Genomic DNA, 42,117 nt, shown 5'->3' with positions numbered 1-42,117 from the left:
AAGCGCGAGCTGTTTAAGCGCTTGGCGGATGAACTCGCCTTCGAGGCTCTCGAGCTTGAGCTAATCGTCAAGAAAAATGAGCGAGCTAATCCGTGCGACCAGCACGAGGTCGTGGAGTTTAAGCCGCCCTCTCAGCGAACGCGTGGCTGATGCGGAAGAGGTCAAGCCGGCTAGATCGGCGTGACAACGGAACTTTGCGCATGGCTCCGCCAGCGAACGCTGCTCCGCCTTCGCCGCATCGCATTGCGGTTGGGAGGGCTCAATCCGGAAGCGGTGATGTCATTGTACGCCGCCAGCAGTTCATCCATGTGGTCCTTCCGTCGATTTCGAAGAACAGCGGGGTTTCAGGCAAGGCGCCGAGGCTACGGAAGTGGTCGACTATTTCTCGGTGAACCTCGATCGCAGCCCACGCGAAAGCTGAAGGGACCGGACCTGCCTCGGTAGAAGGAGGAAGCGTTCCCATGCGTCCGAGCCGGTCGAACTCGGCCGCCCGTTCTTCAGGCCCGCTGTCCCGCATCGCCCGCTTGTGGCATCGACCTGACTTTCAGAAAGTTCGCCGCGCTTTCGCGGCTGAGACAATCCGTACGAGCGCTCGAACCGCTGCCGTCAGAGTACAACATCGCAGAAGATCGTACTTTAGCGTACAAAGTCGTTGCCATGTTGGTGGCGATACGACTCGAATCCCGACCCGAACATTCTGGTTTTGGTTCTGCATCAACGGTATCTTTCTGCGGCAGACAGAACAGATCGTCCGTTTTGCCCGCTGCAATAGCCCCGCACGTCCGAACAATCCTTGCACCGCATGTAACGCTCCAACTCGTGGATCGGCGTCGTCTTCGTTCGTCGCACGACTGCGCTCACACCGTCTAATGGGACGTAAGCTCTGACAGATTGCGACGCGCGCAAGCAGGAGCCAGCGTGCAGCTTTAAACGTTTATGGGCGTGGATCGATCTCGAAGATGATCGACATGGACCGGACCGAGCGCTTCTTTGCCGGATGACTGTCGTGGGCACGATCTGCCTCTGCGCCGCGTTTACGATGTGGATGCTCGTTTGAGCCGCCACTCATGCGCCAACGGAGGCGCCCTATTTCGGTGGCTGCCATCTTGGCAAGGTCAGCCACTCGGTTATCTGAGACGTGAATTCGTTCTGCCGGGCCTTCCTAAGCAGACTGTCTCGTTTGTCCTGGCGGAAATGACCCGGCTTCATCACGTAGCTGTTGAGCTTCTAGGTCAAGCCGAGCCCCACACTTCCGAGATCGCCGCAGCGCTTGCCGCGTCCCGGAAAGCGGAACTCCCTATGGTGTTACCCATGCGCATTTCGCAATTGTGCAGCGGGGCGCTGGGACCTAACTCCTAAATCATCCTGAGAGACAACAATTCGCCTCCGAGGCGCGTGTGGTTGGAGTTTTTGAGATTGAGAGCTTCCGCAGCTGAATTGGACTTCGGGGCGCGAGGCGTAGGCGGATTCAAACAAAGTTCGAGTTGGCCGCCCTATGACGCTCGAAATGCGATGCGGCGGATCGTTCGAGGTAGGCCGCAGTGACGCTTCCCGCCGAAATTGGCAACCGACTTCTGGCAACACTGCCGGCGGCGGACCTCGAACTGCTGGCGCCCGAGCTAGAGATGGTAGCGCTCGATCGGGATGCGGTCGTCTCGCAGGCGGGTGACCAGACCGAGCACGTCCTCTTTCCTCATAGTGGCGCCATTTCTGTGATGATCGACATGGCCAACGGACAGACGGTCGCCAGCGCCGCAATAGGGCGCGAGGGAGCAGTAGGCACTCTTTCCGTGCTGGGGCCGTCCCCTTCGGCCGTTACCGCCGTCGTTCGTGCCGCGGGCATCGCCTCGCGGATCCCCGCATCGCGATTCCACGCCGCTTTTAGCCGAAGCGCCGCGATCCGCCACGCAGTCCAGATTCATTTCAAAGCGATGCTGATACAGCTACAAATCGGCGGCGCCTGCAATGCTCTGCATCCGGCCCAAGCCCGCATGGCACGCTGGCTGCTCCATCTTCGCGACCGCGCCGACCACGACGTCCTCGCACTCACCCAAGAGGCGCTTTCGCAAATACTGGGTGTGCGACGAACGACAGTGACGCTCCTGATGCGCAACCTGCGCGCTTCCGGAGCGATCAGATCTGAACGGCGAGGAGAAATCGAGATTGACCCATTGCGGCTCGCAGCGGTGGCGTGCGAATGCCACGATACCATGCGTCTCGAAATCGAGGGGATCTTCTCTATGAATGCAGCCCGGTCTCGCGCTTTGGTTCTGCCGACGTAGTAACTGAAACGGGGGGATGCCGCAAACCATCGCGCCTTTCGGCGTGATAGCCCGTTATCCCGAACATGGACGATGTGGCCAATGTGCAACGGGCGCCTAGCTTCTCCACGGCAATGTCCGCAACCGAACAATCCCGCTCATGAGGTACGCGTACTATCGGCGCGCCATGTACTGGAGGCCTGTGGATGACCTTTTCAAACGAAAGATCAGACCTTATTGTCTCTTTGGGAAAGCGTGCGGCGACAGGTGTTGGCTGATCGCGCAAATGGCGGACGCTCCCGCGTTGTTGGCGACAATCTGCGCACCTATGCTGAATCGCTCCGTTCGGAAATGGATCGACGGGAGCTCAAGTACGCCTCAATCAGTTCAACTGAATGAAGCCGAGGGTGCCTTTGGGGCACACAGACGATGAGAGACATGCAAGAGCAGCTGGAGAACCTCCTCAAAGCCGCAGCCGACTGCAAATCGATCAGCGATCTGGCCACCGACCTGCAAAAGCGAGAGTTGTTCGCGAGGCTTGCCGATCATCTGAGCGTGTTGGCTTCCGAGGTCGAGCGTGCAATTGCTGCGACAGCCTTTGGCACCAAATTGGAGCGATAAGAGGATATGGCCCGACACCGATGATTGGGAATCAGCATGCGATGAGCGGAGGAGGACATGACTGCGGAGCGGCCTCGCGTGCGAGTGTGCAATCGCGCGCTCGCCTGGCCACTAGTCGGAAGGCCTATCTGCGCGTGCAAGGCAATCAGCTAACTTCGATCGTCAGCTGCGACCGCGGGTAGGCGTACAGCCCTGACCTTGCAGGATATCCCCGGCCAGCGCGCTTTATTACGAAGGCTGCGTCATGCTCATTCGCTATAGGACCTGCGTTGCCCTGTTTCGGCAGCCTCATTCGAGGCCAAGCAACGCCGCGCCCGCTCGATCTGGGCGCCGGTGGCCCCGTGGTTACGGGCATACATCTCAGCCAGGGCCGCCGAATACTTAGCAACGTAGTATTTGACCTCTGAGCAAGAAATCCGCTCTCCCGGTCTGTGCTGGCGCGCAGCATAGGCTTCAGAGCTAAGCGTCATCAGAAACAAGGCAGCAGCGCCAATCGCACGCGTGACAGTCATTGTCATCCCCCGCAGCTACTAGGTTCGTTGCAGAGAGCAGGCCTGAATCGTCCCGATCGCGCAAATTAACAGTGGTGCGCTGGTGCAACGTGTTGTGGATTGTTGCTTTCATGCCCCAGCTTCGTGAGCACCGGCCCGCCTATGCTGGCGAACCCCGTACAAATCCAGGCTCGTCGACACAGATGTGCGACAATTGACGTCCCCATGTAAGCTGCATTGCGCAACGGGACAGGCCGCTCTGATCATCTCAGGAACCTAAGGGGGCGACACGCCGGCCGGCGCCGCTGTTAACGGGCACAAACCTCTCCCGCGCCGCCTGGGGAGGACCTCACGATGCCGACCAGCAATTCAACCCTCTGCGCGGATGACCACCGGTACGATCATCCTCTCTCGCTCCGGTCTATCATGGGCAAGTTTGAGCTACTTTCAGGAAGTGTCCTCGGACGTCGTACTATCTCACAAACGTTCGAACCAACGAACCAACGACACAGCCGCATAAGTGCAAATCAGGACCTGCAACTATCTCAATCTGCTATTTGAGGCTGCGGCCTGCACGGTCGACGGATCGGCCGATCCGCGCACAACATGAGAACCGAAACGCCAGCGCCGAAGCCAATCGACCCCGCGAGATGTAAAGGGCGCTGTCAGCGGCTGGCGCGCCTACATCCGATAGCTCTGAATTCTGAATGATGGTGACATTAACCACGGATTGTTACGACTGAGTAGGATGAAGGCCGGCGACCGAAATCAAAGGCGGTGCGCGTCCGCTTTATGAGCCAATCAGCTCGTGGGCCGCACCGCACAGCAATCCGGTGCCCAGACCACACCTGAGCCGCAGAAGCCGTTCGCATTCGAGCCGGTCCGGACGGCCAGCAGAAGTTGTGGCGACGCATCGGGCAGCATATTTCGAGTTCGATACACCGCTGAATTCGCCCGCCGGCTCGCGCGCGATCACGGTTGATGTCCGGCTAGCGCCGCTTCGGCTTTCTCGCCGTCATCTGCCTGGCGCCGCAGCTTACGCTGGGCAGAACCCCGCTTTTATGGCAGTGTCGATGTGGCCACAGAGCGCAACACAGTACCTCCTCACCTGACATTGGTCACGCGGAGGCTTCGGGGTTGAACCCAGTGTTTTGGGTTGATGCGCATGGACAGCAGGTTCCAAGTGCTATGGGAGGACGATGACCGCATCTTTTGTCGGCCATTGCGTCCGGCTTCCGATGGCGCATGCAGAACTGTATTGGCGGTACTTCCCAAGGCGAAACACGCTTCGTCCGGCCTCCTCGATCGTCTTGATCACGAGTTTGCGCTGAAAGACCAATTAGATGAGACCTGGGCAATGCGGCCGCTCGGGCTGGAGTGCGATGGTGACCGTCCAGTGCTGCTGCTTGAGGATCCTGGTGGCCAGCCGCTCGAACAGTTGCTTGGTGCGCCCATGGACATCGGACGCTTTTTGCAGCTCGCGATCGGCATCGCCGCAGCCCTGAACAAGGTGCACCAACGCGGCCTCGTCCACAAGGACGTGAAGCCGGCGCATATTATGGTGAACTGCGAGGACGAACGGGTCCGGTTCACCGGGTTCGGTATCGCCTCGCGCCTCGCCCGCGAGCGACGCGCCCCTGGGCCGCCGGAATTCATCGTGGGCACGCTGCCCTACATGGCGCCCGAACAGACCGGATGGATGAACCGCTCGATCGATTTCCGCAGTGACCTCTATTCACTTGGCGTTACGCTCTATCAGATGCTGACCGGCTCGTTGCCGTTCTCAGCGGCACATTCCATGGAGTGGGTGCATTGCCACATTGCGCGAAAGCCAGTGGCGCCCGGCGAGCGGGTAAGCACTGTACCGGCTGCAATCTCGACCATAGTCCTCAAGCTGCTCGCCAAATCCGCCGAGCAACGCTACCAGAGCGCTTCAGGCCTCGAACATGATCTACGCCGCTGCCTGATCGAATGGGAAACCGGAGGCCGCATCGAAGAGTTTGCGCTCGCACAATACGACACGCCCGACCGACTGCGGATCCCTGAGAAGCTCTACGGACGGGACCGCGAGATTGAAGCCATGCTGGCCGCCTTTGACCGGATGATCAAGAGCGGCGCGCCGGAATTGATGCTGGTTACCGGCTATTCCGGCGTTGGTAAATCCTCGGTAGTCAATGAGCTCCATCGTCGCCTTGTTCCGTCCCACGGGCTGTTCGCATCAGGCAAGTTCGACCAATACAAACGCGATATTCCCTATTCAACGGTAGTGGAGGCTTTTCAGAGCCTCGTGCGGTTCCTTCTGAGCAAGAACGAACCCGAGCTGACGCACTGGCGCCAAGCGCTTCATGGTGCGCTGGGCGCCAATGGACGACTCGTTACCGACCTGATCCCTGAATTGCGGCTGATCGTGGGAGAGCAGCCACCCGTCCCTGAGCTCCCCCCGCAGCAAGCACAGAACCGCTTCCGTCTCGTGCTCCGGCGCTTCATAGGGGTGTTCGCACAGTCCGAGCATCCATTGGCGTTGTTCCTCGACGATCTCCAGTGGGTCGATGCCGCCACGCTCGATCTGGTTGAGGACCTTTTAACCCGCTCCGATCTGCAATACCTGATGCTCATCGGCGCCTTTCGCGACAACGAGGTCACTTTCGCTCATCCATTGTGGTACAGGCTTGAGGCCATAAAGAGTGCTGGCGCTAACGTGCAGCAGATCATTTTAGCGCCGCTTGCCAGCTCACACATTTCGCGTTTGATTTCCGATGCTCTTCGCTGCGATTCGAAGCGTGCCGCGCCACTCGCGAAGTTGATTCACGATAAGACGGCCGGCAACCCATTCTTTGTGATTCAATTCCTTCAGGCGCTTGCCGAAGAGGGATTGGTCCGCTTCGATCATGACGCACGGTTCTGGTGCTGGGATCTCGCTCGCATTCGCGTCAAGGGCCACACCGACAATGTCGTGGATCTGATGATCGCAAAGCTGACCCGCCTGCCTGCCGAGACGCAGATCACGCTGCAGCGGCTGGCCTGTCTCGGCAACGTCGCCGACACGAGGACAATTTCGATCGTCCTCGGTCGCTCCGAGCAGCGGGTACACGCGGATCTGTGGGAGGCCATTCGCCAGGAATTGGTCGAGCACCAGCCAGGAGTGTATCGGTTTGTCCACGATCGAGTGCACGAAGCCGCCTACTCGCTGATTGCTGATGATCAACGCGCGGCGCTGCATTTGCGAATCGGTCGGGAGCTACTGGCGCAGACCCCCCGGGAGAAGTGGGAGAAGGCTATTTTCGAGATCGTCAACCAGCTCAACCGTGGCGAGTCCTTGATCACCTCGCGAGACGAACGCGAGCAACTCGCAGAGCTTAATCTGACAGCCAGCCTGCGCGCGTGGGAGGCGGCGGCCTACGCCGCATCGCTCAACTATGCCGCTGCCGGTGCCGCATTGTTACCAGACGACTGCTGGGAACAACGCCAGCAGCTTGCCTTTGCGTTCGAGTTGCATCGCGCCGAATGCGAGTTCGTGACTGGCTCGGTCCTGGAGGCAGAACAGCGCTTACAGGAGCTGACGACGCGAACCGCGACCGCTGCCGACCTTGCTGTCGTCGCGCGCCGTCGGGTGGATCTGTATACGGCGCTCAGTGAGCCGGACCGCGCGGTTAGCGCCGGTCTCAGCTATCTGGAACAACTCGGGATTCGATGGGTAGTCCACCCAAGCGATGATCACGTCCGACGCGAATACGAGCACGTCCGATCTCGGCTCGGGAATCGGTCGGTCGAGGAGCTATTGGATCTGCCGCTAATGAGTGATGCACTCGCACTAGCGACCATAGATCTTTTGACGGCGCTCATGCCGCCGGCGTTTTTCACTGATGCGAACCTTCGCTCACTGGTGGCCCTAAAAGCGGTGGAGATCAGCCTCGAGTGGGGGAACAACGATGCTTCATGCGTTCCTTACGTCATGTTCGGCGCCATTGCCGGCGCGCGCTTCGGCGACTATCAGGCGGGCCTTCGATTCAGCCGTATCGGCACTGAGCTGGTCGAGCGGTGCGGATTTTCGCGCGTGCACGCCAGGACCTACCTGAACTATGGCAACCTTGTCCTTTCATGGACCAAGCACCTCCAGCATGCCCGAGACGCCTTTCAGCGGGCATTTGAGGCCGCGAGCAGCAGTGGCGATGTCACGTTCGCGGCCTTCAGTTGCGCCAGCTTGAATACGAATTTCCTTGCGGCGGGCGATGCGCTTGCAGAAGCGCAGCGCGAAGCCGAGCACGGGTTGCAGTTGAGCAAGAAGGCGAAGTTTGCGTTGGTGGCCGACATCATAATGCCGCAGGTTGCGCTAATCCGTATGCTGCGCGGCCTGACGCGGCGTTTCGGCGCTCTGCACGACGACCCGTCCGACGAGCTTCGGTTCGAACGGCGTTTGGCCGCCGATCCGGCATTCGCGCTGCCCGAGAGCTGGTATTGGATCCGCAAGCTGCAAGCGTGCTTCTTTGCCGGCGACTATTCGCTGGCCGTCGACGCCGCATCGAAGGCACGGAGACTGCCGTGGTCACCACCGCAGCTACTCGAGACGGTGGAATACGAGTTCTATGCAGCGCTATCGCACGCTGCATGCTGGAATTCGGCACACCCCGAACAACGTCAAGGGCACCTTGAGGCCCTGACTGGGCACCACACGCAGCTCGATTTGTGGGCACAGAATTGCCCGGAGAATTTCGCGGACCGCGCTATTCTAACCGGCGCCGAGATCGCCCGTCTCCAAGGCAGAGAACTGGACGCGGAGCGTCTCTATGAACAAGCCATCCGCTCCGCTCGCGACAACGGCTTCGTCCACCACGAGGCGCTCGCTTATGAATTGGCCGCGCGGTTTTACGGCGAGCGTGGTTTCGAAGAATTTTCTGGCATCTATTTGCGGAGAGCGCGCGACTGCTATGTTCGTTGGGGGGCAGACGGCAAAGTGCGGCAACTTGAGGATATGCATCCGCACCTCAGGGAGGCGAGATCAGAGCCAGGCCCGATGAGCACGATTGGAGCGCCGGTCGAGCATCTCGACCTCGCCACTGTCATCAAGGTGTCGGAAGCGGTGTCAGGTGAGATGGTTCTGGAGACGCTTATCGAGACGCTCATGCGCACTGCCATCGAACAAGCAGGGGCTGAACGCGGTCTGCTGATCCTGTCGCACGACACCGAGCCGCGCATCGAAGCGGAAGCCACCACAACCGGCGATAAAGTTACTGTTGAAATGCGCAATACAGCGGTGACCGCGGATCTCCTTCCCGAATCCGTTCTCCATTACGTACTGCGAACCAGAGAGTGCGCGGTTCTCGAGGATGCCACGGTCCAGCCTCCCTTTGCCACGGACCCCTACGTTAATCAGCGCAACGCTCGTTCCATTCTCTGCATGCCCCTGATCAACCGTGCGAAAGTTATCGGCGTGCTTTACCTCGAGAATACACTGACGCCCTACGTTGTTGCACCGGCGCGAATTGCGGTGCTGAAGCTGCTCGCCTCACAGGCAGCAATCGCGCTGGAAAATGCGGCTTTGTACCGCGATCTCGGAGAACGGGAAGCGAAAATCCGACGCCTTGTCGATGCCAACATCATCGGAATCATCATCTGGGAGCTTGAAGGTTCGATTCTGGAGGCCAACGATGCGTTTCTCAGCATCGTGGGATACGACCGTGAGGATCTCGTCTCGGGCCGCCTGCGCTGGACTGACCTGACGCCGCCTGAATGGCTCGACCGCCACGAGCGATGGTGGATCCCGGAACTAAAAAAGATGGGTAGCGTGCAGCCGTTCGAGAAAGAGTATTTCCGCAAGGACGGAAGCCGCGTGTCGGTGTTGATCGGCATGGCTGCGTTCGACGAACAACGAGACCAGGGTGTCTCCTTTGTCGTTGACCTGACGGAGCGCAAACGATCGGAAGTGGCTCTGCAGGAGAGCGAGGAGCGTTTCCGGACTCTCGTACAGTTCTCTTTCGACGTGTACTGGGAATCCGATGCGCGGCATCGTTTCATTCGCCAGGAATTCGCCGAAGGCATGGTCGACGCACCCGCGTCGGGCTCTGAACTTGGTAAGACGCGCTGGGAAGTGCCCTACTTGGAGCCCGACGAGGAGGCTTGGCGCAAGCATCGGGAGACGCTCGATGCCCACCTGCCGTTCCGCGATTTCGAGCTCGCGCGCCCTACGCCCGATGGCGGCAAGCGCTACGTGTCCGTCTCCGGGCTACCGGTGCTCGACAAGTCCGGGCACTTCATCGGTTATCGCGGCGTTGGACGGCACATCACCGAACAGAAGCGGGCCGCAGAGGCGCTGCGCGAGATACAGAAGGAGCTTGCGCACGCTAACCGCCTCGCCACCATGGGCGAACTCACGGCCTCGATCGCGCATGAAGTGAGCCAGCCGATTGCCGCGGCATCCATGAATGCTGGTGCGGCCGCGCGCTTCCTGGACAGAAATCCGCCGGATCTTGAGAGGGTCAGGGAATCACTGGACTGGCTTATGAACGATACCGCTCGGGCCAGCGACATCATCCAACGAATTCGCGATCTCGTAAAAAAAGCACCGCCCCGGAAGGATCGCTTGGACATCAATGAGGCGATCAGGGACGTTATTGAGCTTACCCGCGGCGAAGCGATGAAGAACGGCATCTCAGTGCAGACGGAATTTGCAGACAGCTTACCGCTTGTCGAGGGCGACCGCGTCCAATTGCAACAAGTGGTTCTCAACCTGATTATCAACGCTGTCCAGGCAATCGGCACGGTCGCGAATGGAGCCAAGAAAGTGCTGATCACCACCGCGCAGGGTGCACCGGACGGTGTTCTCGTCGAGGTGAAGGACTCGGGACCGGGGATGAGCTCTGAAACCTTCGAGCACGCCTTCGCCCCCTTCTACACGACGAAGCCCAGCGGTTTGGGGGTGGGACTGTCGATCTGTCGTTCGATTATCGAAGCGCATGCCGGACGCTTGTGGGTGACGCGCAACCAGCCCCACGGCGCAATTTTTCACTTCACCGTACCAGCCCACCCTGCCGACGCTTCTTGATTATGGCCGGATTGCTGGTTCCAACTTCGAGCACGCACCTCGCGCTTTGCGATCGAGAAGATCAAGTCGATCGCAGCCCTGCCGATCCTGGCTGCCGCGACGGGGATTAAATCACCAAGCTGTCGCAGAAACGGTCGAGGGATCACGAGGCGACTAGGCAAAACAGGTTGTGCATTTGCGCGCCTTAGTATCCTATTCTACGACGAGCGCGTAATCGACCTGTGCCGTTTAATCTGCACACCGTTTCGCATTGCGCGAAGATGCAGAAACAAAGGAAAAGCATAAGTCGCACTGCTATCCGGGGCACGATACGCAAAAAATGTCGCACGAGATCCGCCTTGTTCTCGTCGACCCCATCCGTAATTTAATTGAATACGAACAGTTTTGATATGGTTGGCGCACCAGGGCTCGAACCGGGGATCCGCTGATCCAACATCGCCGCTCGTTCTCATCGCTCTGTTCGCGCTCGTCACGTCAGCCACTGCGGCAATCGAGCCTATGGCCGACTCGGTGCCCGTAAGCCGTGCCTCAGGGGACCTCGATCACTGGCAATGGATCGATTTCCGCTTTTCCGAATTGCCCCGACGAAACAGGGCGCGGTTGGGCGTGATTGTTGCGATAGACCAGCGTGTCGATCTTGGCAGCGGACTTGTTGCTGAGCAGCGTCAGGCCGCCCCGCAGCGAGCCCTGAACCGCTCGCGCCAGTGCATCACTTCGTCCTAAGTGCATCCGCCTTCCACTAGATCGAGCATGGAAAGGCCATAGATCACGAGGAGGTAAGGATTAGTGGCCGCTCGCACACGGCTTCGATGGCAAACCACATCGATTCGGGGCACGCCCCCCAATCATCCTCACGCTGATTGGCGCGCGGCGCTGCAAACTGGTTGATCCGGTAACCCTAGGGCCCATTACGGCGCACACAGAGGAAATTGGCGCCCTGCGCGTCGGGCGCCCCTTGACACTCGTGTCAGTCGCCGGCGTTGCACGGCGCACCACATGGCGCGCGGTCGTAGGCGGCGCGGCCGTTGGCGCGGCCGCGGTAGGCACGGCATGTCTCCGCGTTCTGGTTAACGGTCGCTACGGCTGCCGCTGATAGCTGTCGGTTCTAGCTTCTGAAGAGCGCATCCTGCGGGATGAGGCTCATGCAGGATGTGCTGTTCAGGTTTCAGGGGCGCTAGCGACAGGGGCCAAGGCGCGACAGAGCAGAGATCGAGAGCTCCAGCGTCGCCAGCATCGCGAGCATGTCGCGTTGTCCTGCTCCAGGGCGGCGGGGATCGGCAGAACATCTTGACGCTCTTTGATCTCTGGCCGAGCCGAAAGGCATGAAGCTCGAGGCCGAGTGATCCATAAAGGTCGAACGCAAATCGCAAGCAAGAAGGAACGACGCGGCCACGGAGGGCTTCTGCTCCTCGTTCAAGACCGAATGGACAGTGAGCAAGATCTATTGCACTGCGAACACCGATATTCGCGCCAATGCGTCCCCACCGGCAAAGCCTTCGCGGCGATATGGGCCCCATGCGGCTTAAATCTGGCAGCGTGATGGATTAATTGCGGGCCTGGCCTCCGAATTCATAAGCTCACTTTGGCGGCAATACGCGGCAGCGCGCTCAATTAATCGAGCCGTCCACGTATCGCCGGGCGACGATCCTGTCCACGGTCCGCGACGCAACCACCCGGTTGATGGGCGACGCTGCGGTAAGATTTGGGCCGGTCTCCACGCTGGCATGGCAATGTGAAAGCGCAACCGGTCGGGAGGCAAGATTGTGGATATGATGCCGGTCTGCGGGCCTGAGCGAGGGTTGTCTCTAGCACTAAGTTGAATGCTCCGCCACGATGAGGTCGAAGACGACGATCATCGCCACGACGATCCTCGATCGCCAGATCAATGTAGTGCTCGTGCTTCCGCGGCAAGTCATGAGATCTGACCGATAGCTATCTACAGACCGTCGCTAAAGCAGGTGGACAAGGGCAAGCCTGCGCGGATGCGAATCCTGCCTCGTAGCAAGCGCCGGAGCCAGGGGCTTGGACGGCTTAGCCGGTCCGTATTTTTGGTTAGTCTCAGCAGCCGCGATCGAGTGACCCGAGACTGAAATGGTCGGCACCGGGTCAAACAGGAAAGTGACAGGCAATCGGACGTTTTTCCGTCTGCTCGCTAGGAGCGGACATGATGGCGCTGGCCCGGCAGATTGGCTCCGGCCAAAAGCTGCCCCCGCCAAATGCAATTTTGTCCCTTTCCGGCTCCGGACGGCATCCCCGTATCGGGGTCGAGATCCTGATGCTAGATTTCCTTCGTCATCCCGGACAGGAGGACGACACGCCTGATAGCGTCTACAAGGTCATTGAACTGGTCGGTACCAGCAACGACTCGTGGGAGAAGGCCGCCGCAAATGCGGTCGAGCAAGCTGCAAAATCTCTCCGAGATCTTCGCATTGCAGAGGTCGTCAAGCTGGATATGCAGCTCGATGACAAGGGAAAGGTCGAGGCCTATCGCGCCAAGCTCAACGTATCGTTTCAAGTTCGAGGGCTCCTGAGCCTCAGCACCTCGCCCCATGCGCAGGGCGAGGAGGACTCATTGGAAAAGGCGCGTTGCCCGGTTCGCCTAGCCGGACACTGTGGCCCGGTCTCGGAAGTTGGCCCTAGTCCGACCGGGACCGATATGCTTTGATGCGTCGAGGCGTGTGGTGCATGGTGGCCTCATGTACATGGTCATTCGCAAGTACACCAAGGTTCGTTCGGTAGCGGACGCCGCTCGCCGCGCCAAGAGCGGCGTTGGCCAGATCCTAAGGCAATCGCACGGCTTCAGATCTTACCAAGTTCTGGATGCGGGCGACGGCGTTGGTATCGCCGTGATGATATTTGACGATCGCGAAAGCGCCAATGCAGCGAACGCCAAGATACTCGCGTTTGTTCAAGCAAGTCTACATGACCTCGATCTTGGAGTTCCCGAAATCACCACCGGCGAGGTTTTGGTGAACATAGAGCCGAATGAGTTCTCGGGCATAAAGTAGCTGAAAACGCCGCCATTTGCGTGCCGGTTGCCCTCCTTTGCTCATGTCGTCGACTTGATGTTTCCATCTCGTTTGCACCGATCGCGCCCTGGACGCGCGTGCCGTCCGCCATGAATATGCGACTACGCGTATTCTCGAGGAGTAGCAGCCACATGAAGCAACATACCTTCGAAGCATTTTCCACCACCGCGATCTACTGGACACCGCTTGTGCTTATGGGCACCGCGATGCCGCCAAGAAATCCCGATGAAGACGACGAGGACGACGAAGAGGAAGATGACGCCGACGAACCGCCGGTCGTGCGCGAGCCAGACGAAGACTAGACTGGCGTGTTCGGCAGTCGGCGCTATAATATCTCTCATGGGCTGGAATGCGAAAGACATAGCGCTCCTCAACAGGCTCTGGTCCGCAGGACAGAGCGCGGCGCAGATTGCGCGTCGTCTCGGGTGCAGTCGTAATGCGGTCTGCGGCATGCTGACCCGTCTGGGCTTGAAGCGCGGCCACAAGCCGCCCACAGCAACGCCCGAGATAAGGCCGCGCCCGAAGCTGAGGCCGACCTCGTCGGCAGCCTGCGCCCGTCCAGTCGCACCGAAGGTGTCGCGGAACGCAGTGCAGAGGCAGCCGCCCAAGGAATTCAGCAAGCAGCAGCTCTACTCCATGCTGGCAGAGGCGGTCAGAAACACTGGCTAAGAGCTCACCAAGAATGTGGTTGTGCTCCCGCAAGTCCCCGGCCCAGTTCGACGGGTTCGGCAGTCGTATACCCATCCCAAGGCTTCATCTGCTTGGATTCAAAAGCAGCGGTAGATGCTAGGCTGAACTTACTTGTGGTTTGCCGCCGAAAGCCGACATGTCACCGATTCAAGAGATCTTCGACTAAGCGGCCTGAAGTGGAAGCCGTAATGCCGGATCTGGCCCTTTGAATGACCTGCCGTCGATATCGATGACGCCGCAACGTCGATGGCGATCGTCGTGCGCTCGAAAAGCGATGCTTGGCAACGATAAGGCGCTGCTTGCGGCCAACTCACCTGTTCCGCCGCGAGGAACGATTGCATCAGCCGTGCTTTAACCGTCCGCACCTTTAATTGTTCGATCAGCAGTTTGCGAAAGCCGCCGCCGATCGAAGAGCCAGTCAATGCGCATCCGTCTCGTTGGTGGCACGGGGCTTGTTCGATCGGCAATCCAGGCCAGACTGTCCGCCGAAGGGCCCGAATGCGCATTGGTGTCGCGCCACCCACCGCACCTGATACGCACCACATCACCCTCGATATGGTCGGACCACCGACGCTTTGGAAGGACGCTCTTGCCGGCGTTGATGTCGTTGTCAATGCGGCGGGTGCCCTGCAGGAACGGGACATGCAGGCGGTTCATGTTGCTGGCAGCGCGGCGCGGGGGCCAATGCAACAGTGCGAAGTCATTGGAGGTCTCAGCAGGCAGTTGCTGGGCCCGGCCCGGACCTAGCAGAATCCCGCGCTAGCTTCATTGTATGCGGCGCGCGAACCGTTGGGGCTGACTGACATCAGCGCCGAACTGAACCAAGGCTGGAGCCGAGTGACTTCCGCAGTTTGCCCGAAGCTGCAAATCAGAGTCCTCTGCTCTTGTCGCCGTTTGACCCTGAACGGACGTGCTAGGCATAAACAGCTGGACGCGGTGTGGTGTGAGGTCTTGGCTTTGGTTTGCTCGGACGTCCGCATCACGGACTGACGCGCTCGCACCAAACCCCTGTCTTACTGGGCTTGATCGCAGGCCTGCAGGATCCGGACAAAATCAGCCATGCTGGATCGATCTTCAGCCATAGCTGCAACCTGAGTATTGGACACGCGTTGGCTTCCCCGTCTGAACCACATCAGGAGGTCGGCGATGTTTCTCATGGCGAACACTCTGCACTAACTACGGCCGTAAGCGTCAGTTGAGCGGCGAAGCGCCGCTAGATCGGGAGAAGGGCCGGCGGGCGCTACGCCGCCGGTCTCGTCCCGCAACCGCCGGCTCGCAGGGCCGGTTCCGTTGCTTTTCAGTGAATGTATCAGTAACATTAGCCCTCGGCCGGCGCCATCGCGCGCAGGTATGAAGTGACCATACTTAGGTAGACTTGGGTTAGTGAATCGGGATCGGGAGCCATCCCGACCGGCACCGTTCGAATTGGAGGCTGCCGCCGACCAGGCCATCGCTGCCTGCGGTCGAGACACCCGGGAGGCGGTCAAGGCGCTCATTGTCGCGAACGGCTTCCTCGAGGCGCAGGTCGAGGATTGCGAGCCTCGGTTTCCCCCGGCTACTCGCGCGGCCGGTTCGTCGTCCGCGCGACCGTCCCCCGAATTGATCAAGTAGGACCTCGAAACCGCCGTCGAAAAGGCGTCCTCGATCAAGCTGCAGATCCGAGCTTCATCCTCCACGACCAGAACTCGAATGGCATTACTCGCCTCGGCGACCGATGCGGTCGTCTCGCGTGACGGTAAGTGCGTTGGCCCGCGAATGTCGTGCGCCTCAGCCGTCGCGAGCCGGCACGATATTTGAAAGTCTACCGGTTGTCGGAATGCTCTTCGCGATGTGCGAGGCGGGTCGACGGCGCGGCTCGGATGCGGCCTACGGCAGTGCCGCCAGGTGCCCGGCTACGACGAGGTGGTTCAATTCTCGACGAGAGCGCCCACGCAAAAATTTGCCATGTGCGCGACGGCCTCGGTGCTGTGATAGTCACCGAATTCGGCAGTGGCCTCCCTGCCAGCGTACATTCGTGCGATTCCAGCGCCGCCAGGGTGATGAGGGGCCCACTCGGTGATGTCATAAACTTTTCCCGAGATGATGATCCAGCAGTCGTTCTGTGTGTTGTGCAGAGCGATCTCTTCGCGCGTGACGCGGCGCGTACCCTTCGCCGGATTGGCGGGCATCCAGAGCTTGATCCCACCGTACCTGACCTTGGCGGTTCGGCGGAAGTCCCACGGACCTAGCCTCTTGGCAGGCAACTCGCTGCCGATCTTGCGGGCGTCATAGGCGTAGATCCAGGAATCGTCCTCGCCGCCGCGCTTATCATGGGCAAAGGCAGGACTCACACGCTCATCGAGTCTCTCCAGTAGCGCCTTCTGCTCAGCGGTGTCCTTCGCTCGCAAATGGTCGAAGGCGAATTTGGATCCCAATTGAAAGCGGGTAGCGCGGTAATGCCGCACGCGTTCGTAGTGCAACAAGGCTGTAGGCACATCGCGCTGGTGAAGCGCAAAGGCGCTGGCAAGGGCGGCGGCGTCTTCGAAGGACTGAGCAGCTCCTTGACCGAATGTGGGAAGCATCGGGTGCGCCGCGTCACCGAGCAGGCAGATGCGGCCCTGCACCCAGGTTTCGAGCGCATCGCGATCGTAGAGACCCCACTTGGTAGGACGAACGATCGCCCCCGACAGAGCGATGAGGTCGTCTCTGCTGGGATGGCCCGCGAATGCCTCGCCGACCTCGCGAACGATCTCCTGCTGACTGACGGGAAACCAGTCGCCCTCCTCCTGCTCGAACGCGGCGGACTCAGGCTCATAATGCGCGATCCACACGTTCAACAACTCGCCGCCGCGTACCCAGTACGTGGTCGCGCCGCTCCTATCCGCCCGATGGCGGTCCATGCTGAAGGAGTTGATGGGATTGTGGTCCAGCGGGTTACCGTTCGCTTTGCGGAGGGACGCAACCCCCGTCCGCGGAATGAGTCCTCGAAAGCAGGTTACCTCCGTCCAACGCTTGGGACGCGAATTCGGCCACGCCAGCTGTAACGTCGCAGAGTTGATCCCGTCCGCACCTACGAGAAGCTCTCCCGTGGCGGTTCGACCATTCGAAAAGGTCGCTAGTACCTCGCCTGCGGTCTGACGCAGCTGCGTCAGTCTGCAGTCCATGTGCACCGCGATCGGGCATGGCGCGCCGCTGTCGATACCGAAGTCGGACACTCGCTTGTACAGGCACATCAAAAGGTCCAGCCTGTGCATGTGATGAAAGCCGGCGCCGTCGCCTGCGGCGGTGACATGATCGAATGGCCTCTTTGTCACGCTCCCATCTGCGTTGAACTGTCGTGTCGACTCCAGGATTGCCGCGCGGCCGCCGTCAATGACCCCGTCGGGGCCTTTGGAATCTCCCCCATCCAGGTCGACGCCTAGCCAACGACATATTCGCGCCCCGTTGGGCGGGATGTTCAACCCGGCGCCTGCGGTGCTAGGCACCTTCGTTTGCTCGTAGACATAGACCGATGCGAACGCTCCCGACTGACGCAGCGCCAAGGCCGTCATCAACCCGCCCATTCCCGCACCGACGATCACTGCCCTCATCCATCTTCCTTCCGATGCAATCGAACGCCCCTCAACTCGCGGCTGGAATAAGTTTAAGGCGCCTCAATGGGCTCGAGACTAGCGCCGGGCTGATTGGCAATAAAGGATCTTGTGGCACGCCAAATAGAGTTCTGGAGTTCCTCGGTCATCGGCCTCCGTGAGCAAACACGCCGACCGAGCGCCAACTTCCATTGAGGATGAGCCAGTCGCGTCGGCTTGGCGCTGCGTTGCAAACCTCGGTCCTCGTCTACGAACCGACATTTGGCGCCGCCTTCCGAAGGGAGCGACCGGGCAGTGCGAAAGGTCGTCGGACCTACCCGATCCTTTCATTGGCCCTCGCAGCCAGCAGCCAGACGGTGCGGTATACTCGGCGGTACAGGCATCATCGGCAGCACCGGCACGAATGGCGGCGCCCTGGCGCCCGGCAGCGGGTCCGGTACCCTGCGGCCCAAGGCAGCCTGGTATTCACGGCAGCATCGAGCCATTTGGTCGAGGTCTCGTCGGCGAGCAGCGACCGCACCGATGTAACGTGCACAGCTACGCTTCCCGGCATCCTCGACTTCGAACGAATGCGACAGCCGAGGATAAAGCATGTAGCGCCCGGTCGCACAGGCAAGCTCGCGCTCCTGAAGGTGAAACCGCGCATGCGCAAATCGGTCGAAATTGCCGGCGTGGTCGTAGTGCAGATGCGTGAGAATCACGTCCTTGACGTGGGCAGCGTCGATATCGAACGCGGCAAGCGTCTCTACCGGGCAGCGCAGGTAATTTCGCCTGCGCTGCTTCGCGACCTCGGCATTGAACCCGGTGTCGATGACGAAGATGCGGCCGCCTCCCCTCGCCAGCCACACGAAATAGTCCATCGGCATTGGTCCAAACGCGCCCTTGATCATGGGCCGTTTCGCTTTTGCATCACCAGTCGCAGCGGGATGTTATGCAGGTTGGCGCGGCCTCGCACGGCCGGCTCTGTCCTGCCGAGCGCCTGGGCGATCTCGTCGGGTCGGCGCCCAGCCGCCGCCATCACCAGCAGCTGTTGATGCTCTTCCGGTGTCCACCTCCGGATCAACGGATAGCGTGACTGTGCCATCGTCCCGCGTCCCCAGCCTGTTGCCAGGTTATCGGGCTGCAATTGCTGAGTCGCGCTTTAACATATGGTGCCTATCTCGCAGGACGAGGCGAGCGGATGGCGCCGGACTGAGCGAGCACAGGGCTTGGATGGAGGCTCCACGGCGGGGCAAGCCGGTAGTTTTCCGGGCCGTAAATTTTCGTCGGCTTTAATAATTCGAGCGAATGATCGCTCCGATGACCGGAGACCTTGACCATCAAGCAGAGGCCATCGCCGCAATGCGCAAAGCGGTCGCCGCGACCTGTGCTGCCGAGCGTTTGAAGTGGTTGAGGGCCGCTTTGGCGTGGAAACATCTTGAAAGCTTGGCGAAGGGCAAGTTGGCAGCGTGAAACTCCCCGCGAGCGGCCTGTTCGCTGGTCAAGACCTGGCGCAGTTTTCGATCATCTCCGCGAGCGCGGAGCAGAGGACGGGCTTCTCCAATCGGGGAGCATTGCGGAAGCCGCCCGGCAATCCATCGGATGCGTGGCCGGTCAGGAGAAAAATTGCAACCCGCGACCACGAGTGATCTCCGCCACCAGTTCAGTTGTTTCATCGGCAAGCCTCAGGTCGAGAATGGCCAGATCGAAGTCAGCCACCCGCGCGACTTCGATCGCTTCCTTCAGGGTGCCTGCTTCGGCGATGACCTTGTCGCCCAACTCCTCCAGCATGTCGCAGACCATCATGCGGATCGGCGCTACGTCCTCCACCACGGAAGATTGAGAGTGCGCCCATGCTCCGTCTCGTCGGCCTTGATATCCGCCATGCAGCCGGCCAGCTCCCCGGGGGCCCTCGGATCGGCCTATGTTCACTTTTGGACACATTTTCAGGGAACAAAGCGCCGCAACATAGTAGGTTCAGCGTTCCGAGACGGAGTGAACATGACAGCGCCGTCGCCTCTCATCTTGGTGGTGGAGGATGAATACCCATTGCAGGCGGTGTCGAGGAAGCCCTGCTGGAGGCAGGCTTCGCGACTGACATCCTCTCGTCTGCCGAGGAAGCCCTGACTCTCTTCAGAAGCGGCATGAAGGAGTACCGGGCGGTCGTCGCGGATGTGAACCTCAAGGGCACGCTCAGCGGCTGGGAATTGGCCAGACAGCTCAGACAACGAGAGCCGACGTTTCCCGTGGTCTACATGACGGGCGCTGCAGCGAACGATTGGGGTTCGCAGGGCGTCTCAAATAGCATCCTGTTGCAGAAGCCGTTTGCACCGGCCCAGCTTGTCACTGCGGTCTCGAAGCTCCTCAATGAGGTCCCACCGACGCACAAGTAAAAACCGCCGCCGTCACTGGCTCGCACAGCAAGCCAGCGTCCCAACCGTCCATGGCGGCAGGAACGAAGCTCGGCAATGAACATTTTTTAGTCTCAGTTGCCTCGTTCGCTCCGCCTGCAATAGCGCAGGGTATGCTCACGTGCGGCAAATGCGATGAGATCGACAACAAGATCGCGCGCCATAGTCGGTTGTTGTCTCTTGTCACTGACAAGATCGCGAGAGACGGTATCGCCGACTTGATCCAGGAAATGACGACGGCGAAAGCGGCACTTCATCCCAACCAGAGGAGAAGTAAGCTCGCACTCGAACGCGCCAATCGGCGGTAGATCCTCGCCGACAGTTCCATCAACATTCTCTTTCTCGCGGCCGCGACCGCAGATCGATGCGAGCAATCAAACTCTCTCCTGAATTCCTGCAAATCTCTGCCATTTACCAAGGGCAGATTTGCTTCCGGTGAACCGTGTCGATCAAGCGTGTCGCAAGACTGGTGCACACGTCCGGCCCGCTACCGACATGAAATGGGAGTTACGCCATGCAGCATCTGCCGAACGATACCTTCGACGTCATCCTTGACCAGTTTGGTCAAATCGAGACCGTGTACGGAGATCTCGGATTTCCCGCAGCCAAGGACGTCTCGGGCGGCAACGACACCGTGACGGCAACGTCACCGAGCTCAATACGAGGCTCACGATCTTCGGCGATGACCAGTCGATGCTGCTTGGTCACTCGCAAGGCGGAAACGACACATTGTTCGCCGATATCGGCGGCGGCTGGAACACCGCTCTCGTGGTGGGCGATGCCAAATCGATGATCGACGACGCCAAGGGCGGCAATGACACCATCGTCGCGGATGCCCATGGCACGGCCTATACCACTGTCTCGGCCTTCGGCGACGTCGCGGGGGACATGTCGGGCAACGCGCAGGGCGGCCATGACGAGATAACCGGCTCGATCGCGTGGCGCGGTGGCGCCAACCTGTTCGCCGGCGATGCCGGCGGTTCCATGATGACACCTCGCACGGCGGCAACGACACGCTCGATGTCAGCGTGCTCACCACGGACGGCGTGGCGACCGTCAGTGGCGACGCCATCGGCGCCTTGCGCGGCCTCGCGCAAGGCGGCAATGACAATATGACGGTCACCTTGAACGGCGACAGCGCCATAGCCGGCGCGACCTTGTCGGGGGACTCGTCGACGTCCCTGATGGATCTTACCGAGGGCGGCGACGATGTCCTGACCGTCAAGATCGAAGGCCAGTACGCGGATGCGGTCTCGTCAGTGTACGGCGACGCGCCGATCATGGCCGGTCATTCTCATGGTGGCAACGATATCAATGGCGGCGTCGGCCGGGATTTCATGTATGGCGATGCAGGAATCTATGAACCGGCGGCGCCAGGCTCGATCACCGGCGGCAGCGACACGCTGAACGGCGGAGCGGGCGACGACTGGATGTGGGGCGGAGGAAACAGCGACTTCTTCGCCTTCAGCACCGGCTCCGGCAACGACACGATCGCCGACTTCGATCAGGGCACAAGGCCGTCGGCAGCACCGCAGCGGAACACGATCTGATCGATGTGCAGGATTACGGCTTCGCGGACTGGGCGGCGCTGTCGAGTCTGATCAGCGACAATGCTTCCGGCGATGCCGTGATTCATCTCTCCGGCAACGACTCGATCACGCTGGACGGGATTCACGCGGCGAACCTGCATCCGACCGACTTCATCATCTGAGGGAATAAATCAAAGCGGCGATGTCGTACCCCGACGCGCGGGGCGACATCGCAATCGCGAGTGCGCAACGACCAGTTTCGCCGCACGGCGCAGCGAAACCTGTCGCGAACAAACTCTGTCCCGAATTCCAGCAAATCTCCGCCATCGACCAAAACTAGATTCGTCTCCGTGAAGCGTGGTCACAGCACTTCGCGCAAGAGTTTTGCCGATGTCAGGCCCGCCTCCGACAATGAAATGGGAGTTACGCCATGCAGCATCTGCCGAACGACACCATCGACATCCTGCTCGACCAATTTGGCCAAATCGAAACCGTCATCGGAGATCCGAACTTTCCGACCACCACGGACGCCCGGGGCGGCAACGACACCGTGACCGCAACCATCACTCAGCCCGAAGCAGAGGTCACGATCTTTGGCGACGACAACACGACGCTGCATGGCCAGTCCCACGGCGGCAACGACACGCTCACGGTCAACGTCAACTACGGCTGGAACGCCGCCCTCGTGGTCGGCGATGCCCAGGCGATGACCGACGACGCCAGGGGCGGCAACGACACGATCGATACCCAAGACCACTCGATGTACACCAACGTGCATGCTTTCGGCGATGTCGCCGGCGACATGTCCGGCAATTCGCACGGCGGCAGTGACACCATCACGGGCGCTGTGGGCTGGCGAGGCTTCGACAATGTGTACGCCGGCGATGCCGGTGGCTCCATGAGCGGCCCGGCGCAGGGCGGCAACGACACGCTCGACATCAGCTTGAACACCCGGGAGGGTTCAGCGAGAGCCAGCGGCGATGCCATCGGCTCCATCAGCGGCGATGCGCATGGCGGCAACGACAACATCATCTTGACCATGAGCGGCGAAAACGTCTGGGCCGGTGCGTCGCTGTCGGGAGATTCCTCCACGTCCCTGACCGACAACGCACAGGGTGGCGATGACATCCTCACGGTCAAGATCAGCACCGAGTACACCGACGATGCGCGCGATCTGCTGTTCGGCGACGCTCCGACCATGTCCGGCAATGCCCATGGCGGCAACGATATCCTCACCGGCGGAGCGGCCACCGACTTTCTGTATGGCGATGCGAAGGTCTATGATCCCGCAACACCGGGCTCGATCACCGGCGGCAAGGATATGCTCAACGGGGGCGCCGGAAATGACCAGCTTTCGGGCGGCGGAAACAGCGACACCTTCGTCTTCAACACCGGGTCCGGCAACGACCTCATCACCGACTTCGATCAAGGAAACAAGGCGGCCGGCAGCACCGTGACCGAGCACGATCTGATCAACCTGCACGATTACGGCTTTACGGACTGGACGGCGCTGTCGAAGCTGATCAGCGACAATGCCGACGGCGATGCCGTGATTCATGTATCGGCGAGCGACACCATTACACTCGACGGTGTCCACGCCGCGAGCCTGCACCCGACCGACTTCCTCATCTGAGAAAAGCAGGCATCTCGCCCCGCCTACAGCGGGGCGAGACCCGGGTTCCTCCCCGCCCACAGGATCCCTTCAGCCGCCCCCTGACGCTGGCCACCCGCCTTTGGCCGCGACGAGCGAGTTGATGTCGTCGAACTTCTCCGTCAGGTCCGCGACCAGATGCGTCGTGCCGGGATGTAGCGGTCCTGCCTCATTGGCGGTCACCGTTCACGAACTTGCCCCATGGGCTCTCCGAACCGCGGATAGTCTAGGATCGCGGCTCGGCCCGGGTCAGATGCCGTGCTTGGTGCCGGGTCCAGTTGGCAAGAGCTAAGAAGCTCTTCTAATTGCCCGGCCGACCTTCTGCAGAGCCTCGAAGGCTCCCATGCGCTGATCAACCCAGCCTGCCAAAGCGGCCTGGGGTTGATGGATGTCTCCCAAGACCGACATCGCCTGCATCGCCTCACTGAGGTCGGAATGGTCGCCCGAGGCAACTGATCCAAGCATCGCGGAGCCGAGCAGGACGGCCTCCGGAGAGGCTGGCGCAGCGACCGTCAAACCCGTCATATCGGCGAGGACCTGCCGCACGAGGCGGCTCTTTGCGGCACCGCCGCTGACCACGATCGTATCGACCGCAATGCCCTTGTCTTGCTGAGCGCGAACGATCTGCCGGGCCCCGCAGCCGAGGCCGCAAAGCCCTGCAAGATAAAGCGCGAGCAGACTCTCCAGATCCGAGCGCATATCAAGGCCCGCAATCAGTGCGCGCGCGCCGGGATCGGCGAACGGCGCTCGATTGCCGAGGAATTCGGGGACGACATGAAGCTGGCCGACCAAATCCGGGAGCATTTCGGCACCGCCGCGTGATTCGATTTCCGAGGCAAGCCAATCGGCAAGCGTCTGCTGCTTCTGGCCCGCAGCCTGTGTCGCTTGCGCGGAATTCGGATGCATCTGCAACAGATGCTCGATCGCAGCGCCGGCGGCCGACTGTCCGCCTTCATTGAGCCAAAGCCCAGGCACCATGGCCGAGAAATAGGGTCCCCAAACGCCAGGGACGAAGAAGGGGTCCGGTGTGGTCGACATGGTGCAGGCGGACGTTCCGAATACATAGGCCATGCGCGTGAGCACCGTGCCCGCCGCTCCGCGCGCCCCCACCGTACCAACACCGCCGGCATGTGCATCGATGAGGCCGGCGGCGACCGGCGTACCCATCGCGAGTCCGAGATCGGCCGCGGCCTTCGCCGTCAGGCCCGCTGCCAGCCTGGTCCCGCCGGGCACGATCTCGGTGCCGATCCTGCGGAACTGCTCATCCGGCAGCACGCCGAGGCCAATCCTGCGGAAGAATTGATCGTCCCAGCGGTCTTCGTGGCCCAGATAGGTCCACTTGCACGTCACGGTACAAATGGAGCGGGACAAACTCCCTGTTGCACGCCAAGTGAGAAAATCAGTCAAGTCCATAAACTGCCACGCATGGGAGAACGTCTCGGGCATGTTTTCGGCGAGCCACAACAGTTTCGGCGTCTCCATCTCGGGAGAGATCGTTCCGCCGACATAGTCGAGAACTTTCTCGCCCGTCTGGTTGATACGGCGCGCCTGATCCGCAGCGCGGTGATCCATCCATACAACGACGTTGCGAGCAGGATCGCCGGATGGCCCGACGGGCAGCGGCACACCCGCCTCGCCAAGCACCACCAGCGAGCAGGTCGCGTCAAAGCCTATGCCGGCGATACTGTCCGCCGCGATACCCGCCTGCACCACCGCGCTACGCACGCTGCGGCATACGGCACGCCAGATATCCTCGCTCGACTGCTCGACGACGTCGCCAGCCTCCCGCCAAAGTGCAACAGGGGCGCTGTCACTCGCCAGGAGCCTGCCAGAGCGGTCGAAGAGTCCGGCCCGTGCGCTGCCGGTGCCGACATCGATGCCAAGGAAATGGCGGTTATCGGGTTGCTTGTTCATCTCAGGATCGCCGATCGGAAGATGTTACAGATCGTTGCTCTGCGGCAGAATGACGAGGTCGCGGATGGTGACGTTTCTCGGGCGCGTCAACATGAAGAGCACTGCCTGCGCGACTTCCACCGGCTGCATCAAGCCACCGGCCGCCATTTCCTCCTCGATCTTCTCTTTGGGCCAATCCTTGATGAGCGCGGTCACGACTGGACCGGGCGCAACGGCGCCGACGCGCAAACCGTGTTTCGCGACCTGCCGGCGCAGAGTATGCACAAAAGCCTGCACGGCGTGCTTGGACGCGGTATAGATCGGTTCCCAGACGACAGGCACGAGACCTGCGATCGAACTGGTGACGATGATGTCGCCGCTCTTGCGCTCAACCATGTGCGGCAGCACCGCATGGATCGACCGGAACAGCGCATTGACGTTCAAATTGAGCATGCGGTCCCACGCGTCGGGATCGCCGCCAAGCACCTCGCCGCCGACATAGGCACCAGCATTCGCATGGAAGATGTCCAGTTGACCCGCTTTCTCCAGCACCTGCGGCATCATCGCTTCCATGCTCAGGGGATCGGTGAGGTCGATACGTAACGGAATCGCCTGATCGCCCAGCGCAACGCAGGCGCTGCTCAGCGCCTCTTCCGCCCGATCGATCAGCACCACCCGCGCGCCGGCCCCGATCAATGTTCTGGCGCATTCGAGACCGATGCCCGATGCGGCGCCGGTGATCGCCGCGACTTTTTCTGCAAGTTCCTGGGCCAAGGCTTGTCCTTTTCCTATGAGAGTTGTTCAAGCTCGGCCGTGGGAAAGGCGCGAGCGCCGTGCCAGCGAATCGACGATGACTGCAATGGCAAGGACCGCGCCCGTAATCATGTACCGCAGCGACGAGGAGAGATCGAGCAGCGTGAGGCCGCTCGCGATGGACTGGATGACGATGACGCCGAGGAGCGCGGAATAGGCGCTCCCGCGGCCGCCAAACAGGCTTGTGCCACCGATGACCGCGGCGGCGATCGCGTTGAGGTTCACATCCCCGGTCCCGGCCTGCTGGCTGGAAGATGCCAGCCGCGCTGCGGCCAGAATGCCGCCGGCCGCGGCCAGCGTGGAGCACAGCATGAATGCGGTCGAATAGACCCGGCGAACGTTGATGCCAGCCCGACGGGCCGCCTCGCGATTGCCGCCGACGGCAGACATCGAGCGGCCCCATTTGGTTCTCGTCAATGCGTAATTCATGATCACGCACAAGCCGACGAACAGACCAAACATCCAGGGAATGCCGCGCCCGAGATTGAGATAATAGACAACGAATTCGAGCACGATGGTGACCAGCAGCGCCTTCAGCACCATGCGACCAAGCGAACTGGCCGATAGCCCCGCCGCCCGCCGGCGCGCGGCCGTTCGGTAGCCGGTCACGAACATAACCACGCTCGCGACCGCCGCCAGCACGTAGGATACGATCGACGGCATGACGAGCATCTGTCCGAAATTGACCAGCGCCGATCCATACGGAAGGTTGATCGAGCCGGAGGAGCCGAGCAGATACAGCTGCAGGCCGAGCCACGTCAGCAGGCCGGCCAGCGTCGAGACGAAGCTCGGCATACCCAGACGATTGAACAAAAATGCATAGAGCGCGCCGATGGCAGCGCCCAGCACCAACGCCGTGACGATCGCCACGGCGACCGGCCAATCCTGAGCGACCCAAAGCACGCCGACGAGCGCCGAAGAGAACCCGCTCACCGATCCGACCGACAGATCGATCTCGCCGACCATCAGGATACAGACGATGCCCAGCGAGATCACACCCACTGTCGCGCAATCGAAAAGCAAATTGACCAGATTGTTCGGCGCGAGAAAAACAGGGTTGAGGGTCTCGAACGCCGCGCAGATGACGATGAGCCCGACGACCACCGGCAGCGATCCGAGATCGCCCGACCGCACACGGTCCACAAAGGCGCCGATCGTGTTTCCAAGCGTGTCCGCGTGCTTGACTCGTTCGTCACTGCGGTCGAGCAACCGCGCCGTCGAAACCTGTTGCGTGTCGTCGGTCATCGCCCAAGCTCCGGCGACTGATGGGCGCGGCGCCGCCTGGCGCGGCGCGAGACAGAATTTTCGTCCGCTCCGGTAATCGCCGTAACGAGATCCTGATTGGACACGTCGGGATCGAACTCGCCGTTGTTGCGACCGAGGCGCAGCACCACGATCCGATCGGCAACCGCGCGGACGTCCTCCATGTTGTGACTGATCATGATGACGCCGAGACCGCGTGCGCGAACGCGTTCGACGAGGTCTAGCACCTCAGCGGTTTGGGCAACGCCGAGCGCCGCAGTCGGCTCGTCGAGCAGAATGAGTTTCGGCTCAGTCAGCAGCGAGCGCGCGATCGCCACGGTCTGGCGCTGTCCGCCGGAGAGCGACGCCACGGGCTCTCGCACGCTCGGGATCCGCGCTGACAGCTCGTTGAGCAAGGTACAGGCGCGAAGCTCCATGGAGACCTCGTCGAGCCGCAGCGGGTTGAGCTCGCGGCCGAGGAAGATGTTTGCGACCACGTCGAGATTCTCGCAGAGGGCCAAATCCTGGAAAACGGTGGCGATGCCGAGGCCGAGTGCCATGGATGGGTCGGACAGGACAACATGTTCACCGCCGAACGTGATCGTTCCGGAGGTGGGTTGGTGCACGCCGGCAAGGATCTTCACCAGCGTGGATTTTCCTGCACCGTTATCACCCACAAGTGCCACGACTTCGCCGGCATGCACATCGAGATCAACATCGGTCAGGGCGGACACGGCGCCGAAATGCTTGGAAATTCCGCGAAGACTCAAGACCGGCTTGCGCGGTCCGCCCTGCGCGTCATCGGCATCCGAGATCGTGGTCATGTCCCAATTCGCCCTCTCATCCTTCGTCCCGGCCGCCGGAAGCGGCCGGGACCGACGTCGTCACTGCGTGATGCCAAGCTTCTTGCAACCCGCGGCATATCGGCCCGTGCAGAGCTGATCGGCCGTCTGGATCTTCTTATCGATAATCTCCGCCTTCAGGTTCTCCTGAGTGACGACGGCCGGCACGAACAACTTCGATGGCGCATTGAATAGCGTAGCTTCCGCCTTGGGCATCTCTCCGGAGAGGAATTTCACCGCCGCTTGCGCCGCAGCAGCTGCCACGATCTCACTGGGTTTGGAGATCGTGTTGTACTGATCGCCTGCGATGACGAGCTGAAGCGCGGCAATCGTCGCATCGTTGCCCGTCACCGGCGGCACCGGCTCGATACCTGCGGCCTTGAAGGCGGCAATTGCGCCACCGCCCGTGCCGTCATTGGCAGCTACGACGCCGAGGATCTTCTTGCCGAAGCGGGTGATCTGGCCACTCGCCCATTGCTGCGCCTTCGGCGGCGCCCAGTCCGGCGTGTCGTATTCGGCCAGAATTGGATAGCCGCTCTTATCAAGCCCCTCGTGGATCCCCTTCTTGATGAGTCCCGCAGCGGCATCGGTCGGCGATCCATTGATTTCGAGTACGCCTTCGCCCTCCTTCGCCGTCGCGTTGGCGGCCTTAAGATGCTTGACGAGCGATTCGGAGATAGCCTTGCCGATGGCTTGATTGTCGAAGGACACGTAAAAATCGACCTTGGCGTCGGGGACCGGCCGGTCATAGGCAATGACCTTGATGCCTTGCGATTGTGCCATCTTGACCAGGGATGCCGCGGCAGTGGAGTCGACGGGGTCGAGCACGATTACCTTGGCGCCCTGCGAAATCACCGAGTTGAATTGCTGTTGCTGCCGCGCGGCATCCGCGCTGGCGTTCTGGTAGATCACCTTGCAACTGTCGCACAGCTTCTTCATCTCTGCGACGAAGCCCGGATAATCATGTTGTTCATAGCGGGTGGAGGCCTGGTCCGGCATCAGGAAGGCGACGGTCGCGTTCTTCACCTCTGCGGCCCGCGAAGAAATGGCTGTTGTGCCGAGCAGCGAGAGGGCTATGCCAATTGTGCCCGCATATTTAGCAGAGAACTTTCTCATTTCAGATTTCCTTTCCAGACTGGGTGTCAGGGTGTCGTCGTTGATCCTTCGAAGTCAGGCCCTCGCTGCTTCCGTTTCCGACGGCACGATGAGCGCCGGTGCTCGGAGCCGCGCAGAATTCTGGTCGAACGATTGCTGTCGCGGACCGCCGTCGGCGTGTCCGCGTCATTCTTCCGTAACGATCCTCCTTCTTTGCTCCTATGCGGCTAGGCCGCGTGCGCCTCATCGATGTTGTGCGCCAACAATCGTCTGAAGCGCGAAGGGGGCATGCCTTTCTCGGCCAGGAACTGCCGGTTAAAATTGGAGAGATTGTTGAAGCCGACCTCGAAGCAGATGTCGGTGATGGAAGCCTGCTCGTCGCTCATCAATATCTGACAAGCGAGATTGATACGCAGCCGCTTAACGTATTGCACCAATGACATGCCCGTGTGCCGGCGGAACGAGCGCGAAAATGCGCTTTGCGATTGACCGGCGATCGCAGCAAGCTCCGCTTCGCCGAAAGGTTGCGTCAGATTCTTCCGGATGAATGCGAGTGCCTTGTTCATTCCCACGGACATGTAGCCAGACGGATCGGGCAGATAGTTTGGGCTGGACAGCGGACGCGCCTGTCGCGCGGCGCGACAGAGTATCCCCAAGATCATCAAGAACAGCTCGATCCGGCGCACGCCGTTCGCCGTGACGATCTCCTCCATGAGTGGGACGAGCGCATCGCTCGTGCTGCGGGTGAACAGCGCACCACGCCGGGAAAAATCCAGCAGTGCGGCAAGGCCCGAAAGCTCAGGCATGACCTTCATCAGGTCGCCGATGAATTCTTCGCTGAATTGAAGGATGCGTCCGCGTAGCGGGATGGCGCACTCTGCCGGCAGATCGCTCACCCAATTGTGCGGCAAATTGGGGCCGGTGAGCACGAGATTACCTGGTTCGAAGTCGCCGATGAAGTCACCGACGAAATAGCGTCCGCTGGTGGCCACGACCTGATGGAGCTCGTACTCGGGATGGAAATGCCAGCGGACGGTGTGGAATGGGTAGCCGTGCGACCACGCCTTGAATGACTCGCCGCGCCGTATCTGGACAACTTCCAGGTCCGGTTCCATGTCCCCTCCCTTCAGGCCGGTGCGGCTTGTAATGATCCGCCTCCGCTCCCTTATCGGCTGATTGGTTCAGCGCTTCCTCTCGTTGGCAGAGTAGCGACCAGTACCTAGGCACGCCACCACCATTTCAGATGTGAACTGATACTTTTTTGACGTGCAGCACGCCGTCCGGCCAAGTTCCCGGATTGAAGGCAGCGTTCCGCACCAACGGCACTATTACGCCGGCCGCCTCCCCCGCCAATGCCGACGGCGCCGCGGCTCCCATCCTTGCAAAACGCTGTCTCGCCGATCGCGATGGCCTACCCGTGCTGGCACAGATCAAAGGTCATGCCACCCACGCTGCCAAATTGGTCCAGGGGAGGATCTCAGCCGCGCGCCTTCAAATGCATCATCGGGTAATGCTCATAGTGGCCGGCGCCGTTCTTCACGACAGGATCTTCCGAGGTGACCGCCTCGATGTCGAGATCGTTTGGGATCTGATAGAGCGACACGCCATAACCGCCACGCGGGTCCGTGACGGGACCGTGCGCGACGATCTGCCCCTTTGCGAGCAGATCATCCAGGAACGCACCGTGCTGCTTCATCCATTGTTTCTCAGCGGCGCTCATGGTCGCCAGGAAATCCGCCCGGGGCGGAATGTACTTGCAGAGATAGTACTTCATTGGCCGCTCCTCGGTGAAAACGACATTTCAGCTTGCTTGTCGGCCTGGCCCGCCCCCCCAACTTGAGAGATCAATCGGTCACGCCGATCCGCTGCTCAATGCGATCAGCGAGCATTGATCTCGGCACTGAAGCGCTCGCATGCAAACCTTTGTCAAGCAACGGCGCGCGTGGCCAGATCGGCGACAGTACCGTCAAGAAATCCAGTCAGCCGCTGCCGGATGATCTGCTCGGCTTCCCTCATGATGCGGTCGATCAGCTCCTTCACCGTCGGGATATCGTGGATCAGTCCGACCACCATGCCGCAGCTCCAAGCACCGGCATCCATGTCACCATCGACCATCACCCTGGGGTAGACACCCGCGACCTGCTCATGGATGTCCTCGATCTTGAGGCTCGCCCCCTTCTCGCGCTCGACCTCGAGCAATTGATCGACACCCTTGTTCTTCAGCACGCGCTCGGTGTTACGCAGCGCGCGCATGACCAGCACGGTATCGAGTTCGGTGGCTTTGACGAGGGCCTGCTTGACGTTGGCGTGGACGGGAGCTTCCCTGGTTGCGACGAAGCGGGTACCCATGTTCATGCCGGCGGCGCCCATCGACAGCGCAGCAACGAGGCTGCGCGCATCCGCCATGCCACCCGAGGCCACGAACGGAATCTTCAGTTCATCCGCCGCGCGCGGCAGCAGGATCATGTTCGGGATATCGTCCTCGCCGGGATGGCCGCCGCATTCGAAGCCGTCGACGCTGACGGCGTCGCATCCGATCTTCTCGGCTTTCAGCGAATGCCGCACCGAAGTGCATTTGTGGATCACCTTAATGCCGGCAGCCTTCAGCGCGGGCATGTACGCTTCCGGGCTGCGGCCGGCGGTCTCCACCACCTTGACGCCACCTTCCTTGATGGCGGCGATATATTCCGGATAAGGCGGTGCAGTGAAGCTCGGCAGGAAGGTCAGGTTCACACCGAACGGCTTGTCGGTCATGTCGCGACAGCGCGCGATTTCCTTCGCCAGCAGCTCCGGCGTCCGCTGGGTCAGGCCGGTGATGATGCCGAGACCGCCGGCATTCGAGACCGCGGCGGCAAGCTCGGCAAAGCCGACATAATGCATGCCGCCCTGGATGATCGGATGCTGGATGCCGAACAGTTCAGTGATTGCTGTCTTCACGTGCGCTTTCTCCGCTTTCCGATCAGTTGACGAGTTCAAATAGGCCGGCCGCGCCCATGCCGCCGCCGATGCACATGGTCACCACGCCGTACTTCGCCTTGCGCCGCCGCCCCTCGATCAGGATATGGCCCGCAAGCCGGCTGCCCGTCATGCCGTAGGGATGGCCGATCGCGATCGAGCCGCCATTGACGTTCAGCTTGTCCGGATCGATGCCGAGCTTGTCGCGGCAGTAGATCACCTGGACAGCATAGGCTTCGTTCAGCTCCCAAAGATCGATGTCATCGATCCTCAGGCCGTGGCGCTTGAGAAGGCGCGGGATCGCCGCGACCGGACCGATGCCCATTTCGTCCGGCTCGACTCCGGCGGCGACGAAGCCGCGGAAGATGCCGAGCGGCTTAAGGCCCTTCTTGGTGGCGGTCTTGTCGCTCATGAGCACGCAGGCCGATGCTCCGTCGGAGAGCTGGCTGGCATTGCCGGCCGTGATGGTCTTGCCTTCGAATACCGGCTTGATCTTCGCCAATCCTTCCGCCGTGGTCTCGGGGCGCGGCCCTTCGTCCTTCGACAGCGTCACCTGCTGATAGGAGACCTCCCTGGTGTCCTTGTTGACGACGGCCATCGTCGTTGTGATCGGGACGATCTCGTCATTGAAGCGACCGGCCTGCATCGCGGCACCAATGCGGCGCTGACATTCGAGGCTGTATTCGTCCTGCCGGTCGCGACCGATCTTGTAGCGCTCGGCGACAATCTCGGCAGTGTCGAGCATCGACATGTACATCTCGGGCTTCATCGCCATCAGCTCGTCGTCGACGGCGTGGAACCTGTTCATGTGGTCGTTCTGCACCAGGCTGATCGATTCGATGCCGCCTCCGATCGCGATCTCGACGCCATCCAGCATGATCGAGCGGGCCGCGACCGCGATCGCCTGCAGGCCGGAGGCGCACTGCCGATCGATCGTGGTGCCGGCGACGGTGACCGGCAGGCCGGCACGAACCGCCCCCTTGCGTGCGACGTTCATCACCATGGTGCCCTGCTGCATCGCGCAACCCATCACCACGTCTTCGACCTCGTCCGGCTCAACGCCCGCGCGCCTCACCGCTTCGGCCATCACATGGCCAGCCATGGTCGGCCCCTCGGTGTTGTTCAGCGCACCGCGATAGGCCTTGCCGACGCCGGTGCGGGCGGTGGAAACGATAACTGCCTCTGTCGTCATGGCTGCCTCTTTGGTTACGCTGCCGCGTCGAGCTGCACATAACGCAGCAAGTGGTGAGCGGGATCGCCGAACTGGATATTGATCGAGGAGATTCGCTTAAAGTAGTGACCGACGTTCAATTCGTCGGTCATGCCCATGCCGCCGTGGAGCTGCACCGCCTGGTCGGCGATGAACTTGCCGGCGTAGCCGACCCTCGACTTGGCGCCGGAGGCGAGGCGCGAGATGCCACTTTCGCCGGCACCGAGGCTGAGACTGAGATGCTGCATCAGGGAAAGCGCCTCCTGATGCGCGATGAACATGTCGACCATCCGGTGCTGCAACACCTGGAAGCTGCCGATGGTGACGCCGAACTGCTTTCGGGCCTTGGCGTATTCCAGCGTCGCAGAGTTCAGTTCGGCCATCGCGCCGACCGCCTCGGCGCAGAGCGCGCCGATGGCCCTGTCGCGGCAGCCTTCCAGCAGGGCGACGCCTTCGCCCTCGCTGCCGAGCAACTCGCCGCGCACATCGCGGAAAGTGATCTCCGCGGCACGGCGGCCGTCGATGGTCTTGAAGCTCCGCAATTCGAGATTCGCCGCCCGGGCGTCGACGACGAACAGGCTGACGCCGCCACAATCGTCGCGCTTGCCGGCAGTCCGGGCGGAGACGATGAGATAATCGGCCCAAGGCGCCGCTATGACGGCGGTCTTCTCACCACTAAGCGTGTAGTCCTTTCCCTCTCGCCGCGCCGTGGCCGCGACATTGGCGAGATCGAAGCGCGAGTTTTTTTCGGTCCAGGCCAGCGCCCAGATCTTGTGTCCGGCGATGATATCGGGAATGAAGGCCTGCTTCTGCTCTTTCGTCCCTGCCTGCTCGATCAAGCCGCCGACCAGCACGACCGTCTCCACGTACGGCTCCACGACAAGGTGGCGGCCGAACTCCTGGGCAACGATCATAGTAGAGAGCGGGCCGCCACCAAGTCCGCCGCTCTCCTCGGAGAATGGCGCGGCGAGCAGGCCGAGCTCCGCAAAAGCGCCCCACTGCTTGCGGCTCCAGCCCTCTTCGCTGGCCACGATCTTGCGGCGCGCCTCGAAGCTGTATTGGTCGCGTAGCATACGCTGTACGCTGGAGCGCAACAGTTCCTGCTCTTCCGTGAACTGGATATCCATCCGATCCTCTTGTTGCGCTGTTGCTAGAGACCGAGCACCGCTTTGGCGATGATGTTGCGCTGGATCTCGTTTGATCCACCGTAGATGCTGAGCTTGCGCGCGTTCAGGTATTTCTCCGACGCTGTGTGGCCGTAATCGGCACCCGGCATGAACTGGTTTGCGCCCGACGGTTGCTCGCGAAGCGCCAGGCCATAGTTGCCGATGGCACGATGTGTGAGCTCGGTAATGCCCTGGAAGATCTCGGTGCCGCGGATCTTGAACAGCGAGGCCGCGGGCCCCGGATCGATGCCGCGCGCCATCTGGGCAACGACCCGCAGCTCGGTGGCCTCGAGCGCGAGCACATCGAGCTCGAGCCGGCCGATCTCCTTGCGAAATTCGAGATGCGCCGGATCGTCCGCTGCGATCTCCGCTTTCACGATCTTCTTCAACCGGTCGAGGTAGCGCGTCGACCGGCCGATCCCGGCCATGCTGGTGCGCTCGTTGCCCAGCAGGAATTTTGCGTAGGTCCAGCCCTTGTTCTCCTCGCCGATCAGGTTCTCGACGGGAACGCGGACATCCTCGAGGAAGACGTCATTGACCTCGTGCGAACCGTCGATCGTGATGATCGGACGCACGGTCACGCCTGGCGACTTCATGTCGATCAGGAGGAACGAGATGCCCGCCTGAGGCTTGGCGCTCGAATCAGTACGCACCAGGCAGAAGATCCAGTCGGCGTGCTGCGCCAACGTTGTCCAGGTCTTGTGACCGTTGACGATGTAATGGTCGCCGTCGCGCACAGCCTTGGTCCGGACGGTGGCGAGGTCTGAGCCTGAACCCGGCTCGGAATAGCCTTGGCACCACCAGTCTTCACCCGACAGTATCCGCGGCAAGAACTTCTGCTTCTGGGCATCATTGCCGAAGGTGTAAATGACCGGACCAACCATGGTGACGCTGAACGCCAACGGCGGCAGCGTCCCGGCCCGGCTGGTCTCCTGCTCGAAGATGAAACGCCGGGTGATCGACCAGCCAGGGCCGCCAAATTCCTTGGGCCAAAGCGGCGCGATCCAGCCCTTCTCGTAGAGAATTTGGTGCCAGAGCAACGATTGCTCTTTGGTCAGGTCGGTCTCCGGATTAGGGACCCGCATTTCCTTCGGATAGTTTTCGGCGATGAAAGCGCGCACCTCATCACGGAAGGCCGCATCTTCGGGAGACAGTGCGAGTTCCATCTGCGCTTCCTACCACTTCTCACCGAAGGGGCGGATTTCCAGCTCAAAGGTCCAGGCGCTCTTCGGCTGCTGATACAGCTGCCAATAGGACGCCGCGACCGAGGCCGGCGGCATCAGCAGATCCGGATCGTCGAGCGCATTAGGCCCGAGCGCTTCCAGGCGCCGCTGGCGGACCCATTCGGTGTCGACGCCGGAATCGATAACGAGGTGCGCGACGTGGATATTCTTCGGGCCGAGTTCGCGCGCCATTGCCTGCGCCACAGCGCGCAGTCCGAATTTGGCGCTGGCAAAGGCGGCATAGCCGCTGCCACCGCGCAATGAAGCGGTCGCACCGGTGAAGAAGATGTTGCCCTGGCCGCGCGGCAGCATCAGCCGGGCCGCCTCGCGCCCGGCGAGGAAACCGGAGTAGCAGGCCATCTCCCAGACCTTGCGGAACACGCGCTCGGTCGTCTCGAGGATCGGGAAGTTGACGTTGGCACCGATATTGAAGATGCAGACATCCAATGGTGCGTGCTTGTCGGCGTCGCTCAGAAAGGAGACGATCTCCTCCTCCTTGCGCGCGTCGAGCGAACGTGCGTGGATCTCGCCGCCGGCAGCCTCGATCTCCTTGACCAGCGGCGCCAGCTTGTCGCCGTTGCGGCGACCCGCGAAGACAGTAAAGCCCTCGGAGGCAAATTTCTTGGCGATCTCGCCGCCGATGAAATCGCCCGCGCCGATCACGGCGACGGTTGCATTTCTCTTTTTCAAGGAACTTCTCCCAGTTAGGTTAGGCGCGCTGTGTGCGAAGCAGTTCTATCGGCCCTGGTGGACCACATTTTTTGAGCGAGACCAGAACGATCGGGATTCGCCATCGCGCCGATCGAGGCTACCATGGTCGTGGCGCAGTCCTCGATCGGCCCGATCTGGTCCACCGCTTTGGCAAGATGGCGATCTGTCGATTGGTCGATGCGGCCAGCAAACCGAAAAGCGGTTTGATCGAGACCGAGTGCTTGCGACAGCTTCGCCACGACTAACCGCCTCCCGAATGAAAAACATCGGCGCCTTTTTCAGCATTGCGCCTCGAAGCGAAGCATGCGTTCTTTTTTAGAACTCGTCAATCGCTATTTTGTTGTCACGATCGGATCAGAAAACGGCAAGCTTACTGCCCTGTTCCAGCGCTCTTGAGAACACCGTTTACAACCGGACTTCCAACCGATACCCCTAGCGTATCAAATAAGAACTTATGGGAGAGGCAGCATGGGAGAAAGTCGCGGGGTCGCGATGCTGGTCGGCGCGGGTGATGCCATCGGCGCTGCCGTTGCGCGGCGGTTTGCCAGCGGCGGCTACACTATTTGCATCTGCAGACGCGATCCGACCAAATCTCAGGCGCTTGTCGACGAGCTCAGGGCGAAAGGCCACAACATCCACGCCTTCAGCGTCGACGCCCGTCAGGAAGCAGAAGTCCAGAAGCTATTCGCGGGCGTCGAGCGCGACATCGGTCCGATCGAGATCTGCCTGTTCAATGCCGGTTCGAACGTCAACAAGCCCCTGCTGGAGACTACCGAAAAGCTCTTCTTCAAGGCCTGGGAGCTGGCCTGTTACGCCGGCTTCCTGGTCGGACGCGAAGCCGCGCGCGTCATGCTGCCGCGCCGATGCGGCACCATTCTTTTTACCGGTGCGACCGCAAGCATCCGGGGCAGCAAGGGATTTGTCGCGTTCTCGTCGGCAAAATTCGGCCTTCGCGCGCTGGCCCAGGCGATGGCGCGCGAGCTCGGGCCCAAGAACATTCACGTCGTCCATCTCATCATCGACGCTGGCGTCGATAGCGAGGCTATTCATCAGCGCATGAAAGCGGCCAGGGGGATCGAGGCCAGTGAGATCCCGCCCGACAGCCTGACCAAGACCTCCTCAATTGCCGAAGCGTATTGGTTTGCCCATCAGCAAAGCCGCGACGGCTGGACCCATGAACTCGATCTTCGCCCCGCCGTAGAGAAATGGTGACATGAGCGACAATCCAGACCTCACTTTGTGGGGCGTCGGGACAAGCCGCACCGTTCGGCCGCACTGGGCGATGCACGAGCTGGGGCTGGCCTACGAGATCAAACCGATCGGCCCACGGACCGGCGAGACCAAGACCGCCGAATATACCAGGCTCAATCCGCGCCAGAAGATTCCGCTGCTGCAGGACGGTGATTTCCGCATCGGCGAGAGCGCCGCGATCGTCGCTTATCTGTCGCGGATGTACTCAACGCCGGAGCGTGCATTGATCCCTGAATCCACCCGCGACTATGCCGCGTGGCTGGAATGGTGCTTCTTTATCGTCACCGAGCTCGACTCGACTAGCCTGTATGTGATGCGCCGTCACAGCGCCGATGCGCTCGGCCCAATTTACGGCGTCGCGCCGGAGGTCGTAGCTCAAGCCGCAGAATACTTTCGGGCGCAGCTGCGCCATGTCGAGGTCGCGCTGGCCGACGGCCGACATTTTATCATGGGCGAGCGATTCAGCAGCGCCGACATCCTGCTGACGACGTGCCTGGACTGGGCGGTCGCCTACGGGGTAGGCATCTGCGACAATGCGCAGCCCTATCTCGAGCGCATGCGAAGCCGGGAGGCTTACCAGCGAGCGGTTGCCGCGAATGCTCCGCGCGCACCAATTAAACCGACGCCTGCCAAGGCCTGAGAACCGTTCGCCGGACGCGCGAAGTGCATCGACCTACATGGCCACGCGTAACGTGCGTGCAGCGACCATATCGTCGATCGCGCCATCATCGTAGCCCAGTTCGCGAAGCACCTCGCGCGAGTGCTCCCCGACGCGCGGGGCCGGTCCGCCGATGGCAGCCTGGTTGACCTCGAAGCGAGCCGCGGGCTTGGGCTGGCGCACACGGCCGACCTTCGGTTGGTCGAACTCCGCGATGATTCCGCGCGCCACGACCTGCTCATTGTGGATGATCTCGCCGCGCCGCAGGATCGGCGCGCAAGGGACATCCGCAGCGTCCAACCGCTCCAGCCATTCGGCGGTCGTGTGCCGGCCGATATACTCCGCCATCTTGTTGATGCGCGCCGTGGCGTTCACCGAACGCGCGGACGGGGTCGCAAACCGGGCATCGTTGGCGAGTTCGGGATCGCCGGACGCGCGGCAGAAGCCCTGCCATTCGGAATCTGAGATGGTGCCGGCCGTGATGTAACCATCGCTGGTCTTGAACACGAGATCCGGGCGGTCGTTGGGATCGGCGGCAGCGGCCTCGGCTCCGACCACCGTGTACTGCATCATGCCTTCCGGCCAGAGGTAGGAAATCATCGCGTCCAGCATCGCGACCTGGATATGATCCCCCTGCCCCGTCTTCTCACGCGCGTAGAGCGCCGCCGCCACCGCCTGCGCGGTGAACACGGCGGTGGTCTTGTCGCACACGATGGTGCGGATCATCTGCGGGCGATTGGTGACCGGCTGCGACTGGATATCGGCAAAGCCCGACAGGCCCTGAATGATTGGATCGTAGACGCGCTTCTTCACATAGGGCCCGGTGTCGCCGACGCCGCTGATCGAGACATAGATCAAGCGCGGATGACGCCGGCGCAGTTCTTCGACGCCGAGGCCGAGGCGCTCCATGGTGCCGGGCCGGAAGTTCTGCACCAGAACATCGGCCTGCGCGACCAGCTTGGCCAGCACCTCGTGCCCGGCGGGGCTCTTGACGTCGATCGAGAGCGAACGCTTGCCGCGGTTGGACGAGATGAACAGCGCGGAGAACTCGCCGTCCTTGTCGATGGTGGCCCGGCTGCGACGGGTGATATCGCCACCGATCGGCTCGATCTTGAGCACGTCGGCGCCCTGGTCCGCCAGAAACATGGTCGCAAACGGGCCCGACACCACGCCGGTCAGATCGAGGACACGAACGCCGCTAAGCGGACCAGCCATTTCACTCTCCCTGGATTGTTTTTCTGCCGACGGGCTGAGGATAAACTCCGGCTTACCGCCAGCCCTTCGCCTCAACCCGCACGGACCGCAAGTCGGTAACTAGCCGGTCTTGGAAACGGGCTGCCGGGTCTGTTCGACGATCGATTCCTCGACGTCGCGGAGTTGATCCTTGCCGAAAAACATCTCCTTGCCGACGAAGAATGTCGGCGAGCCGAAGGCACCGCGGGCGACGGCGTCATTGGTCAGGTCAATCAGCTTCTTTTTGACGTCATCCTGCTGCGCGCGCGTAACCAGCCTGTCGATGTCGATCCCCGAGGAGGCAAATGCGGTCCGGAACACTTCGGGATCATCCATCTTCTTGGGCTCCTCCCACATGTGATGATAGGCGGCGCGGAAATAGGGTTCGAATACGCCTTCGAACTGGGCCGCGACGGCGCCGCGCATCAGCATCAAAGTGTTGACTGGAAAGAAGGTATTCTGACGAAATTTCGTGATGTTGTGGCGGCGGATAAACCGCTGGGTCTCGAGCGCCTGGTATTCCGGCTTGTTCTTGATCCCGCGAAGCGAGTCGAACGGGGACATGTTGCCGGTCGCCTTGTAGATCCCGCCGAGCAGGACCGGGACGTACTCGAATTTTACCGCGGTCCGCCGCTCGATCCCGGGGATGGCGACCTCCGCCAGATACGCGTTTGGGCTGCCGAAATCGAACTGGAATTCAACCTTGAGGGTCATGACCGCTTTCTCCCGCAGAGCGTATTGGATGGTCAGGGACCGGCGATCCAATCGCATGGCTTGCCTGTTCTCACTTCTACAGTTCTAAAAACGAACTGTCAAATTCGGCTAGATTTATGCTGGTTTGACCGTTTCATCGGGTATTGTTTGGAATTCAGTACCTATCTAGAATGCAAGGCAAATATGGCGGCCTCGGCAGCGATTCGAGCGGGTCTCGCTGGGATGACTGGAGAATACGGATGAAGTGGAAAGAACTGGAGGAAGAGCCGTGTTCGATGGCCCGAACCATCGGCGTGATCGGTGACCGCTGGACCCTTCTGATCCTGCGCGAATGTTTTTTGCGCACGCGGCGCTTCGAAGGATTCCAGTCGGCGCTCGGAATTACACGTCATCTCCTCGCCGAACGGCTGAAGAAGCTGGTCCGGCAGGGCATTCTGCGCCGCATTCCCTACCAGGAGGCGCCAAAGCGGCACGAATATATCCTGACCCAGAAGGGTCTCGACCTTTATCCGATCATGATGGCGCTCGTGCATTGGGGCGACACTCACATGGTCGACGAGCGCGGCCGGCCGCTGCTGCACCAGCACCGCAAGTGCGGAAAGGACTTCGACCCGGTCATGGTGTGCTCTGAATGCGGCGAGCCGCTCTCGGCCAAGGAGGTTCATACCCATCCAGGCCCCGGCGCCCAAAGCCCGCTGACGACAGCCGCACCTGACAAGCCGAAGGCAAAGGCGCGCCGCAGCGCCGCTTGAGCCGGCCACCGGCGTCAGGCACTGAATCAGACTCGAATCACGGCTGCGTCGGGTTCGTTGCAGTGGAGACGGTCCGCTTGTTCAGCCCGGTGCTTGAGCACAGCACGTTGATTGACATAGGCCTTGTCGGTGATTTCTCCCGCGGCCAATGAGGGCGGATCCTTCAGCAGGGTGAACGTGCAGATTTTTTCGCTGCTTCCGACGGCCTCATTGTATTCCTGCAAACGATGTCTCAGGAATTCGATCACCTTGGGGTCGCAGGTCAAATCCGCAGCCGGCGCGTTCGAAATCCGCGCCGCCTCGGTTGGATTCAGCCAGCACAGCAGCGCGCAGGCATCACGGTTTTCTCCGGCAACGACAATGTCCAGTAGGACGCCGCGCGTTGCGGCCAGGATGGCGGCACGCATATTGCCGATCGCAACCCAGGTGCCGTTCGCGAGCTTGAAGTTCTCCGAAATTCTGCCGGTGAAACGCAGACCGAACTCCGGCTTCTCGGGATCGATAAACGACACGGTGTCGCCGATGCGGTAGAACCCCTCCTCGTCGAAAGCCTTCTCCGTCAGATCGGCTCTGCCGAGATAACCGGGGGTGACGTTGGGGCCCTTGACCCTGGCCTCGTACGTGTCGGAAACAGGGATCAGTTTCAGCTGCACGCCCGGCGCGGGAAGGCCAATCTCGCCCGGCCGATCCGTTGCCCAATGCGTCGTGCTGATTGTCGGCGCCGTTTCGGTCGTCCCGTACCCCGACATCACCGGAATCCGCCGGCCCGTGACCGATGAAGTCAGCCGATAGAGTTTTTCGAGCGTTCCTTGCGAAATGGCAGCCCCCGCGTAGCTCAATCGATCCAGCCGTTTGAAGATGCTGGCGCCGAGGGCGAAGTCGTTCTCGATGGCATCGCACAACAGGTTATAGCCGGCGGGAACGTTGAACATCGCCGTCGGCGAGATCTCCTTGAGGTTCGCCACCGATTTGTGAAAGAGCTGAGGCAGCGGCCGACCGTCATCGATGTAGAGCGTCCCGCCGTTCCTGAGAATGCCGTGAAGAATGACGTTGCTGCCCATCGTATGGTGCCACGGCAGCCATTCGACC

General features: G+C 61.1%; 38 protein-coding genes and 2 pseudogenes (1 of these 40 only partly in view). 17 read left to right on the top strand and 23 right to left on the bottom strand.

Annotated features, from left to right (window positions below; all coding sequences use genetic code 11):
• Positions 1–1,541 precede the first annotated feature (1,541 nt).
• The 3 genes from AC0L3B_RS29585 (at position 1,542) to AC0L3B_RS29575 (ending at position 10,412) form a co-directional block, all read left to right on the top strand.
• On the top strand, positions 1,542–2,282 hold the full coding sequence (locus tag AC0L3B_RS29585) for a Crp/Fnr family transcriptional regulator (RefSeq protein ID WP_085386237.1): 741 nt from the start codon (positions 1,542–1,544) through the stop codon (positions 2,280–2,282).
• A 417-nt stretch (positions 2,283–2,699) separates the two neighbouring features.
• Positions 2,700–2,882, top strand: coding sequence for a hypothetical protein (locus tag AC0L3B_RS29580; RefSeq protein ID WP_085350878.1), 183 nt, complete (start codon positions 2,700–2,702; stop codon positions 2,880–2,882).
• A 1,650-nt stretch (positions 2,883–4,532) separates the two neighbouring features.
• Complete coding sequence (locus AC0L3B_RS29575) at positions 4,533–10,412, top strand: AAA family ATPase (RefSeq protein ID WP_473381495.1); 5,880 nt, start codon at positions 4,533–4,535, stop codon at positions 10,410–10,412.
• A gap of 528 nt (positions 10,413–10,940) precedes the next feature.
• Here the strand turns inward: AC0L3B_RS29575 and AC0L3B_RS29570 are convergent.
• Complete coding sequence (locus AC0L3B_RS29570) at positions 10,941–11,141, bottom strand: hypothetical protein (protein ID WP_018458805.1); 201 nt, start codon at positions 11,139–11,141, stop codon at positions 10,941–10,943.
• Positions 11,142–12,576: 1,435 nt separating this feature from the next.
• Between AC0L3B_RS29570 and AC0L3B_RS29565 the strand changes: the two genes are divergently transcribed.
• The 4 genes from AC0L3B_RS29565 (at position 12,577) to AC0L3B_RS29550 (ending at position 14,110) form a co-directional block, all read left to right on the top strand.
• A complete protein-coding gene (locus tag AC0L3B_RS29565) occupies positions 12,577–13,077 on the top strand; it encodes a dodecin family protein (RefSeq protein ID WP_275991566.1) in 501 nt (166 codons plus the stop codon).
• A 31-nt stretch (positions 13,078–13,108) separates the two neighbouring features.
• On the top strand, positions 13,109–13,420 hold the full coding sequence (locus tag AC0L3B_RS29560; RefSeq protein WP_018458802.1) for a hypothetical protein: 312 nt from the start codon (positions 13,109–13,111) through the stop codon (positions 13,418–13,420).
• Between the two features lie 152 nt (positions 13,421–13,572).
• Positions 13,573–13,743 carry a hypothetical protein gene (locus AC0L3B_RS29555; protein WP_018458801.1) on the top strand — a complete coding sequence of 57 codons (171 nt, stop codon included), beginning with the start codon at positions 13,573–13,575 and terminating at the stop codon, positions 13,741–13,743.
• Positions 13,667–14,110: a GcrA family cell cycle regulator gene (locus AC0L3B_RS29550; protein WP_345946660.1), complete on the top strand. Its 444-nt coding sequence runs from the start codon at positions 13,667–13,669 to the stop codon at positions 14,108–14,110. Before AC0L3B_RS29555 ends, AC0L3B_RS29550 begins: the two co-directional genes overlap by 77 nt.
• Positions 14,111–14,238: 128 nt before the next feature.
• Here the strand turns inward: AC0L3B_RS29550 and AC0L3B_RS29545 are convergent, their stop codons facing one another.
• From AC0L3B_RS29545 to AC0L3B_RS29530, 4 genes and pseudogenes are all read right to left on the bottom strand, one after another.
• Positions 14,239–14,553, bottom strand: coding sequence for a hypothetical protein (locus AC0L3B_RS29545; protein ID WP_157643069.1), 315 nt, complete (start codon positions 14,551–14,553; stop codon positions 14,239–14,241).
• A gap of 1,485 nt (positions 14,554–16,038) precedes the next feature.
• On the bottom strand, positions 16,039–17,700 hold the full coding sequence (locus AC0L3B_RS29540) for a cytochrome b5 domain-containing protein (RefSeq protein WP_018458797.1): 1,662 nt from the start codon (positions 17,698–17,700) through the stop codon (positions 16,039–16,041).
• A 554-nt stretch (positions 17,701–18,254) separates the two neighbouring features.
• A pseudogene (locus AC0L3B_RS29535) lies at positions 18,255–18,560 on the bottom strand (MBL fold metallo-hydrolase); the annotation flags it as partial.
• Positions 18,561–18,586: 26 nt separating this feature from the next.
• Positions 18,587–18,784 carry an SANT/Myb-like DNA-binding domain-containing protein gene (locus AC0L3B_RS29530; protein ID WP_051113050.1) on the bottom strand — a complete coding sequence of 66 codons (198 nt, stop codon included), beginning with the start codon at positions 18,782–18,784 and terminating at the stop codon, positions 18,587–18,589.
• A 215-nt stretch (positions 18,785–18,999) separates the two neighbouring features.
• On the opposite strand from AC0L3B_RS29530, the gene AC0L3B_RS29525 reads away from it, so the two are divergent.
• Positions 19,000–19,152, top strand: a complete 153-nt coding sequence (locus AC0L3B_RS29525; protein ID WP_157643068.1) for a hypothetical protein — start codon at positions 19,000–19,002, stop codon at positions 19,150–19,152.
• Positions 19,153–19,293: 141 nt separating this feature from the next.
• Here AC0L3B_RS29525 and AC0L3B_RS29520 read toward each other — a convergent pair whose 3' ends face one another.
• Entirely contained in the window at positions 19,294–19,485 is a 192-nt protein-coding gene (locus AC0L3B_RS29520) for a response regulator (RefSeq protein WP_247394350.1), read from the bottom strand.
• A gap of 236 nt (positions 19,486–19,721) precedes the next feature.
• Here AC0L3B_RS29520 and AC0L3B_RS29515 point away from each other — a divergent pair, with 236 nt between their 5' ends.
• The gene (locus AC0L3B_RS29515) at positions 19,722–20,072 is read left to right on the top strand and encodes a response regulator transcription factor (RefSeq protein ID WP_346658649.1); all 351 of its coding nucleotides are present in this window, start codon (positions 19,722–19,724) and stop codon (positions 20,070–20,072) included.
• Between the two features lie 92 nt (positions 20,073–20,164).
• Here the strand turns inward: AC0L3B_RS29515 and AC0L3B_RS29510 are convergent, their stop codons facing one another.
• Positions 20,165–20,464: a hypothetical protein gene (locus AC0L3B_RS29510; RefSeq protein ID WP_143273925.1), complete on the bottom strand. Its 300-nt coding sequence runs from the start codon at positions 20,462–20,464 to the stop codon at positions 20,165–20,167.
• Between the two features lie 319 nt (positions 20,465–20,783).
• Here AC0L3B_RS29510 and AC0L3B_RS29505 point away from each other — a divergent pair, with 319 nt between their 5' ends.
• The 4 genes from AC0L3B_RS29505 to AC0L3B_RS29490 all read left to right on the top strand — a co-directional run bounded on the left by AC0L3B_RS29505 (position 20,784) and on the right by AC0L3B_RS29490 (position 23,252).
• A complete protein-coding gene (locus AC0L3B_RS29505) occupies positions 20,784–21,206 on the top strand; it encodes a hypothetical protein (protein ID WP_018458790.1) in 423 nt (140 codons plus the stop codon).
• Between the two features lie 8 nt (positions 21,207–21,214).
• Positions 21,215–21,640, top strand: a complete 426-nt coding sequence (locus AC0L3B_RS29500; protein ID WP_247410094.1) for a hypothetical protein — start codon at positions 21,215–21,217, stop codon at positions 21,638–21,640.
• Between the two features lie 5 nt (positions 21,641–21,645).
• Positions 21,646–21,801: a hypothetical protein gene (locus AC0L3B_RS29495; RefSeq protein WP_018458788.1), complete on the top strand. Its 156-nt coding sequence runs from the start codon at positions 21,646–21,648 to the stop codon at positions 21,799–21,801.
• Between the two features lie 248 nt (positions 21,802–22,049).
• The gene (locus AC0L3B_RS29490; RefSeq protein WP_018458787.1) at positions 22,050–23,252 is read left to right on the top strand and encodes a calcium-binding protein; all 1,203 of its coding nucleotides are present in this window, start codon (positions 22,050–22,052) and stop codon (positions 23,250–23,252) included.
• A 306-nt stretch (positions 23,253–23,558) separates the two neighbouring features.
• Here AC0L3B_RS29490 and AC0L3B_RS29485 read toward each other — a convergent pair whose 3' ends face one another.
• From AC0L3B_RS29485 to AC0L3B_RS29460, 6 genes are all read right to left on the bottom strand, one after another.
• Positions 23,559–25,184, bottom strand: coding sequence for an FGGY-family carbohydrate kinase (locus tag AC0L3B_RS29485; protein ID WP_247410096.1), 1,626 nt, complete (start codon positions 25,182–25,184; stop codon positions 23,559–23,561).
• A 24-nt stretch (positions 25,185–25,208) separates the two neighbouring features.
• On the bottom strand, positions 25,209–25,937 hold the full coding sequence (locus AC0L3B_RS29480) for an SDR family oxidoreductase (RefSeq protein ID WP_018458784.1): 729 nt from the start codon (positions 25,935–25,937) through the stop codon (positions 25,209–25,211).
• A gap of 27 nt (positions 25,938–25,964) precedes the next feature.
• Positions 25,965–27,221, bottom strand: coding sequence for a sugar ABC transporter permease (locus AC0L3B_RS29475; protein WP_018458783.1), 1,257 nt, complete (start codon positions 27,219–27,221; stop codon positions 25,965–25,967).
• Positions 27,218–28,042, bottom strand: a complete 825-nt coding sequence (locus AC0L3B_RS29470; RefSeq protein WP_018458782.1) for an ATP-binding cassette domain-containing protein — start codon at positions 28,040–28,042, stop codon at positions 27,218–27,220. Before AC0L3B_RS29470 ends, AC0L3B_RS29475 begins: the two co-directional genes overlap by 4 nt.
• A 60-nt stretch (positions 28,043–28,102) precedes the next feature.
• Entirely contained in the window at positions 28,103–29,176 is a 1,074-nt protein-coding gene (locus AC0L3B_RS29465) for an ABC transporter substrate-binding protein (RefSeq protein ID WP_026233659.1), read from the bottom strand.
• 206 nt (positions 29,177–29,382) lie between these two features.
• Positions 29,383–30,270 carry an AraC family transcriptional regulator gene (locus tag AC0L3B_RS29460; RefSeq protein WP_018458780.1) on the bottom strand — a complete coding sequence of 296 codons (888 nt, stop codon included), beginning with the start codon at positions 30,268–30,270 and terminating at the stop codon, positions 29,383–29,385.
• Positions 30,271–30,440: 170 nt separating this feature from the next.
• Here AC0L3B_RS29460 and AC0L3B_RS29455 point away from each other — a divergent pair.
• Positions 30,441–30,608 (top strand): annotated as a pseudogene (locus AC0L3B_RS29455) (acetyl-CoA C-acetyltransferase); the annotation flags it as partial.
• Between the two features lie 24 nt (positions 30,609–30,632).
• On the opposite strand, the gene AC0L3B_RS29450 reads toward AC0L3B_RS29455, so the two are convergent.
• The 7 genes from AC0L3B_RS29450 to AC0L3B_RS29420 all read right to left on the bottom strand — a co-directional run bounded on the left by AC0L3B_RS29450 (position 30,633) and on the right by AC0L3B_RS29420 (position 36,659).
• Complete coding sequence (locus AC0L3B_RS29450; RefSeq protein ID WP_018458779.1) at positions 30,633–30,929, bottom strand: YciI family protein; 297 nt, start codon at positions 30,927–30,929, stop codon at positions 30,633–30,635.
• A gap of 152 nt (positions 30,930–31,081) precedes the next feature.
• Positions 31,082–32,092 carry an NAD(P)H-dependent flavin oxidoreductase gene (locus AC0L3B_RS29445; protein WP_473381494.1) on the bottom strand — a complete coding sequence of 337 codons (1,011 nt, stop codon included), beginning with the start codon at positions 32,090–32,092 and terminating at the stop codon, positions 31,082–31,084.
• Between the two features lie 22 nt (positions 32,093–32,114).
• A complete protein-coding gene (locus tag AC0L3B_RS29440; protein WP_018458777.1) occupies positions 32,115–33,302 on the bottom strand; it encodes an acetyl-CoA C-acyltransferase in 1,188 nt (395 codons plus the stop codon).
• A 14-nt stretch (positions 33,303–33,316) separates the two neighbouring features.
• Positions 33,317–34,447 carry an acyl-CoA dehydrogenase family protein gene (locus tag AC0L3B_RS29435; RefSeq protein ID WP_018458776.1) on the bottom strand — a complete coding sequence of 377 codons (1,131 nt, stop codon included), beginning with the start codon at positions 34,445–34,447 and terminating at the stop codon, positions 33,317–33,319.
• A gap of 23 nt (positions 34,448–34,470) precedes the next feature.
• On the bottom strand, positions 34,471–35,652 hold the full coding sequence (locus tag AC0L3B_RS29430) for an acyl-CoA dehydrogenase family protein (RefSeq protein WP_018458775.1): 1,182 nt from the start codon (positions 35,650–35,652) through the stop codon (positions 34,471–34,473).
• Between the two features lie 9 nt (positions 35,653–35,661).
• A complete protein-coding gene (locus AC0L3B_RS29425; protein ID WP_018458774.1) occupies positions 35,662–36,399 on the bottom strand; it encodes an SDR family oxidoreductase in 738 nt (245 codons plus the stop codon).
• Positions 36,400–36,413: 14 nt separating this feature from the next.
• On the bottom strand, positions 36,414–36,659 hold the full coding sequence (locus AC0L3B_RS29420; protein WP_157643067.1) for a hypothetical protein: 246 nt from the start codon (positions 36,657–36,659) through the stop codon (positions 36,414–36,416).
• A 229-nt stretch (positions 36,660–36,888) separates the two neighbouring features.
• Here AC0L3B_RS29420 and AC0L3B_RS29415 point away from each other — a divergent pair, with 229 nt between their 5' ends.
• Positions 36,889–37,632: an SDR family NAD(P)-dependent oxidoreductase gene (locus AC0L3B_RS29415; protein WP_026233658.1), complete on the top strand. Its 744-nt coding sequence runs from the start codon at positions 36,889–36,891 to the stop codon at positions 37,630–37,632.
• Between the two features lies 1 nt (position 37,633).
• Positions 37,634–38,311, top strand: coding sequence for a glutathione S-transferase family protein (locus AC0L3B_RS29410; RefSeq protein WP_204510822.1), 678 nt, complete (start codon positions 37,634–37,636; stop codon positions 38,309–38,311).
• Positions 38,312–38,344: 33 nt separating this feature from the next.
• Here the strand turns inward: AC0L3B_RS29410 and AC0L3B_RS29405 are convergent, their stop codons facing one another.
• Positions 38,345–39,544 carry a CaiB/BaiF CoA transferase family protein gene (locus tag AC0L3B_RS29405; RefSeq protein WP_085350859.1) on the bottom strand — a complete coding sequence of 400 codons (1,200 nt, stop codon included), beginning with the start codon at positions 39,542–39,544 and terminating at the stop codon, positions 38,345–38,347.
• Between the two features lie 99 nt (positions 39,545–39,643).
• On the bottom strand, positions 39,644–40,276 hold the full coding sequence (locus AC0L3B_RS29400) for a 2-hydroxychromene-2-carboxylate isomerase (protein ID WP_085351026.1): 633 nt from the start codon (positions 40,274–40,276) through the stop codon (positions 39,644–39,646).
• Between the two features lie 239 nt (positions 40,277–40,515).
• On the opposite strand from AC0L3B_RS29400, the gene AC0L3B_RS29395 reads away from it, so the two are divergent.
• Positions 40,516–41,028 (top strand): winged helix-turn-helix transcriptional regulator, encoded by a 513-nt coding sequence (locus AC0L3B_RS29395; protein WP_018458768.1) that lies wholly within the window; start codon positions 40,516–40,518, stop codon positions 41,026–41,028.
• Between the two features lie 26 nt (positions 41,029–41,054).
• Here the strand turns inward: AC0L3B_RS29395 and AC0L3B_RS29390 are convergent, their stop codons facing one another.
• Positions 41,055–42,117 carry the 3' portion of an AMP-binding protein gene (locus AC0L3B_RS29390; RefSeq protein ID WP_085362429.1) on the bottom strand. Its footprint extends 740 nt past the window's final position, so 1,063 of the gene's 1,803 nt are visible here — the last part of the coding sequence; its start codon lies off the right edge, out of view; the stop codon is at positions 41,055–41,057.

It is taken from the genome of Bradyrhizobium sp. Kon56, from assembly GCF_055807635.1.
This window is presented reverse-complemented; position numbering and strand designations above follow the sequence as displayed.

Excerpts from the sequence above, each read along its gene's own strand:
- AC0L3B_RS29575 (WP_473381495.1), top strand. The coding sequence starts at position 4,533 with ATGCGCATGGACAGCAGGTTCCAAGTGCTATGGGAGGACGATGACCGC.
- AC0L3B_RS29540 (WP_018458797.1), bottom strand. The coding sequence starts at position 17,700 with ATGAGGGCAGTGATCGTCGGTGCGGGAATGGGCGGGTTGATGACGGCC.
- AC0L3B_RS29440 (WP_018458777.1), bottom strand. The coding sequence starts at position 33,302 with ATGACGACAGAGGCAGTTATCGTTTCCACCGCCCGCACCGGCGTCGGC.
- AC0L3B_RS29505 (WP_018458790.1), top strand. The coding sequence starts at position 20,784 with ATGCTGCTTGGTCACTCGCAAGGCGGAAACGACACATTGTTCGCCGAT.
- AC0L3B_RS29570 (WP_018458805.1), bottom strand. The coding sequence starts at position 11,141 with ATGCACTTAGGACGAAGTGATGCACTGGCGCGAGCGGTTCAGGGCTCG.
- AC0L3B_RS29525 (WP_157643068.1), top strand. The coding sequence starts at position 19,000 with ATGACCGGAGACCTTGACCATCAAGCAGAGGCCATCGCCGCAATGCGC.
- AC0L3B_RS29465 (WP_026233659.1), bottom strand. The coding sequence starts at position 29,176 with ATGAGAAAGTTCTCTGCTAAATATGCGGGCACAATTGGCATAGCCCTC.
- AC0L3B_RS29470 (WP_018458782.1), bottom strand. The coding sequence starts at position 28,042 with ATGACCACGATCTCGGATGCCGATGACGCGCAGGGCGGACCGCGCAAG.
- AC0L3B_RS29415 (WP_026233658.1), top strand. The coding sequence starts at position 36,889 with ATGGGAGAAAGTCGCGGGGTCGCGATGCTGGTCGGCGCGGGTGATGCC.
- AC0L3B_RS29530 (WP_051113050.1), bottom strand. The coding sequence starts at position 18,784 with ATGGCACAGTCACGCTATCCGTTGATCCGGAGGTGGACACCGGAAGAG.
- AC0L3B_RS29450 (WP_018458779.1), bottom strand. The coding sequence starts at position 30,929 with ATGAAGTACTATCTCTGCAAGTACATTCCGCCCCGGGCGGATTTCCTG.
- AC0L3B_RS29485 (WP_247410096.1), bottom strand. The coding sequence starts at position 25,184 with ATGAACAAGCAACCCGATAACCGCCATTTCCTTGGCATCGATGTCGGC.
- AC0L3B_RS29580 (WP_085350878.1), top strand. The coding sequence starts at position 2,700 with ATGCAAGAGCAGCTGGAGAACCTCCTCAAAGCCGCAGCCGACTGCAAA.
- AC0L3B_RS29405 (WP_085350859.1), bottom strand. The coding sequence starts at position 39,544 with ATGGCTGGTCCGCTTAGCGGCGTTCGTGTCCTCGATCTGACCGGCGTG.
- AC0L3B_RS29475 (WP_018458783.1), bottom strand. The coding sequence starts at position 27,221 with ATGACCGACGACACGCAACAGGTTTCGACGGCGCGGTTGCTCGACCGC.
- AC0L3B_RS29430 (WP_018458775.1), bottom strand. The coding sequence starts at position 35,652 with ATGGAACTCGCACTGTCTCCCGAAGATGCGGCCTTCCGTGATGAGGTG.
- AC0L3B_RS29460 (WP_018458780.1), bottom strand. The coding sequence starts at position 30,270 with ATGGAACCGGACCTGGAAGTTGTCCAGATACGGCGCGGCGAGTCATTC.
- AC0L3B_RS29400 (WP_085351026.1), bottom strand. The coding sequence starts at position 40,276 with ATGACCCTCAAGGTTGAATTCCAGTTCGATTTCGGCAGCCCAAACGCG.
- AC0L3B_RS29395 (WP_018458768.1), top strand. The coding sequence starts at position 40,516 with ATGAAGTGGAAAGAACTGGAGGAAGAGCCGTGTTCGATGGCCCGAACC.
- AC0L3B_RS29560 (WP_018458802.1), top strand. The coding sequence starts at position 13,109 with ATGTACATGGTCATTCGCAAGTACACCAAGGTTCGTTCGGTAGCGGAC.
- AC0L3B_RS29550 (WP_345946660.1), top strand. The coding sequence starts at position 13,667 with ATGAAGACGACGAGGACGACGAAGAGGAAGATGACGCCGACGAACCGC.
- AC0L3B_RS29565 (WP_275991566.1), top strand. The coding sequence starts at position 12,577 with ATGATGGCGCTGGCCCGGCAGATTGGCTCCGGCCAAAAGCTGCCCCCG.
- AC0L3B_RS29555 (WP_018458801.1), top strand. The coding sequence starts at position 13,573 with ATGAAGCAACATACCTTCGAAGCATTTTCCACCACCGCGATCTACTGG.
- AC0L3B_RS29435 (WP_018458776.1), bottom strand. The coding sequence starts at position 34,447 with ATGGATATCCAGTTCACGGAAGAGCAGGAACTGTTGCGCTCCAGCGTA.
- AC0L3B_RS29410 (WP_204510822.1), top strand. The coding sequence starts at position 37,634 with ATGAGCGACAATCCAGACCTCACTTTGTGGGGCGTCGGGACAAGCCGC.
- AC0L3B_RS29490 (WP_018458787.1), top strand. The coding sequence starts at position 22,050 with ATGCAGCATCTGCCGAACGACACCATCGACATCCTGCTCGACCAATTT.
- AC0L3B_RS29520 (WP_247394350.1), bottom strand. The coding sequence starts at position 19,485 with ATGATGGTCTGCGACATGCTGGAGGAGTTGGGCGACAAGGTCATCGCC.